The organism is Bacillus sp. H1a, from assembly GCF_000633475.1.
Taxonomy (GTDB): domain Bacteria; phylum Bacillota; class Bacilli; order Bacillales; family Bacillaceae_G; genus Bacillus_A; species Bacillus_A paramycoides.
The window spans coordinates 1-57,671 of the sequence record NZ_AYMH01000037.1 but is presented as its reverse complement, the minus strand read 5'-3'; the positions used below and the strand labels follow the sequence as shown (position 1 = coordinate 57,671).

Here is a 57,671-nt window from a genome sequence, read left to right as displayed (position 1 = left end):
TCCCTGTTAGTAAGGCGAATGTGCCCATACAAAATACAGGGATAGCTGTTAAAAAGCTAACGGAAAAGTTGCTTATATTTAAGTCTTGGCGGATTGTTTCTAATAAAGGTGAAACGGATGTGATTCCGACGCGTAAATTAATTGAAACGAAAAATAGTGCTAATATATACAAAAAAGTTCGTTCTCGATGTTTCAATTTCTTTTTCTCCTCTCTTAAACATCAGATGTTATTGAGTATATCATCTGATGTTTAATGACATAATTATTTATTTAAACGTTTTAATAGTAATTCGCGTAAGCTATTTGACAATGCGTCCAATTCAATAATATTTTTTATTGTTTTTATATCATCTTTATCATGAAATTTAACACGGTTAATTTGTGCAATAGACACCCGTTTAGGATGTGATTTAATAAGTTGTAAACAATCACTTGTAGAAACTTTTCCTTCTTGTAACACGCGACAGAGGAAACCCGTAAATCCAGTTTGTTGCATTTCAAGTGGCAGGGTAGGGACGTTATATTTCTTCGCAAGTTTATAGCAGGGATTTCTTGGCTCTGATATTTGTATAATTGCTTCTCCGAAAGAAAAGATATCGCCAACATGAACAGTTTCTTCAGTCAATCCGTATACGGTAATGTTTTCTCCAAAGAGTGAATCATCTATCATAGAAGGGATTATTTTGCTCCAATAGGCGTAGTGATCGTAAGAGTAAACGCATAATGCTTTATCTAGTCCGCCATGATCTTTATAAGCTTGTTCATCCCCAAGTAAACCATTTTTCGTTAAAAATATATCACCTTGGACAGGGTATTTTCTTATTGCTGTTGAAATAAGAGTTTTTCCATAAGGTAGTTGTTCAATTTTCCCAATGTTAATGGACTTTACAATTGTTTGTGACATTTCTTTATTCTCCTTTCTTAATTCGTGATATCATCTGACGTTTAAGTGTAATATATAAGGAGCTTATTTCAGCTCCAAATTTTGAACAGCGTATGTTTGAGCCTCTTCGGCATTTTGTTTTAAAATAGCTTGGAATAATTTTTCATGAACCTCAGAGTTATCTTCATAGTCAGTTGTATTTAATATTAATTGGCTTAAAATGTGACGAAGAACAGGTACGAAAGATTGATACATATCAAGTAGAACTTCGTTTTTGCTTGCCTTTGCGATTGCTAGATGAAACTGAATGTCTGCATCTATGTATGCTACATAATTCCCTTCTTGAAGGGCATTTTTTCTTTTATTTAAATGTCCTTTTAAGTATAAAAGATCCTCTTCATTTCGGCGTTGTGCCGCCAACATAGCTACTTCCTTATCCAACATATTGCGTGCTTCATACACATGACTAATATTAGCTTCTTGCAATCGTTTTTCAAATGAATCTTGTTTTGTACTTAGTGAGACAATACGAGTGCCTTGCCCTTGTCGAACCTCTAGTATGCCAGCATGTACTAATATTTTTATACTTTCTCGCAGTGTTGAACGCCCTACACCTAGCTCTTCCATTAATTGCGGCTCTGTAGGGAGGCGATCACCTACTTCATACTCACCAGAAAAGATTTTTTCTTGTAGACGTTCCAGCACTTCGTCGACTAATTTACGACGAGAAACTTTTGAAAAAGATTTCTTTTCGTTTATATTCATCTGCTCATCTCCTGTTATATTCGCTTTTATGATAACCAATTTAAGTTCTGTTGACAATGTTATTTTTTAGGTAGCTGAAACGGGGTGATAACGTTGCGTAGGGGCAAATACACTTTTGGATCCTATAAATTATAAGGGATTATTCAAACGGAAATTTTTAAATCGACTTATCTCTGTCTAACTGGATTAATAAGTTATTTATGGTATTATATTCATAATGAATATAATGGAAAAATAGGGGGTACTTATGAAAAGAAAATTAGTATTATCTATTGCCTTCTCGAGTGTATTAGCATTATCACTTGGATTTGTAAAAGATGTTCAAAGTACAAAGGTATTTGCACAGACTGATGGAGATCAATATAAGCTTGTTACTAAAGAAGAACAAGATCAAAGAGAAAGAAAAGTAGTAGAAGAGAAAGATGTGATCACTGTTATAACAGCAGAAGAACAAAATATGGTGGAAAACAGCTCGACTCAAGAAGGATTTGTTCCACAAATTAATGGGCCAGGCTTCTATTTTGAAAAAACCTTCGGAAATTAAGTTTAAATAAGATACAAAAAGGATAGATAGAGTATATTTTATACTGTTAATCTATCCTTTATAATTTTATTGGCTCGTCAAAAACACTTTCCCTTTTGCTTTCTCGGCAGATTGAACGACATCAACCGCATTTTTTACATCTACTAAGTCATGCGTAGAATGTACCGTCATGAAACGTAATTGTTTAGCTTCTACTAAACGAATTAAGTGACGAAACGTCTCCTGCCATTTATATGCTGACACGTCTTTATTCCAATGTCGTAAATGAAATATGTTAGCGTGCACTTTTGCTTTAGTGACAATCTCTGCCCAGTTTACTTGTATTCCTGATAGAAGACCTATAGTTAAAAAGTGTCCATTGGGACGTACACAAAACGCTAATTCATTTCCATCTGAGCCGCCAATAGAATCAATCGCAGCATCTGCGCCTATCCCGTTTGTTAACTCCATAACTGTTTCATAAAGCGGAGTAGTGGAAGTGTCTATTACATATTCCGCACCAAGCTGAAGTAATTCCTCTGTATGCTTGCTATTTCTTGTAACTGCAATTAATCGGAAGTTTAAAATTTGCGATAACTGAGCAAATAGATGACCAATAGCAGATCCACAAGCGTTTACTAATAAAACGTCATTACGTTTTAAATTTAGAGTTTCAGTACAAGTGACCCATGCTGTAAGGGGATTAATATACATTTGAGCCGCTGTGAAATCATCAATGGAATCAGGTATAGGGACTACAAAGTCAGCTGATGCTTTAACAAACTTTTGCCAAGTGCCTTCTCCGCGCAATGGCAAAACACGTTTACCGATGAGATCTTTAGAAACGAAAGGACCAACATCTTCTACAATTCCAACACCTTCATAACCAGGTATATTAGGTAAAGAAATTCTATGTGCATACGCCCCGGTTATTGGAATTAAGTCAGATGGATTGATAGGTCTGACTAGCATACGAACTAAAACTTCATTATCTTTTGGTGGTTCTATATTTTTATATTCAACCTGTAACACATCTTTTGGATTGCCAAATTCATGAAATTGAATGTATTTTCCGCGCAAAATAAATGTTCCCCCTTAGTGTAGTTAGATTTATTATAACATCTGTATTTCAATTGCTTGTCTCATTTAAACGTAGGAGGGGACATACGCAAAATAAAAAGGAAGCAACCGGAGTTGCTTCCTACATCTATTAAGCCGAAGCTTTCTTCATTCTTTCAAGTAAACTAGATAAAACATGCGTACGATAAGATTCTAGTTTTTTGCCTTCGTAAGTACGGATACCTAATTTTTTAAGTTCTTTTACATACCAACCTTTGCTTCCGAAATACATGTGATCGCTCCCCTTCAACTTTGTTTTTTTATTTGTTCTGATTGTACTTGGAGGTACGGGATTATAATGAAGGAAATGAATTTCGCGCGAAAATGGTTAACTTTGTTGCAAAAGACATATATACTAAAGGTAGTATATAACGAGGTGGGCAAGACGTGATTATAGAGAAGCACGAAATTCAAATTGATCAAATTACGAGCGGAAAAGTGAACATCTTTACTTTCTACAGAAATAGAAAGCAAATCGATGATCATTTTTTACGATTGCAAGAACCATCGCTTACAGCAAACTACTTCTTCCATTTTCATTTTGATGCAGAGAGTTTGCATCTTCTGCAGAAAGAGTTTCCGAGCGTATATCCATATAACGGTAGTGAAACGATTCACGACTGGACGGAAAAGATGAAGACAGAATTGCAACATCAGATCCAAACAGGAAAATGGAATAAGCGCGTACGTATCGGTAATCGCATCCTAGATGTAGTGTTTACGTGGTGTGACGAAGATATAGTAGAGTGAAAAAGAAGCGGATGACGCTTCTTTTTTTAGCGCTGGAATAAAACGAGCTTGCCTGCAGAAGATGTGCAGCGATGTGTTTTTTCGTACAATCCTTTTTCTTGTAAAATAGATTCGCCTTTCGATTTCGCTTCTTTTTCAGTTGCCGCCTCGAATGATTCGTCTAATGCTTTTGAACCATCTTTTTCAAAGACTGTTAGAACGTATACTCCCATGAAAATTCCCTCCAATAATTAAAATCAGAATCTTATAACTATTTTGTCATAAATCACTAGAATATGCAAAGAAATATATGACATTGCGTGTTACAATAAAGTGAAACTTTAATAAGCGAGGGAGTTTTTTCATCCCTCGCTTATTATTAGTTGAACCAATCGGGTATTTACGGGCAGTTTGTTTTGAGACTAACTTCTTAGCTTTACTGCCCGTTAATTCGAGATAGAGTGAAAGTTTTATGGGCAGTAGGTTTACTATTCGTAGTAAAGTACGGAAAAGGAAAGGATCGTTATCTGTGAAACAAGTGAAGTTTATACATGCGGCTGATTTGCATTTGGATAGTCCGTTTAAAGGGATGGAAATGAATGTACCACCGTCTGTTTGGGAGAGAATGAAGCAAAGTACGTTTGAATCGTTCGAGCGTATTGTTGATAAAGCAATTCAAGAGCGCGTTGATTTTGTATTACTAGCTGGGGATTTGTACGATGCAGAGACGAGAAGTTTAAGAGCGCAAGTGTTTGTGCGCGAGCAAATGAAGAGACTTTCGCAGTACGATATTCCCATTTTTATTATTCACGGTAACCACGATCATTTAGGCGGAAGCTGGGCAGCGATTGAGTTTCCGGAAAATGTTCATGTGTTTACGGAGCCTTATGTGGAAGAGAAATCATTTTATAAAAATGGTGAGCGTGTAGCTTCTATTTATGGGTTTAGTTATTTGCAGCAAGCAGTAACGGATAATATGACAGCGCAGTATACGAAAATGAGTGATGCGCCTTTTCATATTGGAATGCTTCACGGAAGTGTGGAAGGGGATGCGGAGCATAATCGCTATGCACCGTTTCAAATTCGTGAGCTGAAGGAAAAGCAGTTTGATTATTGGGCTCTTGGCCATATACATAAACGAGAAGTTTTATCGGAAGAGCCGTACATTATTTATCCAGGTAATATACAAGGGCGCCATCGTAAGGAAACAGGGGAAAAGGGTGCGTACCTTATCGAGTTAACGAAACAAGGATCGCATTGTTCGTTTTTCCATACTGCGGATGTTGTATGGGATGAGATAGAAGTTAATATTGATGGACTTGAAACTGTTGATGATCTTATGACAGTAGCGGCAGAAATGATGAATGAGTGCCGAAGAGAAGAGGAAGGCACTCTTTTAACTGTCGTATTTACAGGGCAAGGGCCACTTTCCCCTTATTTACGTGATGAAAAGCGTGTGGAAGAGATTTTTCATATTTTAGCAGCAGGAGAAGAGCGAAAGGACTTTGTGTATGCGATGAAGTGGAAAAATGAGACGGTTTCTTTTGCGGAAATTGAACGTTTGAAAGCGGAAAATCATTTCGTCGGTAGTGTACTGCAAGAGTTAGAAGCTTTTACAAATATGGACGGAGTATTGCGCACGATTTGGGCATCTCCTGTGGCACGTAATAGTATTGAATCTTTTACGGAAGAAGAAAAGAAAGAGATTCAAAAGGAAGCGGAAAATATTATTTTAGAGCAATTATTCCAGCAAGAGAGGGATAAAAAATGAGAATTGAAAAACTCCATATTTATGGCTATGGAAAACTAGAAAATGTGGAAATGGATCTTTCATTGCTGACGGTGTTGTACGGTGAAAATGAAGCGGGGAAATCGACAATTCGCTCATTTATGAAAAGTATTTTATTCGGTTTTCCGACGAGAGGGCAGCGCCGTTATGAACCGAAAGAAGGCGGGAAGTATGGCGGAGCGGTCACTGTGCAAACAGAGAAGTACGGCCATTTGAAAATTGAGCGTTTACCAAAGACGGCATCTGGTGAAGTGACCGTTTATTTTGAAGACGGGAAAACTGGCGGCGAAGATATTTTAAATGATATATTAAGCGGAATGAATGAAAGCTTATTTGATTCTGTCTTTTCATTTGATATGCATGGCCTTCAAAATATTCATCAGCTTGGCGAGGCGGATATCGGCAATTATTTATTTTCTGCAAGTGCAGTCGGAAGCGATGCGTTATTGCAGTTAGATAAAAAGCTAGAAAAAGAAATGGATCAGCGCTTTAAGCCGAGTGGTCGTAAGCCTGAAATTAACGTGTCATTGCAAGAAATGAAGAAGCTTGAAGAGAAGCTGAAAGAGTGGCAAGGGAAAATTGGCACGTATGAAAAACAGGTTGAGCAGTTAAAAGAAAGTGAAGAGAAACTCGCTTACGTTCGCACTGAAAAAGAGTGTGCGGAAAAACGAAAGCAAGACTATGAAATATTATCAGCGCTTGAGCCTCTCGTTATTGAAAAACGTACGCACGAGAAAGTGTTAGAAAACGAAAAAGGACAGTTTCCTGTAAATGGTACGGCGCGCTATGAGGCGATAAAGGCTAAGATGGAGCCTCTTCAAGTGCAAGTAGATTCACTTCAGAAAAAGATAGAAACTGTGCAATTAGAAATTGATGCGACAGAAATAGATGAAGTGTTTTTACAAAAAGAAAGTTACGTAGAAGAGCTTCGTATGCAGCATATGTCTTATGAAAATGCACGCCAAGAAATGCGTGATATTACAGGGAATATTGCGAATATAAAAGAAGAAATTGCAGAACTAGAGCAACAAATTGGCGCCACTTTTGAAAAAGAGACTGTTCTTTCATTTGATATAAGTTTAGCGACGAAAGAATTAATTACACAACCGGTGCAAAAAGCAAGAGAGTTAGAAACGCAAAAAACGCAGCTAGATGAACGTTTTAAAACGGCTCAGGAGCAATTAGAAGAACAAGAAGAGAATATAAGACAAATAAGCCAGCAAATGTTAGCTGATGGAGAGAGAAATACGTTAGTTGAGAAAGAAAGATCATTTCAAGATGCGGCGTTTCTAGGTATGGGCGCAGAGAGAATGAAGCGTAAGTATGAAGAGAAAGCAGGGGCAGTAAAGCAAAAGAAAAAGCAGTGGCAAAGAGTTTGTCTTCTGTTACTTCTTATTAACACGGGCGTTTTAGTAACGAGTTTATTTATAGATAACCGCGCGATGTTATTTATTAGTGTTATTGTTTTTGTAGGGATTGTCTTAGCGCTCGTTTTATATAAAGATCCTTCAGGTGGATTGCAAGAAGAACTCCTTACTCTTCAGCAAAGCGCTGGAGGGCGTCAAAGTGAAGAGGCGATGTCAGTTCGTTATCAATTAGAAAAAGATGAAGAGATTCGAAAGTTATTTGAGCGAGAGTCTTATAAATTGCAGCAAATGGAACGTGCGTATGATAAAGTCGTTTCATCGTATGAGGAATGGGAAAGAGAAACTTTCCATGCAGGAGAACAAGTAGATGCTTATAAAAAGCGTTATATGTTCCCGGAATTTTATACGTATGCGCACATATTGCCGGCGTTTGAGCGTATTGAAAAAATGCAGCAATTATATCGTGAGCTAGAGAAACAAGGTGAGCGAAAATCTTCATTACATGAAATGATTTCTCGTTTTGAACATAAACTAGAAACTGTTATCGGTAGCACAGAGTATAGTAAGTTGCATGAGGCGCAAAGTCGTATGCAAAATGAGAAAGAGAAGAGGCAGACTTGTAAGCAAAAGGAAGAGAAGCTTGCGGAGTGGCAAGAGGAATATGAATTCTTGCAGCAGCAATTAAAGCAGCTTCTAGTAGAACGAGATGGTTTATGGCATATTGCAAAATCTACAAATGAAGAGATGTTTTTAGAAGCAGGAAGATTGGCGGAAAAACGTGAAGATGCCGAGAAGCAAGTGGGGCGTCTATTGCCTCAAATTGATCTTTTAGAACAGCGCTTAACGAGTTTATCATTAGCTGAAAATTATGAGGCTGAAGGATATGAAGAAAAGTTAAAGCAAGAAATAGTAACGATGCAAAACTGTCTTGCGAAAGAGAAAGAATTAACAGAGCGTATTGCGAAGCATCGAATAGAAAGTGCGAATTTAGAAGAAGGTAGTACGTACGGTGATTTACTACATGAGTGGGAAATGAAAAAATCACAAGTGCGTGAACAAGTGAAGAAGTGGGCTGCATATGCGGCCGCGAAGACAGTACTAACGAAAACGAAGCAATATTATCATGAAGTGCATCTTCCGCGTATTTTACAAAAATCCGAAGAGTATTTCGTTTATTTAACAGGCGGACGATATAGTAAAATATTCTCACCGTCAGAAACGGAATCGTTTATTGTGGAGCGTAATGATGGTATGCGTTTTTACAGTCATGAACTGAGCCAGGCGACAGCAGAGCAGTTATATTTATCGTTACGCTTTGCGCTAGCGAAAACATTTGAGCATGATTATCCATTTATTATTGATGATAGCTTCGTGCATTTTGATGCGGTAAGGACGAATCGAACGATTGAACTTATAAAGGAAATTGCGAAAGATAGACAAGTTATCTTCTTTACATGTCATGAGCATTTATTAACATATTTTAAAGAAAATCAGATTATAAAATTAACACGTAAGCGTAAAGAAAATGAGTTGTAGTATGCTATACTAAAAGTAATTGATTTGGTGGAGGAATTCGAATGAAAAAGAAAATTGCAGAGTATGAAGTTGGTGAACAAGTCGATATTTTCTTGTTAATTAAAACAGCGACAAAAGGTATCGCAAGCAATGGAAAGCCGTTTTTAACAGTGATCTTGCAAGACCAAACTGGAGATATTGAAGCGAAGCTATGGGATGTATCACCAGAAGTTGAGAAACAATATGTAGCAGAAACAATCGTCAAAGTAGCAGGGGATATTCAAAACTATAAAGGACGTATTCAATTACGTGTGAAACAAATTCGCGTTGCTAATGAAAATGAAGTAACCGACATCTCGGAATTTGTAGAAAAAGCTCCAGTGAAAAAAGAAGATATGGTTGAAAAAATTACGCAGTACATATTTGAAATGAGAAATCCGAACATTCAGCGTCTAACAAGACATTTATTAAATAAGCATCAAAATGAATTTTTAGAATATCCAGCAGCGACGAAAAATCATCACGAGTTCGTATCTGGACTAGCTTACCATGTCGTATCAATGTTAGATTTAGCGAAAGCAATTTCTACACTATACCCATCGTTAGATAAAGATTTACTTTATGCGGGCGTTATTTTACACGATCTTGGTAAAGTAATTGAGCTATCTGGCCCAATTTCTACGACGTATACGTTGGAAGGAAATTTACTTGGCCACATTTCAATTATGGTGAACGAAATTGGTAAAGCAGCAGATGAACTACAAATCGATGCAGAAGAAGTATTAATCCTTCAGCACATCGTCCTTTCCCACCACGGAAAAGCAGAATGGGGTAGCCCAAAACCACCATTAGTAAAAGAAGCAGAAATTCTGCACTACATCGATAACTTAGATGCAAAAATGAACATGATGGACCGCGCATTAGGACGCACAAAACCAGGCGAATATACAGAGCGTGTCTTTGCCCTTGATAACCGTTCGTTCTATAAGCCGACGTTCCATAATTAAGAGTGTAAATAGGATGGCCTCATTAAGTGTTAAGACGCTTGATGAGGCTGTTTTTTTTATTAAAAATCAAATTCAATAACAGATAGAAATTAACTATTCTCCAGCCTAAAATGTTATTTAATCAAAGAAATATCTTGAATTTGAGATTTTTTACTTGCTTTTTAATCACTTGAGATGTAAAGTGATAGTAACGAAAGTGATTGAGTCATATGAAAAACATACACTCAGTTACTTTCGGTTTACACAGTAAAGTAATTTATGAATGAATTTTTAAAACGGTTTTCTATCAATGCAACTTATTAAGTAAAAAACTAAGATTAAGCTACAAAAACATAATGAGAATATAGTGAAAAGTTAAGAAGCATATTATTTTTTTAGTTATCACTTGACTAGTAAAATGAAACGGAGGAATCACCGATGTATGAAATTAAAGGACATCATCACATTTCAATGATTACAAAGAACGCAAATGAAAATAATCATTTTTATAAAAACGTGCTTGGTTTACGTCGTGTGAAAATGACGGTAAACCAAGATGATCCGTCAATGTATCACTTATTTTACGGAGATAAAACAGGAAGCCCAGGTACGGAGCTATCGTTTTTTGAAATTCCTTTAGTAGGAAAAACATATCGCGGTACGAATGCGATTACTCGAATTGGATTACTCGTTCCTTCAGAGGACAGCCTGCATTACTGGAAAGAACGATTTGAGAAATTTGGTGTGAAACATAGTGAACTTACAACATATGCAAATCGTCCTGCTTTGAAATTTGAGGATTCTGAAGGTCTTCGTTTAGTGCTAATCGTTTCAAACGGAGAAAAAGTGAAGCACTGGGAAACATGGGAGAAATCCGAAGTTCCGGCCGAACATCAAATTCAAGGAATGGGTTCTGTGGAAATGACGGTGCGTAGGCTTGATAAAATGGCGAGTACACTTACAGATATGTTTGGTTATACAGAGGTTAGCCGAAGTGACGAGGAAGCAATTTTTCAGTCTATTAAGGGAGAAGCCTTTGGAGAAATAGTTGTGAAATATTTGGATGGTCCTTCTGAAAAGCCGGGCCGCGGTAGCATTCACCATTTAGCAATTCGTGTGAAAAACGATACAGAGCTTGCCTATTGGGAGGAACAGGTGAAACAAAGAGGGTTTCATTCTTCAGGAATTATCGACCGTTTCTACTTTAAAAGCTTATATTTCCGTGAATCAAACGGAATCCTTTTTGAAATTGCGACAGATGGACCAGGATTTACAGTTGATGGAGATGTGGAACATTTAGGAGAAAAACTTGATTTACCGCCGTTCTTAGAGGATCAGCGAGCAGAAATTGAAGCAAATTTAGCTCCGGTTGAAGAGAAGTAATAGAAGAAAAAATACAACTTTAACATATAAATTAAAATTATTGGAGGAATATAAAATGAACCAATTAAAAGGGATACACCACGTTACAGCGATTACAAGTAGTGCAGAAAAAAACTATGAATTTTTCACTTACGTTTTAGGAATGCGTTTAGTTAAGAAAACGGTAAACCAAGATGATATTCAAACGTATCACTTATTCTTTGCAGATGATAAAGGTAGTGCAGGAACAGATATGACATTCTTTGATTTCCCAGGTGTTCCAAAAGGAGTACACGGTACAAATGAAATTTCAAAGACTTCGTTCCGAGTTCCAAGTGATGCAGCGCTAGCGTATTGGGTGAAACGTTTTGACCGTCTTGAAGTGAAACATACAGGAATTAAAGAGCAATTTGGTAAGAAAACTCTTTCTTTCGTTGATTTTGATGATCAACACTATCAATTAATCTCAGATGAATTTGATAAAGGTGTGGAATCAGGTACACCTTGGCAAGATGGGCCAGTTCCATTAGAATACGCAATTACTGGTTTAGGACCTGTATTTATTCGTATCGCGAACTTTAGTTTCTTCAAAGAAGTGTTAGAAAAAGTTCTATTATTTAAAGAGATTGCTCAAGAGGGAGAATTCTATTTATTTGAAGTTAACGAAGGTGGAAACGGTGCCTCTGTCATTGTAGAACATAATACGGTTCTTCCTGAAGCACAACAAGGCTTTGGTACAGTGCACCATGCCGCATTCCGCGTAGAAGATCGTGCTGTATTAGAAGAATGGATTGAGAGAATAGGCAGCGTTGGACTCCCTTCATCTGGTTATGTAAATCGTCACTTCTTCGAGTCATTATACGCAAGAGTTGCACCACAAATTTTATTTGAATTTGCAACAGATGGCCCTGGTTTTATGGGAGATGAGCCATACGAAACACTTGGAGAAAAATTATCTTTACCTCCATTCCTAGAGCCAAAACGTGCAGAAATTGAAAAATTAGTTCGTCCAATTGATACAGTGAGAAGTACTAAGGAATTTATTAAAGAGTAAGGATGTACGATTTAGAATTTGATAACCCGATGTATCATTCATAAGTAGAAGAGCAAGTGGTTTTAGCAGATAGCTGGAATTGCTTGCTTTTTTATATTAGGCCATGTAAAGAAAAGAATTGACTTACTTTAAATGTGTAACTATAATAGTTACGGAATAATGATAGTAATAGAAATAAGTCATATTTTTTCAATATAATTGTAACCGATATAGTTACAATTAAAAAGAAAACATAAAATAACCAAAAAATGTAAAACCTTTAAATAGCAACTTGAGAAAGGAGACGGGAACTTTGAAACGGTTTAAGTTTTATATGATTAGCGGTATTGTTCTTGTTTTATTAGTAGTTTGTAACTTCGTTGATAAGCCGATTGCGAAGGTTGAAGAAGTGAAAGATACTGTGATGATGAAGCTAAATACGAAAGAGAGTATGGCGCAAATTGATGGACAGACGATCTATTTTAAGCAAATTGGCGAGGGGAAGCCGCCTTTACTTATGTTTCACGGGTTTGGTGGTTCTTCAGATGGGTTTAGTGATATTTATCCGGAACTCGTGAAGGATCATACGATTATTGCGGTCGATATTTTAGGATTTGGGCGTTCTTCTAAGCCGATTGATTTTCAGTATTCGTTTCCTGCGCAAGTTAATTTATATTATAAGTTAATGAAGAAGCTTGGATATGATCAATTTGCGGTACTTGGTCATTCGATGGGGGGAGAGATGTCCCTTAATTTAGCATATTTATACCCGGACGCAGTTACGCATCTTATTTTGGCAGATTCTACAGGGATAGAGTCTTTCCAGCAAAAAGAAGGTTATGAAATGCCGCAGTTATCAACAGACCTGCAAACTGTAACTGCGATTACGGATTATAATAAAAATGAAGTGAAAAATAGTCGGGATGATAAAAAGCATTATGATGAGCTTACGAAAATGAAAGAGCGCCGCATTGCGATGGAAGCAGATAAAATTAAGGTGCCAACTTTAATTTTATGGGGTAGGCACGATAAGAGTGTTTCTTGGGAAAATGGTGAGCTGTATCATCAGTTATTTACAAATAGTACGTTTCATATAATTGAAAAAGGATACCACGCACCGTTCCGTCAGGAGCCGATCGAGTTTATGGAATATGTACAAGCATTCTTCGCGAAGAATCCACAATGAAAAATTTAAGCATAAATCTGCTTCTTTCCTCATACAGTGAAACTAATAAGGCTTGTCTAAGGAAAGGAATGAACGAAAGTGGAAACTTTACCATGGTGGATTTATCTTGTGATCATTGGGATTGTATTGAGTGGCTACATGGTTTTATATACTTCGAAAAAAGAGCAAGAGATGGATAATGAGTTTATCGAAAAAGAAGGCGAAGTTTATATGAAGCGCTTAGAAGAAGAGCGCGAGAAACGCAATCAGGATAGTGATAAAGATTCGGTACTGCTTTAATAGAAGATGTTTGAAGAAGAGAAAAATATTTCTCTTCTTTTTTATATGTTAGTGTGTTGGCTACACGTTTTTTAAACTGCGAAAGCATCAAAGGTTTGCGGATTGTTAAGGCAGAAATCATTGTACCAATAGGCACAGGAACCATTTAAAGCCCAATTCATACGCTATGATAAAGGTTTTTTACTTAATAATCGGATGAAAAAGGAGTGTAATGATGAAAAAACGTACTGTTAATGAAGCGGGAGGGAATTTGCCACAACCAATTCGCAGCGATGGAGCAGGTGCGATTGATTCAGGGCCGCGTAATATTATGCGAGATATTCAAAATCCGAACATGCTCGTTCCGCCTATAACTGATGCGGGATTAGTTCCTAACTTGAAATTTTCATTCTCAGATACTTCTATGATTTTGAAACAAGGCGGGTGGTCTCGGGAGATTACGGTTAGGGAACTGCCGGTTTCGACTACGATTGCTGGGGTAAATATGAGTTTAACGGCCGGAGGAGTACGTGAGCTTCATTGGCATAAAGAAGCAGAATGGGCGTATATGCTTTTAGGACGGGCACGAATAACTGCCGTTGACCAAGATGGACGAAACTTCATTGCTGACGTTGGTCCAGGAGACCTTTGGTATTTCCCACCTGGTATCCCGCATTCCATTCAAGGGCTGGAACATTGCGAATTCCTGCTCGTCTTCGATGATGGACACTTTTCTGATCTTTCCACCTTATCTATCTCTGATTGGTTTGCGCGTACGCCAAAAGAGGTTCTATCGGCTAACTTCGGGGTATCAGAAAGTGCTTTTAGCTCTATACCTTCAGATCAGGTTTATATTTATCAAGGAGAGGTACCGGGTTCGATTGAAAGTCAGGAAGTCCAGTCACCTGAAGGAGAAGTTCCTTTAACCTTCAAGCACGAATTGTTAAAACAAACGCCGATTAAGACCCCTGGTGGTAGCGTTCGAATTGTCGACTCTACTAACTTTCCTATTTCAAAAACAATTGCAGCAGCGCTCGTTGAAATTGAGCCTGGTGGAATAAGAGAACTTCATTGGCATCCTAACAATGATGAGTGGCAATATTATCTTACTGGACAAGGAAGAATGACGGTGTTTCTTGGGAATGGTGTAGCTCGTACATTTGATTATAGAGCTGGTGATGTCGGATATGTACCTTTTGCTACTGGACATTATATTCAAAACACTGGTACCGAAACATTATGGTTTTTAGAGATGTTCAAAAGTAACCGCTTTGAAGATGTATCGTTAAATCAATGGATGGCATTGACTCCTGCAGAAATAGTTAAAAGTAATTTACATGTTGGATCAGAATTAATGGATTCCTTGCGTAAGGAGAAATGGCCTGTTGTGAAGTATCCGGGGTTTTCATACAGTCCGAAAAACAGATAGATGAAAATGAATCGACTATTTTTATGAGGAATTTCCTCTGAAATGAAGAATAGCGTTTTTGTCCGTTATTCGTAAATCGAAAGAAATTCCCTACACTAGCTGTTCTTTTCATTCAAATTGTGTACTATAAAGGATAGGATGACATAAAGAAGGGGACAGTTAGAATGGAATTTCATGAACAAAAGATTTTGCCGGCAGTGAGGCAAATTAAAGATTTGGAAAAGTTATTACATAGTTCGTATGAGTATATCGTTATTTTAGATATTCATGTCGGTCAATTAAAGAGTGTTGTGTCACTTGCGAAGCAATATTGTAAAAAGGTGTTTTTACATGTGGATTTAATTCATGGCTTGCAGAGTGATGGGCATGCGACGGAGTATTTATGTCAGGAGTTTAGACCGTACGGGTTATTGTCAACAAAGGCGAGCGTAATTATGAAGGCGAAGCAAAAAGGTGTTGTTGCAATTCAGCGCATCTTTTTAATTGATTCTAGCGCGATGGAAAAGAGCTGTAATTTGCTAGAAAAAACAAAGCCGAATTATATAGAGGTGCTTCCTGGAGCGTTAACGGATGTGATTGCTGAAGTGAAAGAGCGTACAGGTGTGCCAATTTTAGCAGGTGGTTTCATTCGTACTGTCGATGATGTGGAAAGAGCTTTAAATGCTGGTGCGACAGCAATTACGACGTCAAAGCGTGAACTATGGAAACATTATCAAAAAAAGTGACGGAAATGTGAATATTTCCGTTGACACCGCTTTCATTTGCGGTTAACATTATAGATAAGTTAATAAACGTGACGGAGAAAAGAAGAGATCCACATTTCATTGTTTCTATATACTTTTATATAGAAGCGTGCAAGCTGTGGGTCTTTTTCTTTTGAAAAAACGAATGGCCATTCATTTTACCTCTATCACATTTGAAAGCGTTTAAATTGATTGTGGAGGGATACTATGTCAGCATTTTTAGGAGAGTTAATAGGGACAGCGTTGTTAATCGTACTTGGTGGCGGCGTTTGCGCTGGTGTAAGTTTAAAGAAGTCGTTTGCGAAAGATTCTGGTTGGATTGTTATTACAATGGGCTGGGGCTTAGCGGTAGCAGTTGCAGCGTATGCAGTTGGATCAATTAGTGGGGCACATTTGAATCCAGCTGTAACGATAGGACTTGCTTTTAAGGGAGCGTTCCCATGGAGTGACGTACCAGGTTATATCGCAGCACAAATGATTGGGGCAATTATCGGGGCAGTTATCGTATATTTACACTACTTACCACACTGGAAAGAAACAGAAGATCCAGGAACGAAGTTAGGTGTATTTGCAACAGGTCCAGCAATTCCGAACACATTTGCAAACCTTTTAAGTGAAATGATTGGAACATTCGTTTTAGTATTTGGTATATTAGCAATTGGAGCAAATAAATTTGCAGATGGATTAAATCCATTTATCGTAGGTTTCTTAATTGTAAGTATTGGTTTATCATTAGGTGGAACAACAGGATACGCAATCAACCCGGCTCGTGATTTAGGTCCGCGTATTGCACACTTCTTCCTTCCGATTGCAGGAAAGGGCGGTTCAAACTGGAAGTATGCATGGATTCCAGTAGTTGGTCCAATTTTAGGTGGATCACTTGCAGGATTATTCCATCAAGTTGTATTTGAAGGAAAACAAAATTCAGCACTTATTTATGTGATTATTGTAACTGTGATTGTACTAGCAATCTCTTATATGACAAGTAAAAAAAGTGGAAGCAATACAAATAATAGAAAAGTAGCATAAGGGGGAAACCGATATGAAAAAATATATTCTTTCATTAGACCAAGGAACAACTAGCTCACGCGCAATCCTTTTCAATAAAGAAGGAAAAATCGTTCATTCAGCTCAAAAAGAGTTTACACAAAATTTTCCAAAGCCAGGTTGGGTAGAGCATAACGCGCAAGAAATTTGGGGATCTATTTTAGCGGTTATCGCAACTTGCTTAAGTGAAGCGGATGTAAAACCAGAACAAATCGCTGGTATCGGTATTACGAACCAACGTGAAACAGCGGTTGTATGGGATAAAACAACAGGAAAACCAGTTTATAACGCAATCGTATGGCAATCTCGTCAAACAGTTGAAATTTGTGATGATTTAAAAGAAAAAGGTTATAGCGATATGGTTCGCGAAAAAACAGGTCTTTTAATTGACGCATACTTCTCTGGTACGAAAGTAAAATGGATTTTAGATAACGTTGAAGGTGCAAGAGAAAAAGCGGAAAACGGCGATCTATTATTCGGAACAATTGATACGTGGCTTGTATGGAAATTATCTGGTGGCAAAGCGCACGTAACAGATTACTCAAATGCATCACGTACATTAATGTTTAACATTCATGATTTACAGTGGGATGATGAGCTTCTAGATATGTTAACAGTTCCAAAGAGCATGCTTCCAGAAGTACGTCCATCATCTGAAATTTATGGCGAAACAATTGATTATCACTTCTTCGGCCAAAATGTACCGATTGCAGGTGTAGCTGGTGACCAACAAGCAGCATTATTTGGACAAGCTTGTTTCGGTGAAGGTATGGCGAAAAATACTTACGGAACTGGTTGCTTCATGTTAATGAACACAGGTGAAAAAGCAGTAGCTTCTGAGCATGGCCTATTAACAACAATTGCATGGGGAATAGATGGTAAAGTAAACTACGCATTAGAAGGAAGTATTTTCGTAGCAGGTTCTGCAATTCAGTGGCTACGTGACGGAATGCGCATGTTTAAAGATGCAAGTGAGAGTGAAGAGTACGCTTCACGCGTTGAATCAACTGAAGGTGTATACGTTGTACCAGCATTCGTAGGTTTGGGTACACCGTACTGGGATAGTGAAGTACGCGGCGCTATGTTTGGTGTAACGCGCGGTACGACGAAAGAGCATTTCATTCGTGCAACGCTAGAATCTTTAGCGTACCAAACGAAAGATGTATTATGCGCAATGGAAGCAGATTCAGGTATTGAACTGAACACATTACGCGTTGATGGCGGGGCAGTTAAGAATAACTTCTTAATGAAGTTCCAAAGTGATATATTAGACGTTCCTGTAGAGCGCCCAGTGATCAATGAAACGACAGCTTTAGGTGCAGCATACTTAGCTGGTCTTGCGGTTGGATATTGGAAAAACCAGGATGAAATTAAAGCGCAATGGCATATGGACAAACGCTTTGAACCAACGATGGAAGCGGAAACAAGCGAAGAGCTATATGCTGGATGGAAAAAAGCAATTGAAGCAACAAAAGCTTTCAAATAATCATAAACAGTGTTATAATGGTGACAAGTTAATAATTCGGTAGGAGATTTGGAGAGACCACAACGCGCTATAGAGGCGAAATCTATAGCGGAGTTTGTGGTCTCTTTTTTCGTTATCAAAGGGAGGAATTACCATGAAATTTTCAAGTAAACAACGTAAAGACGTATTAAACGGAGTAAATAAACAAGAGTTAGATGTGATCGTAATTGGTGGAGGTATTACTGGTTCTGGTATTGCATTAGATGGAGCAACACGCGGGGTATCAACGATTGTGTTTGAAATGCAGGACTTTGCAGCAGGTACATCAAGTCGTTCAACGAAACTTGTACACGGCGGTTTACGTTATTTAAAACAACTTGAAGTGAAAATGGTAGCAGAGGTGGGGAAAGAGCGTGCGATTGTATATGAGAACGGTCCCCATGTAACAACACCGGAGTGGATGTTACTTCCGTTCCATACAGGTGGCACGTTCGGATCATTCAGTACATCAATTGGTCTTCGTGTATACGACTTCTTAGCAGGCGTAAAACGAAGCGAGCGCAGAAAGATGTTTAACCGTGAAGAAACGCTGAACAAAGAACCTCTTGTAAAACAAGAAGGATTAAAAGGCGGCGGTTACTACGTAGAATATCGTACAGACGATGCGCGTCTTACAATTGAAGTAATGAAAGAAGCGATTGAGCGTGGCGCAAAAGCTGTTAACTACGCAAAAGTAGACAGTTTCTTATATAAAGATGGAAAAGTATGTGGTGTTCGTGTAATCGATTTACTAGACGGAGAAGTGTACGAAGTTTACGGTAAGAAAATTGTAAACGCAGCTGGTCCTTGGGTAGATACACTCCGTGAAAAAGATAACTCGAAAAAAGGAAAAGTACTTCAGTTATCAAAAGGTGTTCACTTAGTAATTGACCAAAAACGTTTCCCATTAGGGCAAGCAATTTACTTCGATACACCAGATAAACGTATGGTGTTCGCAATCCCGCGCGGTGGAAAAACATACGTAGGTACAACAGATACGTTCTATGATAAAGATGCAGCTGTACCACAAATGACAACAGAAGATCGCACATATATTATTAATGCGATTAACTACATGTTCCCAAGCGTGAAAATTACGGAAAAAGACATCGAGTCAAGCTGGGCTGGTGTACGTCCATTAATTTATGAAGAAGGTAAGAGTGCATCTGAAATTTCTCGTAAAGATGAAATTTGGACTTCTGAATCTGGTTTAATTACAATCGCAGGTGGTAAATTAACAGGATACCGTAAAATGGCTGAAATGGTAGTAGACTACGTAACGAATCTATTACAAAAAGAAGGACATAGCGCATATCCGAAGAGCGATACGAAACATATGCCAATCTCTGGTGGTCATGTAAGTGGTTCACACGGATTCCCAGCATTTATCGCGAAAAAAGCAGGAGAAGGTACGAAATACGGTTTAACAACAGCACAAGCTGAAGAATTCGCGAAATTCTACGGCTCTAACGTTGACGTACTATTCGACTTAGCGAAAAAACATAAAGATGAAGCGAAAGAATACAATATGCCGTTAGACGTTCTAATCCCGCTTGTATACGCGATGGATTACGAAATGACAGCGAAACCAGTTGACTTCTTCGTACGCCGCAGAGGCGCTGTATTCTTCAACATTCACTGGGTATATGAGTGGAAAGAAGCAGTAATCAATTACATGGCTGCGAAACTAGGCTGGAGCAAAGAAGAGCAAATGAAATACACAGCAGAACTAGAAAAAGCATTAACAGACGCTGTAATTCCTGTAGATCAACAAGAGCAGGCAGCTGCGTTAGCATAAAATAGAGAAACACCTGAAGGAGAGCCCTTCAGGTGTTTTTTATCTTGACTAAAAATAAATATAATGTGTTACAATGATGATAGAGTATTTAGTATGAATTTTGCATAAAATAAAGAAGACAGAAGCCTGAGAAACTTCTGCCTTGTGTAACCTAACTTGCTATTGTGGTGGTAGTAGGTGCGGTTATGAGACAATTACATTAACGTTTTAGCCGAGAACCGCCCTTACCTTTTCCACGAAGCAGGGTGGTTCTCGCTTTTTTGTATACAGAAATTAGCCACGGACCGATGTATCTTCTACCGATGACAACGCCAGCTCCGGTTAGGATACCATACACTAATTTGACTATAAAAATCGCGATCATTATATCACCTCCCCCTTTTTTCGAAATGGAAGAGATGATTACCACACCTACTAGTTATAGCGTTATTAAGTTACGTTTTAATTGTAGTATGTTTTAAAATAGGGGACAAGACATATGTATAAAAATAAACGGCTCATTATTGTGTAAAGTACGGGGGGACAATGAGTAAGTCCTATTAAATGAGCATTGGTAAATAAAAGATTTACTCTTAGTAAAAAAAATAAGGTTTTAAAAAACGGTATGGACATTGCCAGCCGTATTTTTTTATGAATTTATAAAACTTTTCCATGGAGTGCGTCGTCTAATAAATGGGAAGGAGGAAATGATGTGGATGAATTAACAGCAGAGATGTTTGAAATAGAAGATAAGGAGGACCTTATCGATGAAATAATGAACAAGTATGGTCAGGAAATCTTACAGCTTGTTTATTCATATGTGAATAATAAAGAGGTCGCTGAGGATTTAACGCAAGATATATTTGTGAAATGCTATAAATCTCTTCATACATATAAAGGGAAATCAAATGTAAAAACATGGTTGTGGAGAATTGCCATTAATCAATGTAAGGACTACATAAAAAGTTGGTATAACAAAAAGGTAATCGTTACAGAAGATGAATTTACGTATATTGGGAGTCAAAAAGAAAGTGTTGAACAAACTGTTATTCAAAATGCTGAGGACCGTAGGCTAGCTTCTGCAGTAATGAATTTACCGATAAAATATCGAGAAGTGATTTATCTATTTTATTATGAGGAATTATCAATTAGAGATATTGCTATGATAATAGAAGTGAAGGAAAATACGATAAAAACAAGACTGAAAAAAGCTAAGGAACTATTGAAGAAAGGATTGGAGGAATAATCAAATGGAAGATCGATTAAAAGGCCTACGAAAATCAATGGAGAATACAACTTTTAAACATTTGAGTTTTTCTGATCAGCATCGGAAGCAGGTACACGAAAAAATCAATCAATCATACGAAAATGAAGAAGACATCTCTTTAGCAGTTTTACAACTTCTCATGAATGAAAAAACAGGGTACGAACTGGCACGGCTATTGCGTGGGAGAGGAATTCAAAAATTCGAAGGAAATGAAGGTTTTTTATACACCTTATTACATCGTCTAGAACAGAATCGTTTTATCCAATCAAGTTGGGATCATTCAGGAGCTAAATATTATCAATTAAATGATAAGGGAAGAAAGGTGTTACGAAAGGCAGAAAAAAATTCTACAAAAGCACGATTTATTTTAAAAGGTTTAGTACAGGAGTGAGAAAAAATTGAACAAAAAAGGAGAGCGTTTTTTAAAAGAAGTTACCAATCATATTAAATCAAAAGAAGCGAAGAACTTTGTAGCAACTGAACTAGATTTTCACTTGAAACAGGCGAAGAACATGTGGATAGAGAAAGGATTAAGTGAGGAAGTTGCTGAAGACAAAGCTGTGGAACAAATGGGAAGCCCAATCAAACTTGGCCAAGAACTTAACAAACTTCATAAGCCAAAGGTTGATTGGTTCCTTACTATTTTATTAGTGACTGCTATGGGGTTAGGTTTTTTGCCGGTAGTAGCTCTTGGACATACGAATGATTTACTAATGAATAAGGTGATATTTGTTATTCTCGGTGTTGCAACAGCTTTAGGGATGATGCTGCTTGATTATCGGAAATTAGAGAGACTTGGATGGCTTTTTTACACAATCGGAGTACTTATCTTGTTAACGATAAAATGTTTTCCGAGTGCTTTCGTGAATGGGGAAGCGTTCATAAAAATTGGTCCCATCACAATTGACTGTTTAATGACAATACCATTCTTTTTTCTAGCTTGGGCTTCTTTTTTCAATAACAGTAGGTTAAAGTTTATGCATCATCTCATGTTGTACTTATTTTCTTTATATTTATTTTTAACTACATCAATTCTTTTACCAATTTTCATCTATATTACGATGGTATTCGTTATGCTTTGGTGGAGTAAGTTAGGAAAGAAAACGGCATGGCTCATTACAATTTTACCAATTTGTTTCTTTATTATCAGGGATTTATTTTCCTGGTCTTCAGTAAAAGAATACCGGATGGCCAGAATTTTAGGGTTTTTAAACCCAGAGCATGATCTATGGTATTTACGTTTAAAAGAGGCAATGTCGTCGGCAGGTTGGTTTGGTACATATGGAAATGTAAAGTCTATCCCTGCTGCCCATACGGATTTTGTATTTGCGAGTTTGACCTACTATTATGGATATGTGCTTGCGCTAATCCTTGTCGTGATTCTTTCTCTTTTTGTAGCAAGGATAATGGTCATATCTTATAAAATAAATGATCGGTATGGTAAATTGCTTCTCATTGGTGGAGTGACTCTTTTTGTAGTCCAATTCATTTATAACGTTGGCATGACTTTAGGAATATTACCGCGTGCTTCTATATCATTACCCTTTATTAGCTACGGATTGATACCAACTCTGTTTCATGCATTTATAATGGGGATCGTGTTAAGTGTATATCGACGTAAAGATATTTCATTTAGAATGAAAAAAACACCTTGATGATTATCAAGGTGTTTTTGTTATAAGCTCAAAACTCTCTGAATCAGCCCCCATTACAAAAGGACTCACATCCCCAACGCTATAAAGCTGCAATTCATGCATCGCGCGCGTACAAGCGGTGTAGAACAATCTACGAAGGCTCTCATCGCTGTATACTTCATCATTTGCATTGTAAATAATAACAGCATCAAATTCGATACCTTTCGCTAAGTAAGCAGGTATGATGACGATACCTTGTTCGTACTCAGCTGAGTTACTTTTCACAAGTTTAATATTCTCGATATGACTAAGTGCTTCGTATGCAGTAGCGCTTTCTGCTGCGGATTTACATATAATTGCGATTGTATTGTGCTGTTGTTTTTGTAATTCAGCGACTTTGGAAGTGATATGATCATGCAGTTTGCTGTAATCAGAAACTCTAGTCAATGTAGGTTTCTCGCCGCCTCGTTCAAAGGCGTTAATGTTCTTTCCTTCCGGTACGAGATCACGTGTAAATTCAATAATTGGTTTTGTTGAGCGATAGCTACGAGTTAAGTTGATGCCATATGTTTCATCAGGTCCATATAAACTAGTAAGTGTATGGAAATCAACCGTTTCACTTGCATGAGCGAATATCGCTTGGTTAAAGTCTCCGAGTACCGTCATTTTTGCGGCAGGGAAGAGGCGTTTTAAAAACTCGAACTGAAACGGAGAATAATCTTGCGCTTCATCTACGAGTATATGCTTAATGGATCTGTTTGTTTGGAAGCCTTCAATTAATTCTTTTAAAAGTAAAAAGGGAGTAGCATCCTCGTAATATAGTTTTCCTTCATCTAACATGTTCACCGTTAGGGAGCAAATATCTTCCCATTCTTCAGGTGATTCCCCAGTAATCCATGATGGATCAGTGAAGAGCTGTTTATATATTCCTGTGAAATTGATGAAGCGTAGCGTTTGAACACCTTTACGCAACGGCTTCAATTTTTTACGGACAATCATACGTCCGAGTACTTTCGTTTCTTTCTCATAATCAGTAAAGGAGTTTTCGTCAAACTCACCTTTTTTCTGTAAATACTTATAAGCTTTTTGATATTCATCTTTACTAAGTAATTCAATTTCTTCTTCTACCCAAGGTTTTTTCAGTTCTGTTTTTTCAATTTCATCTATTTGTTTATTTAGCCACTCCGTTAACTTTTCAATTCTATTATGGAAGCGGAGGGAGGTATCAGTATTATAAAATTGTTCTGCAATTTGTTTAGCAGAGACAATTGGTTTTCCTCTAAATTTCATTCCTTTAAATAACATACCGGACGTTTCGAGAGATTGTCTGTACGTTTGAATGGTCTCGAAAAAGTGAGTTGATGCTTTAAATCGAATGCTCGCATTTCGAGTTTTATAGATAGAGCTATTCGTTTCAGTGAGCATATATTCTAATTGCTCATAAGGATCTTCAACGTCAAATGACTTGCTTAGTCTGTGGTTTAAGTACTCTTGGAATGTAACTTGCTGCATATTTTCTTCACCGAGTTCTGGCAATACGTTAGATACGTAGCTATTGAACATGGAGTTAGGGGAGAAGAGAATGATTTGATCAGCTTTTAGCCATTCGCGATATTTATATAGTAAGTAGGCGATTCGCTGTAAGGCAGCCGATGTTTTACCACTACCAGCAGCTCCTTGAACGATAAGTAGTCGCCCTTCGTCGTGACGGATAATTTCATTTTGCTCGCGCTGGATAGTAGCAACTATACTTTGCATATGTTTGTTTGTACCTTTTCCGAGCGCTTGTTGTAAAATTTCATCTCCAATAGTTAAGCTCGTATCGAACATTGAATCGATAACGCCGCCTTGAATAATATATTGTAATTTCTTTTCTACATTGCCGCGGATTACGCCTCCTGGTGTGCTGTACTCAGCCGGTCCTGGTGGATAATCGTAGTAGACACTTGAAATTGGTGCGCGCCAATCGTATATAAGAAAATTTTCTCCGCTTGCATCGGTAAGGGTAGCGACGCCGATATAAACTTGCTCTGCGTCTGCTTCTCCTTCTTCTTTGAAATCGATTCGCCCGAAATAAGGTGCTTTATGCATACGTCGTAGTGCGGCAAGTCGATTAAAGGTGTGCTTATGGGTGATTTGTGTTACGGCTAGTGACTGAGCTTGTTGTCTTAAGTTGATAACTGTCTCAAGATAATCGTCGAAAGTATCAGTATTAACTTTCACATCATCCCAGAAGTGTTTACGGATGTTGATTACTTCTGTCCGGCGTCTGCCAGTTTCGTTTTCAAGTTTATCAATTTGCTCCGTAATAGTTTCTATTACGCTATCCAATCGTTTTTGCTCTTGATCAAGTTTTTTGTTCATACGTAAGCACTCCTTTAAAAGTGAAAAATAGAGGTTGACTGAAGATATGTTTTGGTGTACAATTAAGATACGGATAAATACATTCTTTTGTTTTTAATGAATGCGTTTCTGTACTAATTTACCATAGTTTTTTAATTTAATCAATGATAATGAGATAAACCTTGGTTCCGTATGTGATGGAATCGAGGTTTTTTGTTTTTTAAGAGGGGATTGTAATCATATATTCGAAAAATCGCCGATATAATTTCAGTTACCGCACAGGTAATACAAAAAAAGCTCGGGCTTAGCCCGAGCTTTTCATTATTTCTTTTCGTCTTTTTTAGCGTCAGCTTTTGGTTCTTCGAAAAGATTTTTTAAATCTTTATCGTCAACTTTTACGTCAGCAGATTTGATTTCTTTCATCATAAGATCGTTCATAAATTGTCCATCTTGCATTTTCTTCTGAACAAGATCTTTTTTGATGTCGCCTTTTACTTCATCGAATGGTTTTTGTTCTTTAATGTCTGTTACTTTAATGATGTGGTAACCGAATTGTGATTTTACAGGTTCGCTGATTTCATCTTTCTTCAGCTTATAAGCAGCATCTTCGAATTCTTTAACCATTTTACCAGCTGTAAAGTAGCCAAGGTCTCCGCCTTTTTCTTTTGAACCAGTATCTTCAGAGTATTGTTTCGCTAACTCTTCGAAAGATTTACCTTGTGCAAGCTCGTCTTTAACCTTTTTCGCAGTAGCTTCATCTTTTACAAGAATGTGGCTTGCTTTAATTTCAGGCTTGTAGTTGTCTTTTACTTCTTTATCAGTGATTGTTTTTTCAACAGCTTTTTCTTGAGCTAATGAAGCACGAACACCGCTTTTTAAAGTTTCTTCTTTAATACCTTGTTGTTTTAATAGTGTATCGAATTGATCACCGTATTGTTTTTTCATTTCATCGTACTTTTTATCTACTTCTTTGTCGTCAACTTTGTAGTTTTTAATAAGTACTTTTTCCATAACCATGTTATTTAGTACTTGTTTACCAGCTTGTGTCTTCATTTGATTGTAAAACTCTTCTTTAGTGATGTCACCAGCTTTAGATGTAACAATTTTGTCTGATGATGATGTTCCACATGCTGATAATGCGATTACACTTGTTGCGGCTAAGGCAAGCATAGCTTTCTTCATTCAATAAACACTCCTACTATTATGTATTTTTAATTTATCCCGCACTAATGAAGAAACGCCTTATGATAGGTTATTTTCGTTCATAAGAGCCCGATTAAGTCTCACTGATGTCTTTGCTTTTTAATATGTAAAAGCACGCTTAACAGGGCTTACCGAGGCTTGGAGATAAAGTTTAGATGCGTGTCGTTTATTTCATAGTATAAGCAATATGTACAAAATTTAATATATCATATTTCGACTTGTTTTCCTATTGATAAAGAAAATTTAACCAGTTAGTGTCAGATTTTGAAAGGGTACCATATTGGGCGCATGTCGCATATACAGAAAAGAGGAGGGGATGGGGGATGAATTCAAAACTTATTTTATTACTTGTACTGTTTATTTTATTAGTTATTGTAGGTATAATTTGTTTATAGAGGAAAAAAATGAGGAAGGGGCTTTCCTTCCTCACTTTCCATGAAATATAATTTCTACATAACTAGAAATTAATAGAATGGTAATACATACATTAATAACTCGAAAGACACCGGGCTGGCGGCTCGCAGATATTTGTTTTCGCTCGCACAGTGTATGTGTCATGAAATTCGTGTAAAATATAACAAGAAGTGCGAATGCGACAAAAACAACGGTTATAAGAGTCATGAGGCGAGACCTCCTTTTGGCTAAAATACATATACTTTATATATTGTATCATACGATATTTTGTTCGTGTTACAAAATTCAGAAATAGAAGACTTTGTGTTAGAAAGCGAGGGAGAAAATGGACGTTGTAAGAAGACTAGAACAAGCTGAATATTACGTAGACCTACTATTTAAAATGATTGATGAAGAAAAGTGTCCATTTTATTCTTTAATCATAAAGAAAAAAGCTCGTAAAAAAGATATTGAACGTATACTAAATCTTTGTGAAAAGCTGAACGAACAATACGTAACGGAGAAAGCAGAAGGCCTTCTATTGTTCGATGCGCTGTTAGATCAATTTGAAAAAGCGCTTCCACATCAGCTCGAAGTAAACGAAACTGCGGAAGCGCTAGCAAAACAAGGCTTATTTGTGCCACTTATGAATGAATTCTTAGGCATGATTGCGAAAGGATAAATAGATTATTTCTTAACTAATTTTTGATCGGACTCCGTAAAGTTCTCCTCAATATTGTCTAATGATTTCTCAAAAATATCGATGAAGTCTTGTCCGTAAATATTGCGCAGGATCGCAATAAGTTCGATATTTTCTGGGAACTTACCGTAAAAATTACGAAGAGCAAGTGCCCCATTAAATACAGAATTATTTTCAGGTTCATACTCCTCCATTAAGCGAAGTAGTAATTCTTCCCCTTTGTCTGTAATTTCAATGTACGTATTTCGTTTATCATCTTCTTTTTTAGAAAATACAAGATAGCCGCGTTCTTCTAGCTTTTTAGAGAAGTTAAACGCCGTTGATACGTGCATAACTCCAAACTTAGCAATTTCAGAAATAGAAGCCCCTTTTAAATGATAAGCGATTGATAAAATATGGTGTTCATTAATGTTTAAATCGTAAGGTTTAATCCACTGTTGCCAATCTTTCTCTACACATTTCCATAACGCTTTCGATAATTGAGCAATGCGTTGGCTGAAAATCATTGCTTCTTTTACCGAGTAATCTTTTTCTCCACTTTTCATTTACTCACCCACTTTAACATTCTTTTTCATTACTATCTATTATGCCAGTAAAATAAAAATTAATAAAGTCTTTTTGTGAGAATTGTGAAAATTTTTCGGAAAAATGACAATCTATACAAATCATGCATATCTATGGAAACGTTTTATGAGTCGAGAATACATGTGTTGTCTGTACATGTTAAGGGATAACATATATTGTAAATGCATAAAAACACGGCATATCAATGTGATATGCCGTGTTAAGGTCAATTCGTATGAAAAATATTTGTTATATGCAAAAAACTAAGCGTGAATATGTTTACGCTTTTTCTGGAACAGCATCTTGTAGTTTCTCAATTGACTTTTGAATGTCTAAAATTTCTTGTTCAATATGACGCTTATTTTGAGAAATATCTTGTTTCCAGTTAGAAAGAGTGTCGTGCATATCATCTTTTAGCTCTTGAAATACTTCTTTACCTTCTGAAGCAGTTTCAACGATTTGACGCTTTAATAACTTTGTATCAGCTGTAATATCAGCTAAAGTCTTTTTAATATCAGTTCCTTTTTCTTTCAGCTTACCGCGCATATCTTTACCAGAAGAAGGAGTTGAGAAAAGAACGGCTAGTCCAGCAACTGCTCCGCCGCAAATTACACCTGTAATAAAGGATTTAGCTTTTGACATAAAAGGAAACCTCCTTATTTTTCGTTTGTATTCATGATGTATATAAGTGTGCATATGCTTAAGACAAGGAGGTTATTAGCGATAATTTATTTTTATCGTAATTCTTTTCTTCCTTGTACGTGCTATGCATTTACTTTTTTTCGTAAAACAGAAAAGGTTATATCCTCCGGCATTTTGGATGAAGAAACAAGCTATGCAATATATTTCTTTCGGAGGAATTAGCTTGTTATGTACAGTTATGTTTTACGTCTTTTTATAGTGGCACTATTTCACACTATTTGCAATTGTGCTTGCGATGTTTTGTAAATTTTCCGTTGTGTATTCATTTTGGTGTGATTTCCAAACAGCACCGAAACCATCGTTTTCACCGTAGCGTGGAATTAAATGAAGGTGGAAGTGGAATACAGTTTGTCCAGCTTTTTCACCGTTATTGTTAAGTAGGTTAAAGCCAACTGGATTAAATTCTGCTTTCATTGCATTTGCGATTTTTGGAACGACAGCAAAAATATGTGATGCAATTTCTGGCGTTAACGCAAAAATGTCTTGTTTGTGTACTTTTGGAATAACAAGAGTATGTCCTTTTGTTACTTGACTAATATCTAAAAATGCAAGTACATGTTCATCTTCGTATACTTTTGAGCAAGGGATTTGCCCGTCAATGATTTTACAAAAAATACAATTGTCCGCTGTATGATTCATCGATCTCATCCTTTCAAATAGCCTTAGCCGTATTTTACCATAATTACATAGGAGAACAAACACGAAAAACAGGAAGCTGACTCAGCTTCCTGTTTTCTGAAGAGGGATTGAAAAAGCATTTTTTATAATTTACGGTTCGCAGACACCTCATTTATTTAAGAAATGCATGGTAAATCGGCTAAAGTTTCTGCCGTAGACACCCCATTTTCAAGTGAAATGATATTGCAATCTTTTTTAAAATGAAATTGTTTATTTTTTAAAACAGTATATGCTCTTTCGGAGACACCCCGTTTCGAAAATGAAACAAATGATCTGGTTATGTGTAAATTTCTTTGTCCAACATGGACACCCCATTTCATGATGACTTCACTATGTTGTTGTACTCATCAATTGGTGGTTGCTTTTTCAATGTGTTCCTTCTTCACTAATTATGATGTCCGCTTTCGTAAAAATATATGCCAAGAAATTTATTTTTTTTTGAAAACATCGATACTATGTAGTGCACGATGATTTTTGGTAAGATGAATATATACATTTCTTAGAAAAGAGAATGAATATAAATGAAGAAAGTGGTGTCGTATGAGCGAGTTATTGCGTGTAGAAAATGTTACAGGAGGATATACGAAACGACCTGTACTGCAAAATGTTTCGTTCTCTGTTAATAAAGGCGAACTTGTTGGCTTAATCGGTTTAAATGGAGCTGGTAAAAGTACGACAATTAAACATATCATCGGTTTAATGGAACCGAAAAAAGGAACTGTCACAATTAACGGGAAAACAATACGTGATGATATGACAGCGTACCGTTCTAGTTTCTCCTTCATTCCAGAAACGCCAGTATTATATGATGAGTTAACGTTAGAAGAACATTTGAAATTAACAGCGATGGCGTACGGTGTAGATGAAAAACAATATGAAGAACGCGTAGGACAACTATTACAAGAGTTTCGCATGAAAAATCGTTTAAAATGGTTTCCGTCTCATTTCTCAAAAGGGATGAAACAAAAGGTAATGATTATGAGTGCATTTCTCGTTGAACCATCTCTTTACATTGTGGACGAACCTTTCGTTGGGCTTGATCCTTTAGCGATTCAATCACTTCTTCAAATGATGGATCAAATGAAAAAGAGCGGTGCAGGCATATTAATGAGTACACATATTTTAGCGACAGCAGAGCGCTATTGTGATTCGTTCATTATTTTGCATCAAGGTGAAGTAAGAGCGAAAGGAACGTTATCTGAACTGCAATCACAATTTAACATGCCTGGTGCAACGTTAGATGATATTTACATTGCGTTAACAAAGGAAGAAGATTATGAATAGCACAGCGTTATGGAAAGAACGATTCCGGCACTTTCTAAAAGAAGTTCGTACATATAGTAAATACGTATTTAACGATCATTTGAAATTTATTTTCGTATTTATCATCGGTGCAGGAGCGTATTATTACCAGCAATGGTTACAAACGTTAACACCTTCGTTTCCTACGGCGATCGTTATGGCAGTCTTACTTGGCCTCGTATTAACAGCCGGATCCATACAAACGTTATTAAAAGAAGCGGATCTCGTTTATTTGCTGCCAGTTGAAGAAAAGTTAAAGCCTTATTTTACAAAGGCATTTCTCTTTACGTTTATGATTCAGTTATACATAATCGTAATCGTAGCAGCTGCGCTTGCCCCGTTATACTTCCAGCAAATGAAGCAAACAGGAGCGGCTTACATATGGATTGTAATCGCGTTTGTCATCGTAAAAGCATGGAATTTATTCGTAGCGTGGGAAAAATCATTTTTAACAGATCAAACTGTTCAAAAAGCAGATTGGTTCGTTCGTTTTATCTTAAACGGCTTATTCGTGTACTTCCTTATAGAACGTACTTCAATCATTTTTATCGGCGTAATCGTCTTTTTAATGGTGCTATACCTTGCTGTTATGCATCAAAAGGTAAAAGGAAAGCCGCTGAACTGGGAGTATTTAATTTCTGAAGAAGGTAAAAAAATGATGCTATTATACCGCATCGCGAATATGTTCGTTGATGTACCAGCATTAAAAGAGAGAGTATCACGCCGAAAATGGCTTGATTTCATTCTTTCGATGATCGGTGAGAAACGTACATATTTATACTTATATACGAGAACGTTTTTAAGATCGGGTAACTATTTCGGATTATATATGCGCTTACTCGTTCTTGGAGGAGTCATTCTTTACTTTATCCCATTTTTATATGGACGCTTTATCGTAAGTCTTGTTTTCTTATACTTAATCGGTTACCAGCTATTAACTCTTTGGAAACATCACCGCATGAAAATTTGGCTTGATTTATATCCAGTAGGGGTAGAGGAGAAGAAGAAAGATTTTCTTACTTTATTAAATGCGATTCTCATCATTGGTAGCGGTGTATTTACAATTACATTTGCACTTGCGACGAAAGATTTCATGATGACAGTCATTCTATTTGTCGTAAGCATATTATTTAGTATCGGTTTCGTTTACCGGTACGGGGCGAAACGTATTGAGCGTTTAAACTGAAAGGAATGAACCTATGATTACATATGAAGAGAAGGTTATAAAAGAATTGGAGCAGTGGAAAGCTACATTCATGAAAGATTCTTCTATGATGACACGGTTCTCTAAAAAAGTGCAGGTGAAAGTGCAGCAGCTAGTGCCCGCGAAAGTGCAAAAGGTACTAACAGAAACGATTCGGATGATGGTGCAAACAATTAGTGCTGGATCAAACTTCATAAAACCGAAGCTAAAAGAAACGAACTGGTCACTGCAAAGACGAGACGATGAAGTACGTAAAAAATTAGATGAATATAAAAAAGTCGCAGCGGCAGAAGGGGCAGGAACAGGAGCAGGTGGTATTCTCCTTGGCCTTGCTGATTTTCCGCTACTCCTCGGCATTAAAATTAAGTTTTTATTTGATGCGGCAACATTGTACGGATTTGATACGAGTAAAAAAGAAGAACGCCTTTTTATTCTTCACGTTTTCCAACTTGCTTTTTCTAGTGATGATCATAGAAAAGAAATATGGAAAGCTATTGAAACGTGGGATACAGAAGAAGAAAATCATATGGACTGGGAAAGGTTCCAAACAGAGTACCGAGACTATATTGATTTAGCAAAAATGCTCCAGCTCGTCCCAATCATCGGTGCCCCAGTCGGAGCATATGCAAATTATCAATTATTGCAAAGGCTTGGGGAAGTGACGGTGAATTGTTATCGTATGCGGTTGATTAATAGGAATTGATTTGCTTTACAAAAAGAAGGCACCTTAAATGTGTAATTTAGGATGCCTTCTTTTTTGTTGTTATAACTAACTGAATTGTGTCTTTTCTTAGAAACCAAGTCCGCTATAGCTGGCTCTAATTATGATTAATACGATAAAGAGCACAATGAGTAATATAAATCCGCTACCACCGCTCTTACCATCTTTGCCATCTTCAACGCTGCCACTACCGCCACTATCACCCTTACCGCCATATCCCATATTAACGCCCCTTGTTTTTTATGGGGTTATTTTACTTTATGCTTTTTTAGAAGTAAATTGTTGATTTGTAATAGTGATTTCTTGTCTCTCCGTTGTAACTTCTTGAGATTTGTATTTAGTTTTGGGATCGCCAAATATTAGCATCATAACGCCAAAAGTTGCAATAGCTCCGACAATAACAATAGCCTCCCAGCCAACGTATTCCCAAATCTTTGATTTCGTTTCAGCTTCCACCTTTATTTCACCCCTTATATATTTAGATCTTAATAATAACATGCCATATATTCCCTTACTTTTATGTGAACTGTAAACTTTTCCTGATTTATTCATATTTCCCGTGTTTAGAGATTATTTTATTGCTTTTGAAATATTTATGGGTGTCCCCACGGTTTTTAATAGCTTGTATGTTTCTCGACTGTACTTAAGGAGTGTAAAAAAACACTCGTAGATACAATCTACGAGTGTTTTTGACGGTATAGGTTTATTTGGGATTTTTATAAAGAAAAGATATTTCAACGAACCGTTAACTAATCATGTTTTAGTTCGAAATTTTTGGTGGTTGAAATGGTACTGATATGATAGTTATTAGCGTATTCAACTGCAACACTAAATTCTTTATTTGTGTCATCTGTTACATAACCAGATATAAAAATTGTTTGAAGATCATTTGGAGTGAATTTATGTTTAGTAATAGTTACATCTACGTTTTCCTTCTCCTTGAAGTATTTAATAGTTTTTTCTTTTGCTTTATTAATGATTTCTTCCTCTTTATTATTTTCCACATTACACCCTACTAAAATAGTAAATATTAAAGCGGAAAATAAAAATATGCCAATACTCTTCTTTTTTATTTCCATATATACCCTCCAATAATGGTATCTTTATTATATGACAAAAAATTTACAAACATCGCAGAGTATTGTAGATGTATCATTTAAACTAATGGCAGAGCATGGCATCGAGAAGATGAGCCTTTCAATGATTGCGAAAGAAGTTGGAATATCAAAGCCAGCTATTTATTATCATTTTTCATCTAAAGAGGCGTTAGTAGACTTTTTATTTGAAGAGATTTTTTCTGGGTATCATTTCGCCAATTACTTCGATAAAGAACAATATACGAAAGGGAAATTTGAAGAAAAGTTAATCGCAGATGGCTTACATATGTTGTCTGAGTATGAAGGGGGAATAGAGATGAGAATGCAAAAACATTGGTGGCTCGGTTTTCTTGGATTCATTGGAATTTATAAAATTCCAAGTATGATTGAAGCTTTTCAAGCGGATAAAGGTTGGTTTTCGTTAATTGGTTTCATTTGGCTACTTTGGTTCGGATATTTTATTCCTGAGAAAAAAGACAAGGAAGAGGGAAAATAATAGCATTCTCATTTTCTGTGAAATTATGTAAAATGTAACTTGAGAGAATTCATATATTAGATTACTAGATTTGGAGTGGTTACATGCAGCCATTGAAAAATGAAATTCACCCTGACATGGTCAAGGTGTGGAAAACGCGTTCCTTAATTGAGCTAGGAATTAGTATTATAGTCATTTTGGCATATCTTTTCCTTATGATTAAGTTTAATTGGTGGGCTTGGATTTTCTATGTGCTCATCGGATTAACAATCGTGTATACGCCGTTTGATTACTTTACGTTTCCGAAATTGCGTCAGCGCTATTATAGCTATCAATTAAATGAAGAAGAGCTTGAAATTCAACACGGTCTTTTCGTTGTAAAACGTGTATTAGTTCCGATGATTCGTGTACAGCACGTAACGATTGAGCAAGGGCCAATTATGAGACAATACGGATTAGCAGAATTGCATATTTCAACGGCGGCAACTTCTCATAGCATCCCAGGTTTAACGATGTATGAAGCAGAGATGCTAAAAACGAAAATCGCAGAATTAGCGAAGGTGAGTGATGAGGATGTATAAGAGGCAGCATCCCATCACGATGTTATTAGAATTAAAAGTAACAGACTTTTTACCATTAATTATTTTCATGTTTAGTTTAAACGGAAAGTTCCCATTTTGGTATTTAGTTCCCGCTGGATTCGCCTTAATTACGATTTTTTCAGTGATTGAAAAATGGTATTACACAGTATACTGGGTCGAAAATAACGTATTGCACATTAAGCAAGGTCTCTTTGTGAAAAAGGAGAGTTACTTAAATAAAGAACGTGTTCAAACGATTAATACAAGTTCGAGCGTTTTATATCAAATACTCGGTTTAAAGAAAATTAAAATCGAAACAGCTGGCGGAGGAAATGATCCGGAAGTTAGTTTAGCTGGTATTACGATAGAAGAGGCGACAGAGCTTATTGCGATGCTAAATGAGCCAGATAAGGCAGTAAAAACAGCAGAAACAGAAGAAACATCAGAAGAATTAGTAGAAAAAGAAATCATTACAGAGGAAAAACAAGCGACAGAATACAAATTAACTTGGAAAGAAATCTTGTTAGCATCTGTTACATCGGGTCAATTTGGATTACTATTCTCTTTAATACTTTTCGTTTATAACCAAGTGGATGAGTACATTCCGAAATGGATAAAAAATAGAGTAGAGTCGTATGTAATGGATCATGATATATATGGCTGGATTTACATGGTAGCCATTTTCCTCGTCGTTTCTTGGATTATATCCACAATCGGTTACGCGTTAAAACATGGGAATTTCACGGTGAATCGAAAAAATGATGAAGTCCGTATTTCTCAAGGTTTGCTTGAAAGGAAAGAACTTGTACTAAAGTTACACCGCATTCAAGGGATTACAATAAGAGAAGGTATTTTACGCCAACCGTTCGGTTACTGTGCTGTGCAAGTAGAAGTAATTCAAAGTGAGGGAAAAGAGGAAAAAGTTACGCTGCATCCGATCATTCGAAAAGATCGTGTGCAAGATTTACTTGCGCATTTACAATTACCATATGAACTGAATACAAACATTACATCATTACCAAAAGCAGCGTTGCGTCGTTATTTAATAGATAGTTTTCTACTCTTCGCTATGCTGGCAATTCCGATTACAGGAATAAGCGTATACTTTGAAAAGTACGTCATTATGTGGGCTTTATTACCGCTCGCTATCCTCATCTTTACACTTGGATATGCAACATTTAAAACAAATGGTTACAGCGTCAACGGAGAGCAAATTACAATTGTGTATCGTAGTGTCGGGAAATATACAGGGCTTGTCAGAAGAAGACACGTTCAATCAATTGAAAAGACACAATCATATTTCCAGCGCCGAGCACATTTATGTACGTACAAGTTTTCTAGTGCATCATCGAGTTATAAATTAGAGCATATAAGAGTAGAAGATGCAGAGAGAATGCAGGATTGGTATAAGAAGAGAATAAGTGAGAGTTAATTGAATGGCTCGTCTTTCGCGGAAGACGGGTTATTTTTCTATGTGAAAATGGTAGAAAATAATGAATAATATATGTGAAGCAAAAAAGTGAGGTGAATGAAGTTGAGGTTGAGCAAATTTTTAATACCGTATTCATATTCTGTATTAAGTTTATTCGTCTCAATAATGGTACTTCAGTTATATGATAGAATGGAAAGATTTAATGAGGGAATTGCAACTATCTTTGAAAATTTATTTCAAACTACGGTGCAAATGGGAATCGCTACATTGTATTTTGGAGCACCTATTATTTTAGGTGGATGTATTCTTGGAGAGTTATTATTCAGATGGATCATTTCACCATTTAAATTAAGCTATATTATATCCTTACTATTATATCTTCTTTTAGCCTTTAGTATTGTTTTTATCTTTTGTTTCTTAACGATAGGAATTCCAACTGTATATGAAGATTCTCGTACTTTTCAAGTGATGTGTCTCATGGGGCTAACTATGATTTGCGCTGTTACATTTTTTGTGAGTAGGAATATATGGGAGGAAAAATAAGTTGATAATGGAGTGGTCAAATGAAATACATTTGTCCATGCTGCGGATATAAAACATTAGAAGAAGAACCACCAGGTACATATGAAATTTGTAAAATATGTTTTTGGGAAGATGATCCTGTTCAGTTTAAAGATCCTGACCTTGAAGGCGGCGCAAATGAAGCTTCGTTAAGACAAGCGCAGAAAAATTTCATTGTGTTTGGTGCTTGTGAAAAGCGATGTGCTGGATTAGTTAGAAAACCGACTAGTGAAGATATAAAGGATGCTAGTTGGAAGCAAATTTGTTAAGTAGTTTATAAATAAAAATGTTATTACTTAAATAAAGAGAAGTAATAACATTTTTTTATTTAGTGAATAAAGAATTACCGCCGTCTTATAAGGTAAAACATTAAAGATGATAAAGTAATAGGAAGGCCGGTGTCCAAAAAGGCTTCTAAATTAAAGGATAGAAAATCTCTGTTGTTAAACCACATAAAGAATAAATGATTGTAGGAAATACCTAACAGTATAAATACAGGAATTCCAACTTTTAATTCGTGACTTCTTTTTACTTTTCTATAACAAAACTCCCCTAATAGACAACCAATAAGAACAGGAATACTTCCAAGAATGACATACATAATAATGGATACCCAAATCGGCCCCCATGAATCTGCATAATTTGGAATTAGTGTATACTGTAAAACATTCACAACAATAGAGAAAACTAGTAAACATGTTAAATAACTAACGGCAAATTTTTTCAATGGGATCATCCTCTTACTATATAAGTTATGTAAAATGATATAAAAAAGGCATCTAGCAAAAGAACTAGATGCAAATAAAAAACACAAGGGAAGACAAAATTCTTCCCGTTTCCCGTATGTAATTATATCAAAAAATTTATAAAAAACTAGCTTTATTTTTATATAATTGATGTGTGAAGCTATGAAATTATAAGATTATACTGTTTCCGTAGTGTTTTATTGAAAAATGAGCTATATAAATGATTAATTTTAAACCGGAAAATTTAAACCAACTATTAAAAGTGATGCTGATTAGTGCAAATAAGTCATATGATGCGATTAAAGATTACGAATGTACGGGAGAAGCGGTAGCATTCCGTGTAGACTTTGAGCATATTGACGTTGCTCTTATGATTGTAGATATGTTAGGAAGGTCGGCAGCTAGGTTTACCATTTTACTATTTGCTAATCCGGATACGAATGAGATAGATTATATTCAGTTTCAAGTGTATACCATTAATGAAGGGAATTTTAAAGAAGTGATTGATACGATGCAGGGAACTGTAAATTTACAAAAATGTATATAACAACTAATATGTAATTAATAAATTCATATAGTTGGAGTGATGTCATGCAACCGTTAGAAAGAGAGATTCATTCTAATATGCTTAAAGTGTGGAGAATTCACGCTTTAATTGGAGCTGCAGTTATACTAGCAGTCGTAATTGCGTATTTCTTTTTTATGATTAATTTTCATTGGTGGGGCTGGTTGTTTGGATTGCTAGTAACGGGAGCCATTATATACATACCGCTTGATTATTTTGTATTTCCAAATTTACGTCAACGCTATTATAGTTATAGGTTAAATGAAGAAGAGATTGAAATTCAAAAGGGCATGTTCGTTGTAAAGCGCGTACTTATTCCAATGATTCGTGTGCAGCACGTTACGATTGAACAGGGGCCAATTATGAGAAAGTATAATTTAGCAGAATTACACATTTCAACAGCGGCAACTTCTCATAGTATTCCTGGTTTAACGAAAGAGGAAGCAGAACAGTTGAAAAGACAAATTGGAGAACTGGCGAAGGTGAGTGATGAGGATGTATAAGAGGCAACATCCAATCACGATATTATTAGGTATTAGGGTTGCGAGTTTGTTGCCACTTATTATTCTTGTTTTATTTAAACCTGATGAACAAGTGGAATCTTGGTATTTATTTTATCTTTTCCTTTTGTTTATTTTATGCATTATGGCTATTTTTTCAGCAATTAAATGGTATTTTAAAGTGTACTGGATCGAGAATAATATTTTACATATAAAGCACGGTGTCTTTGTAAAGAAGGAAAGCTACTTAAATAAAGACCGTGTGCAAAATATCAGTACGTCTTCTAACATCATTTATCAAATACTTGGACTTACGAAGTTAAATATAGAAGTAGCGGGCGGCGGTAGTGAGCCAGAAGTGATGTTAGCGGGTATTAAGGAAGATGAAGCAAAACATTTAATCTCTTTATTACATAAGAAAGAAATTACCGTAAATGAAGAAATAGAAGAGGAAGAAAGCAAGACGGTTTATCAGTTAACATCGAAAGAAGTTTTAGCAGCAGCGATTACATCTGGTCGGTTCGGACTAGTGTTTTCTGGACTAGTACTTCTTTACACAAAGTTTGATTATGTTCTTCCGGAAAGGTTCACAAATAAAATAGAAGCATATGTGATGGGGAATGGTGTCTATAAACTAATTTTGATTGCAGTAATTTTAATGGCGATTTCATGGATTATTTCTACGGCTGGATATGTGTTAAAATATGCAAACTTTAAAATTGAGCGAAAAGGGGAAGAGATTTGTATCGTTCAAGGGTTATTTGAAAAGAAAGAGTTTGTCTTAAAATTGCACCGCATTCAAGCGATTACTGTGAAAGAAGGTATTCTTCGCCAGCCATTTGGTTATTGTGCTGTTGAAGTGGAAGCAATTCAAAGTATTGGATCAGCAAGTAACGAAGTGATGCTACATCCTTTTATGAAGAAAAAATATGTACAGCGCCTGCTCACATATTTAGAGTTACCTTATGAAATCGAAGAGGAGATCGTTCATTTACCAAAAACAGCGTTGAGTCGTTATGTCATTATGGGCTGGTTAATAAGTATCATGCTCACTGTTCCAATTGTCGGCGTGAGTATATATTTTAAACAATATATTGCGTTATTCGTTCTTTTACCGTTATTTATCGTGTTTTCGTTACTTGCGTATGCTAGATATAAAAGTGGCGGTTATGCAATAAGAGAAAATCAACTAACGGTCGTGTACCGTGATTTTTCGAAATATACAGGAATGATGCGACGAAGACATGTTCAAGCAGTAGGCTATAATCAATCGTATTTTCAAAGAAAAGATAAATTATGTACAACTCCCGTAGCGGTAGCTGGGCGCGGTTATGAAGTGAAGCATATGCGAAAAGAAGATGCACTTCGTATATATAATTGGTACAAAGAAAAAGGAAACACCGGTGTGTAATGGTGTTTCCTTTTTGTGTGTCGTGATTTGTTGATAAGTCGATATATTCGGAAAATCGTTGATATAATTTCATGTACCGCGGTCTCTGTACCCCAAATCACGTACTCAAAACCTAAACTAACACATCAAAAGTAGTCACAAAAGATGGACGAGAGAAAATGCTTTTTTGCTGTTCGGCATGTGGATGCGCCTGCGCTTCTGCTTGTGCAGGGCGTTTTTTATGAGCATTTTCGAATGAACGTGATTCTGTCCAGTCTTTAAAGTTTTGCTCTGTTTCCCACATCGTTAAAATGACATATGTATCATTACTTAATGGGCGAAGAACGCGGATTGCTTGGAAACCAGGTTCGTTTTCGATAAGGCCTGCGCGGTTTTTAAAACGGTTTTCAAATACAGGGCGACCTTCGTCTGTTACAGAAATGTTGTTACAAACGATAAAGCCAGGTTGTCCTTTAAATTCTCCAACAGCGTCTAATACGTCATACTTAAGTGAACCTTCTACAGATTCTTCTGTATTTTCTTTATAAAACATATCTTTTTCATTATTTTTTGCAGTGAAATGTGCTTGTTCTAGAGGTGTTTCGTATGAAATAACAGCCTTCATTTTAATGCCCCCTTTTTGGTTTGTCTCTATTATATCAATTCCCTTAAAAAACTTCGAAGATTATATACATAAAGATAGTCCTTTTTCAAATAATAAATGTACCATCATTTGGAAAGAAGGCCGATGTATGAAGAAAGTAAAGTGGACTTTATTAGGCGGGGTAGCAACGTTTGTAGTAGCGATTGTACTCTATAAACTTATTGTGTTAGCTGGTGGCTATATGATGGATGAAAAGCAGCTCGTTTTCCACTCTTCATCACGTATCGTTGACCAGAAAGGAAAAGAAATTACGAAATTATATGTAGAGAATAGAGAGCTCGTACCGATTGAACAAATTCCAAAGTACGTGCAGCAAGCATTTGTTGCTGTGGAAGATTCTCGTTTTTATGAGCATCAAGGAATTGATTATCCTTCTATATTTCGGGCGCTCTATAAAGACACGTTAGCTGGAGAGAAGGTAGAAGGTGGTAGTACGATTACGCAGCAACTAGCTAAAAATGTCTTTTTAACTCGAGAAAAAACATTTACGCGCAAATTGAAAGAGGTCGCAATTTCTCTTCAGTTAGAGCAAAAATATACGAAACAGCAACTTCTTGAAATGTATATGAACCATATTTATTTCGGCCATGGAGCTTACGGTATTCAAGCGGCGGCCAAATTGTATTTTAATAAAAATGTAGAGGATTTAACAGTAGAAGAAGGGGCGATGCTTGCTGGTCTTCCGAAAGCACCAAATGGCTATTCGCCGTACTTATCTCTGGAAAAGAGTAAAGAGCGCCGTGATCTTGTTTTGTCACTTATGCATAAACAAGGCTATTTAACAGCGGAAGATAGTGTTCGTTATCAAGGGAAGACAATCGCTCTTTATAAAAATGTAGATGAACGTGAACTTGCATATATGCCGTATATCGATATGGTTGTCGATGAAGCGGCACGTATATATGGTTTGTCTCATCAAGAAGTACTGCGCGGAGGATATACATTTGTCGTACCGATGGATGAAAAAGTTCAAAAGGTAGCATATAACCAGTTTCAAGATGTAAGCAATTTCCCTGGTAAAGAAAACGGGGCGCAAGGTGCATTTTTATTAATGGATAATCGGACTGGCGGAATTAAAGCGGCGATTGGAGGAAGAGAGTATGTTCCGAGAGGGTTTAATCGTGTCTTTGCAAAGCGGCAACCTGGTTCTGTTTTAAAGCCGCTTATCGTATATGGACCAGCTTTAGAGACGAAAAAATATAATCCGTATTCTTTATTAACAAATGAAAAAAATTCTTTCGAAGGCTATGAACCTCGAAACTATAATCATCAATATATGAAAGAAATGACGATGTATGATGCAGTGTTAGAATCGGCCAATGTACCAGCTGTATCTTTATTAAATGAGCTAGGGGTAGAAGAAGGAAAGCAATATTTAGAGAAAGGGAATGTTCATATTGCGGACTCTGGTTTAAGCACAGCACTTGGTGGATTGAAAAATGGCGTTTCTCCATTTGATCTTGTTAAAATGTACCGCTCTTTTTTAGCGAATGGGAATATAATCGAACCGCACGTTATTGATAAAGTGCTAAATAGACACGGTGCAGTCATTGGTGAATCATCAAAATCTGAAACGAAAGTCTTTTCAAAGCAAACGGCATGGTATATGACAAAGATGCTTGAAGGAGTTGTGAAAGAAGGTACAGCGAAAGCAGGTGTATATAACGGAGCGCTAGCAGGAAAGACGGGTACAACTTCGCTTCCGAATGACGATCATGGCGCAAGGGATATGTGGTTTGTTGGATATACGCCGAATTTAGTTGGAGCGGTTTGGATTGGCTATGACCGCACTGATAAAGAACATCAATTACAAGATGGAAATGCATCTGCAACGATGTTATTTAAGAAGATTTTAACGAAAGCCAACATACAAGATACAGCAAGTTTTCAAAGGCCAAAAGGCGTTGAAACAATCGGACTACCGATTCGCTTACATAAGATTAAAAACGTGGAAGCAAAACTATCATTTAGTCCTTTCGGTTTATTTGCGATGAAACTAAGCTGGACACCACTTCCTGATGAGCGAATTATGTATCGAATTTATAAAGTGGAAAAAGGAATTCATACTCATGTTGGAACAGTAAAAGGAACGGGGAAATATGAGGAAAAGTTTATTAACATATTCTCAAAACCGAGTTTTTACGTTGTGCCATATAACACACAAACGAATCGTGAAGGAGAAAAGTCAAAAGTAGCTAAACCGTAGTTTTTCTCTGTGCTATAATAAGAATGTTGTGAAAATAGTAAGCGGTTTTACGAACGTTTGTGTCAATTTAATGAACAACGTACATAATATTATGCATTTTGTTTTTACAAGCTGTATAGTAAAAAAAGATAAATATCGGAATAGAACATATTTAAAGTAAAAGCATCGGTAAGGAAGGGAGCAAGGGTCTTGGTAAGAAATATAAATGAGACATTTTTAAAAGCATGTAGGGGGGAACGCACAGAGTATGTACCAGCATGGTATATGCGTCAAGCAGGTCGTTCACAGCCGGAATATAGAAAGATAAAAGAGAAATATTCTTTATTTGAAATTACACATAATCCAGAGTTGTGCGCTTATGTTACAAAATTGCCAGTTGATCAATATAACGTAGACGCAGCAATTCTATATAAAGATATTATGTCACCACTACCTGCAATTGGTGTTGATGTTGAAATTAAATCTGGTATTGGCCCAGTAATCGATAGTCCAATTCGCTCTTTACAAGATGTAGAAAAATTAGGGGAAATCAATCCAGAAGATGACGTACCGTACATACTAGATACAATTCGTTTATTAACGACAGAAATGTTAGATGTTCCGTTAATCGGTTTCTCAGGAGCTCCATTTACGTTAGCGAGCTATATGATTGAAGGCGGTCCTTCACGTAACTATCATAATACGAAAGCGTTCATGTATGCAGAGCCGAAAGCTTGGTTCGCTTTAATGGATAAGCTTGCAGATATGGTTATTACATATTTAAAAGCGCAAATTAACGCAGGAGCAAAAGCTGTTCAAATTTTCGATTCTTGGGTTGGAACAGTAAATGTAGCAGATTATCGCGTATTTATTAAACCAACGATGGAGCGTATTTTTGCGGAAGTTCGCACGATGGGTGTTCCAATGATTATGCATGGTGTTGGTGCAGGACACTTAGTGAATGAATGGCACGACTTACCTCTTGATGTAGTAGGTTTAGATTGGCGCTTACCGATCGAAGAAGCACGCGCACGCGGTGTTCATAAGGCGGTACAAGGAAATATGGACCCTTCGTTCTTACTAGCGCCTTGGTCTGTCATTGAAGAACATGTAAAAGGTATTTTGGACCAGGGGATGAAACAACCAGGTTACGTATTTAACTTAGGTCATGGTGTATTCCCAGAAGTAAATCCAGATACATTAAAACGTTTAACTACATTTATTCATGAATACTCTAAAGAACAGTTAGCGAAGTAAAGGAGAATAGCTGTATGAAAAAGAAAATTGGTTTGCTTGTAATGGCATACGGAACGCCATATAAAGAAGAAGATATTGAGCGTTACTATACACATATTCGTAGAGGAAGAAAGCCAAGTCCTGAAATGCTAGAAGATTTAACAGAGCGTTACCGTGCAATTGGTGGTATTTCTCCTTTAGCTACTATTACATTAGAGCAAGCTAAGAAGTTAGAGACGCGTTTAAATGAAGTGCAGGATGAAGTGGAATTCCATATGTATCTTGGTTTGAAACATATTGAGCCGTTCATTGAAGATGCAGTACAAGCTATGCATAATGATGGAATAGAAGATGCAATCGCATTAGTTCTTGCGCCTCACTATTCTACTTTTAGCGTGAAATCGTATGTAGGAAGAGCACAAGAAGAAGCAGAAAAACTTGGAAACTTAACAATTCACGGCATTGATAGCTGGTATAAAGAACCGAAGTTCATTCAGTATTGGGTCGATACAGTGAAAGGTATATATAACGGTATGTCAGAAGCAGAACGTGAAAAAGCAGTGTTAATCGTATCTGCACATAGCTTACCAGAAAAGATTATCGCACTCGGCGATCCATATCCAGATCAATTAAATGAAACAGCTGACTATATTGCACGTGGTGCAGAAATAACAAATTATGCAGTGGGATGGCAAAGTGCCGGAAATACACCAGACCCTTGGATTGGTCCAGATGTACAAGATTTAACGAGAGAACTAAATGAAAAGTACGGCTACAATTCATTCGTATATGCACCAGTTGGATTTGTTGCTGAACATTTAGAAGTTTTATATGACAATGACTTCGAGTGTAAAGTTGTAACAGACGAAATTGGCGCGAAATATTATCGTTCAGAAATGCCAAACGCATCAGCAGCATTTATTGATTGCTTAACAGATGTTGTATTAAAGAAAAAAGAAGAAGTATTGTAATACTAAAAGGGAAGGGGAAACTATTTTGAGGAAAAAAGTTGTGATCGTCGGCGGTGGCATTACAGGCCTATCGACAGCGTATTACTTACAAAAAGAAATTCGCGAAAAAAACTTGCCGTTCGATACATTGCTTATAGAAGCGTCGGGTAAACTTGGCGGGAAAATTCAAACCGTTCGAAAAGATGGATTTACAATTGAACGTGGACCGGATTCTTTCTTAGCGAGAAAAGAGAGCGCAGCTAGATTAGCGAAAGAATTAGGACTTGGCGATGAACTTGTAAATAATGCGACAGGTCAATCGTTCGTTCTCGTAAACAATCGGTTACACAAAATGCCGAACGGGTCAATGATGGGAATTCCAACGCAAATTACTCCGTTTCTATTTTCCGGATTGTTCTCCCCAATTGGTAAATTAAGAGCTGGTTTTGACTTATTAATGCCTAGATCAAAACCAGTTTCTGATCAATCACTCGGGCAATTTTTCAGACACCGTCTAGGAAATGAAGTGGTTGAAAATTTAATTGAGCCATTATTATCGGGTATTTATGCAGGGGATATTGATGAAATGAGTTTAATGTCAACATTCCCTCAAATTTATCAAATTGAACAGGAGCACCGTAGTATTTCACTCGGTATGCGTACGCTTGCTCCGAAAGAAGAGAAGACCGAAGTGAAAAAAGGAATCTTTCAAACTGTGAAAACCGGTTTAGAATCTTTAGTAGAATCTCTTGAAGCGAAGATTCATGAAGGTACGGTATTGAAGGGAACGCGTATTGAAAAAGTCGCAAAACTTGGTGATGGCTATACGATTACTCTTAGTAACGGAAAAGAAATGGAAGCAGATGCGATTGTAGTCGCAGCTCCGCATAAAGGATTGCCGTCTATGTTTGCGCAGTACAAGCAGTTTCGTTTCTTCCGTAACATTCCGTCTACATCAGTTGCGAATGTGGCATTAGCTTTTCCAAAGTCTGCAATTCAGCGTGATATTAACGGAACGGGATTTGTCGTATCACGTAATAGTGACTTCTCCATTACAGCATGTACGTGGACTCATAAAAAGTGGCCGCATACAACGCCAGAAGGAAAAGCACTCCTTCGCTGTTACGTCGGACGCCCTGGTGATGAAGCGATCGTCGAACAAACGGATGAGGAAATTGTGCAGCTCGTATTAGAGGACTTACAAAAGACGATGGATATTACAGCAGATCCAGAATTCACAATTGTGAGCCGCTGGAAAGAAGCGATGCCTCAGTATACAGTAGGCCATAAAGAGCGAATGAAAAAGCTCACAACATTTATGGAGAAAGAATTACCAGGTGTATACTTAGCCGGAAGTTCTTACGCTGGTTCTGGTCTTCCTGCGTGTATTAATCAAGGAGAATTAGCGGCAAAGCATGTATTATTTCATTTGGAGAAAGTAATGGAGACTGAATTAGTCGCACGTTAAAATATTTCAAACAAAACGCCTTCAATTATATTGAAGGCGTTTTGTTTATTGAATAAAATACCTGTTAGCCAATAAACATATATAAGTTATTTGGTTTTATAACTGCATCTCCAGCATATATAACCCACTCAGTTAAATTTTCAAAATCTAAATGATAAGAATTACCTTCGTTCATATCTTCAATAAAATACGGTTCATTAATGAGTATTCCTTGAATCATATCTTCCATAATGTCTTGCATTTCAAACCACATATGTTCACTTTTTCCCTCTTCGTAGGAGACACCAAACTTAGCGAGAAAACGAAAATCTTCATTCGATTGCTCAATGTGAAAAATGTTGCTGAAATACCCGAAAGTATTTTTTGCATTATAAGCCATACGATCCGTTTCACTATTTGTTTTATAGAACATGAGCCCTGTAGCTTCCTCGTGTTCTTTGAAAAAGCTTTCGATATATTCTTCTGTAGTATTACATTTAAACAAGAGAACAGATGGAGATTGATGGTATTCATCTCGGTCATCCATCCCCCCGAGAAATACGTTTTGTGCATCGATTGGCTGTAGCTTCACTTCTTCATCCTCAATTGAAGATAATTGATCCATACTCGTTTTATGTCCAATGTAAGATAAACCTTTTTCCCACGGAACGGCTACTGTATGTATGGAACCTTGCTGACTATGTGCGATAACGATAGACTCATTCATTGGGACTTGGCCATTCTCAACGGCATTATTAGCAAATGTTTGAAAAAGATCGCCAATGCCGTAGTAGGAAGAAATGCGATTTGGAATAATTAATTCTATTTCTGTTACGCCTGCTCTTAAAAGGCCGTGTGTATGAAACCAATATTGCGTAGGCTCGCCTTCTGTATCGTCTTCATAAACAGAATGAATAACGTATAAGTCAGGAATGTCAGGCAATAATTCATTCTCAACGTGATATTCAATATAGTTTCTAGATATGACCTTCATGGCTGCACTAGAATCGATTACAAATAACAAGTCCGGTGCAAGGTGCCATAAAAATTGCAACTGATGGAAAAAACAGCTGAGTACATCGCCTACAAATAGTGTACGTGTGAAAATCTCAGTGCCAAAAGCAGCATCTTCAAAAGTATGATCTACGATTGTGGAATCTTGTCTATTGTACATTTTATATTCTTCTGGATCATCCGTTTCATCTATGTGTAGCTCATATGGTATGACTTTTTCATCCAGATGTAACTCTACAATAAGGCTTGTCTCATCACTATAGACAATTTTTAACTCATCAACTTTAGTAGAGATAGTTTCTAGCCGTTGTTTTAACTGATCAATTGTAATTCTAGTTGGTATAACAGCAATCATATCTGAAAAATGACGTTCTAATGTTCCATTCATAGCTGCGCGGTATGTTTCGGTTTGTGCTTGCATCCAATCACTCCTATTCAAATGAATCCATTTTACATGCCAATGAACTTTCGATATTTTCTGTTTTTTATCTCTTTAATATTATAAATCGCATTCGTAGAAGGTGTAAAATTATTATTTTGTATTATAGTTTGAAAACTTGTAAATTAAATAAATTTTTTGTAAAACTTGTCGAAATATCATTCTATATAACGAATCATTTGTTATGATAGAAATGCTGAGAAAATATGAATTAAGGAGAGGAAAATGGCTGTGAAGAAACTCTTAAGTGTCTTTTTATCATTGATACTATTGCTTTCATTTACTGGAACTTTAGCGCAAGCAGAAGAAAATGCTTCTATGTCGGTAGAAAAAGCAATTCAAGTATTTAAGCAGCAAGGGAAAACGAAGGGGATAGTGGAAGGATATATTGTCGGATATACGCAAAGTCCTTCTAAATACACCAAGGATCCGGCTAAGTTTGACGACACAAATGTAGCAATTGCCGATTCGCCAAACGAAACGAATCCAGACAAGATAATGCCTGTTCAATTGCCAAAAGGCGATGTGAGATCGGCAGTAAATGTGAAAGATCACCCTGAAAATATCGGTAAGAAAGTTCAATTAACAGGGACTCTTGAATTATATTTTAGTAGTCCAGGTTTAAAATCAGTAACAGCTCATAAGTTTCAAGGGAAAGAACAAAACCGTGTTAGCGATGTAGTGGCTTCACCAAACGGCGGGGAAGTTGCAAAAGGAACAGCGGTAACATTAACAACGAATACAGAAGGAGCAACAATCTACTATACGTTAGATGGGGCTAATCCTACAAATAAAAGTGTTCGTTATAACGGACAAATTATAGTGAATGAAAATAGTGTAGTGAAAGCAATCGCAGAAAAAGAAGGACTTACTTCTTCAGCGGTTTCGACATTTTCATTTATTATCGTAAACAATGAACCAGTTCGTATTCATGATATTCAAGGGAAATCACATATTTCTCCTTATAACGGGAAGAAAGTAAACAATGTGGAAGGCGTTGTCACAGCGCTTGATAAAAATGGTTTTTATATAGAAGATAATCAACCGGATAATGACCCAGCTACGTCAGAAGGTATTTATGTATACAAAAAAGATGCGAATGTAGCGGTAGGAGATCTTATTCAAGTTGATGGAGAAGTAGAAGAATATGTTGGACCTGGATATGCAGAGCGATTTGAAACAGATTTAACGACGACAGAAATTAAGGCGAGTCGTATTTCAGTACTTGCAAATAATCAAGAACTACCAGCACCGATTGTACTAGGGGAAAATGGCGTGAAAATCCCTGATCAAATTATTGATAATGATGCATTTGGTTTATTTGATCCGAATGAAGATGCAATTGATTTTTATGAGAGTGTAGAAGGCATGCGCGTTACGATGCCAACACCAAAAATTATCGCTCCTCAGAAAAATGGTAACTTATACGTAACGGTTAAAAATGGTGGCAATAAGGTGGTAACACAATTTGGTACACCACTTTTAGATGAAGACCAATTAAACCCAGAACGTCTTTCTGTAAAGGTACCTCGTGATTATGTAGCGAAAGTAGGAGATACTTTCATTGGAGATATAACAGGAGTAGTAGGATATGACTACGGTTCATACCGCATTTCGCCAGTAACGGAATTACCATCTGTAACGGACGGTGGATTTAAGCAAGTAGGGGCAAATATTCAGCCACGTCTTGATAAGTTAACAGTTGCTACATATAATATTGAAAACTTCTCAGCGAATAAAAAAGAAACATCAGATGAGAAAGTAAAAGCGTTAGCTTATTCTATTAAATACAATTTAAAAATGCCAGATATTATCGGTGTAGAGGAAATGCAAGATAATAATGGAACAATAAATGACGGTACAACAGATGCTTCTTTAAGTGCAAAACGTATTATTGATGCCGTATTAGAAATTCGTGGACCGAAGTATGAGTATGTAGAAGTTGCGCCGAAAAACAATCAAGACGGAGGAGCGCCTGGAGCAAACATTCGCGTCGGTTTCTTCTATAACCCATCACGTGTAAAATTAGCGACAGTACCGAAGTTACTAGATAAAAATGTAGTTCGCATCGGAGACGAAAATGCATTATTTGAAAGTACACGTAAACCATTAGCGGCAGAATTTACGTTCCAAGGACAAAACATCGTTGTAGTTGCAAATCACTTAAATTCAAAATTAGGAGATGCAACGCCATTTGGAAAAGTACAGCCGCTCGTATTAAAGAGTGAAGAGAAACGAGTGCAATTAGCACAAGAAGTGAATCGTTTTGTAAAAGGTATTCAAGAAAAGAAAACAAATGCGCCAGTTGTTGTCCTAGGTGATATGAATGATTTCGAATTTTCAAAACCACTAAAGGAAATGCAAGGAACGATATTAAAAGATATGTTAAACACATTGTCGAAAGAGAACCGCTACACGTACATTCATGAGGGGAACGCACAAGTGCTAGATCATATTTTAGTAACGAATAATATCGCACCGCACACAATTATAGACCCTGTACACTTAAATTCAAACATTATGAAAGAACATGGACGTGTAAGTGACCACGATCCAGTACTTGCTCAAATTGATTTGAAGAAGGCTTCTTAAAGTGAGAGAACGCTTAGGTATCTAAGCGTTCTTTATTTTGTGGAAAGAGGCCCGAGCAATAAATTAATAGTATATAACTAATTTTTAGGATTATATATAGAAAATCCTTTTTTTGTAAGTTTTATGATAAAATTAATTGAATATTTTTTTTTTTTTGGAAGGAGGGGACAAAAGATGTTAGCCCGATTAAATGGGAGATTAATGAATCAGCTTGGTATTTTTTTCAGTCTTGTTGTACTGTTTCAGTTTGTAGCAGACATAACAGGGCTTATGCAGCATTTAGATACGTTGTATTTTGCAATAAACAACGCAATTTCTTATATAACCTTTGGTTTGGCAGTTATCTTTACTGTATTAGGTGCTAAAGAGGAATTAAGTAAATACGCAATTATTTTATTATGTTTAGTAGTAGGTGTTAGAGCAATTTATTATGCAGCTATTGTTATTCTGTGGAGTTTGGCTGGTACACCTTAAAAGTGCAGTATTGCATTTAGCTTTTTTAATAATAATAAAAACCTAATTTCCTATGTAACATAAGGAAACTAGGTTTTTATAATGGTTGAAACGCCTTTCTACATCGATCTCGCCTTTGAAGTCTTCTCATATACCTTTTTTTGTCCCGTTGTAAACCTTTTATATACATGAATAAGCCGACAAGGAAGAAAAATACACATTGCATAATTAAAATGTACGGTGACATTCCCTGTAATGGTTGTTTCGGATCATACAAATGAATAGGTGCTCCGCCAATTGTAGGGAATATTGTATTTATTAGGACGTAAGGAATGGAAGTAACTGCAAATGGAAACAGAATTGCCATGTAATCCTTTTGTGACCATGTGGACGCTGCTAAACCTAAGAGGGCCATTAAACCAGCGAATAAAAAATTAATCCCAATATATATAGAAATATAAGTAAGGGGAGAAGAATAATATAACTCTGCGAACATCCCGTTGTCGTTTATCATGCCAGTACCGGCGGCTGGTGTTCCATTTGGAATTGTTAATTTGCAAAATAATAAAGAAAGAATGAATGGTAAAGTATAAAGAAATCCTCCACAGAAAAATGTAGCGATATACTTTGTAAAGGAATACGAGAATATGGAAACTTCCTTACTTATAAAAGCTTTGAAACCATCGGATTTATCGGAATTATAACTTGTACTAAATGGTAAACTTGCAATAACTGGCATTAATAATAAATAAACATCCATTTCATTATCCCTAAATCCAATCCATTTAACAGCTGTTGTTATCGACTCATTCGCTGCGTCTCCTAAATAACGAATAACATAATAATAATGATAAATAGAAATAAGAGCTAATCCACTAAACATAATAATTAAAGAAACACGATTACCAAAAGCTTGCTTTATATTTAAACGAAGCGCACGCACCATGACTGAAAAAGCCTCCACTATTTTTATAAATATGTCTATGTTCTATATTACTATTAATTGTAAAGATTTTCTTGTTTTTTTATTTGATTATTAGAAAAAGAGAAATTTATGTGCTGTTAAGTAAGGTTTCACTGTAGAAGATGATTGTCAGAGTGAAAGGAAAAGAGAGGGCATATTGAATTCTAGTTTAGACAAACTAGAAAAAGCACTATTCGATCATATACATAAAGAAGAGTTAGAGAGAATTATGCTTTCTATGTTGAAATAGTAAAACGGTGATGTTGAGATTTATATCTTAAGATCACCTTTTCTTTTTCTCTTTTCTTCTGATACACTATGACAGTATTATATAAATTGACTGGAATTTTTTCATACTGGGAATAACTAAAAAAGAGAACTTGTATAGAATGTAAGCGTGTGGTAATATCAAATATGTACCGGTTGACTATATTATCCAATTGGTCATTTTTGGAGGTGACGATGTGGCTATAGATCGAAAACGTTCTATTATTGAAGCTGCAACAAAGTCTTTTTCAGCATTCGGTTATAAGGCGACGACGATGGATCAAGTCGCGAAGTTAGCGAATGTAGGAAAAGGAACAATTTATACTTTTTTCAAAAATAAAGAAGAACTATTTGGCGAAATTATTTCTAATTTAATTACAGAAATGAAGCAAGTTGCAAAAGACGCAATTCGTTCAGATATTTCATTTTTTGAAAATGTACATAAGGCATTATATAGCATTTTAGAATTTAGAAAAGAACATCAGCTCATGATTAAACTCATTCAAGAAGAACGTGATATGGGAACGAAAGAAGTACAAGAAGTGATGCAACAAGTAGATGTGGAAATCGTTTCTTTCATTCAATCTTATTTAGAGATTGCGATTGAAAAAGGTGAAATTAGTAAGTGTGATCCAGAAATTACAGCATTTATTATGCTTCGCCTATACGTATCCCTTATTTTTGATTGGGAGAAAAATCATGAACCGTTAGAAAAAGAAAAAATCTCGGAATTATTCGAACTTTATTTACTAAAAGGATTGTCAAATTAAGATAATCCTTTTAATTTTATAAAAAATGACTAAATGAACAAATTGGTCATACGTTTAATTTAGGAGGGATAATAGAAAATTTACAATTATATTGAGAAAAAGTTGCATAGTAATAAATTCGGGGATAAGGCATATGTATGAACAGAATATAGCCTTTTTGTTTGCGTATAAATGACTGAATTAAGATTTTGGTCATTTTGAAAAGGGGGAGAAATTATGAGAGGGTATAAGTTGTTTAGTAAAGAATTTGCAGAGATTATAAAAAGTAAAAAAATATTAATCCCAATTATTGCGGTTTTATTTGTGCCGATTTTATATGCGGGTATGTTTTTATGGGCTTTTTGGGATCCGTATGAACAGTTAGGAGATTTACCGGTCGCGGTAGTCAATTTAGATAAAGGTGCAGTATTTGATGGGAAACCAATTGAAGTTGGGAAAGGGCTCGTTGATAACTTAAAAGATAATAAAAGTTTTAAATGGGAATTTGTAAGTGAAAAAGAAGCGAAAGAAGGAATGGAAAACAGGAAGTATTACATGTTAGTACGTATTCCTGATAACTTCTCTAGCAATGCTACAACGTTATTAAAGGACGATCCGAAACCATTAAACTTAGAATATATTCCAAATGAAAGTTTAAATTTCTTATCTTCACAAATTGGCGGAACAGCAATCGAAAAAATTAAAGGTGAAGTATCAAGTACGTTAACGAAAACATATGCAGAGAAAATGTTTGATTCCATAAAAGATGTCTCAAAAGGATTAGCAGATGGAGCGGATGGAGCAAATAAATTACATGACGGAGCTAGTGAATTGCATGACGGTTCAAGTAAAGTGACGGATGGACTTCATACGCTGCTAGGGAAGTCTGGGGAGATGAAGGATGGAGTTGGCCAGTTGTTAGAGGGCTCTGGAAAAGTAACTGACGGTCTTTATACGTTGCAAGGAAAGTCAGGAGAGATGACAACAGGTATTAATAAATTGTTAGATGGATCTGATCAGGTAACAGATGGTTCAAGTAAAGTAACCGAGGGTTTAAATATGTTAAACGGTAAAACAGGAGAAATGAAGATTGGAATTACTGAGCTATTAAATGGAGCAGGACAGCTTTACGGTGGTTCTAGTCAAGTTAATAGTGGTTTAAATTTGCTAGTTAATAAATCGGGTGAGTTACAAAAAGGGATAGGAAATCTTTCTGATGGCTCAGGTCAATTGTATGGTGGTTTAAAAGATTTAGAGGATAAATCTATTGAATTAAATAATGGCTTGAAAAGTGCTTCTGCAGGCTCTAACAAATTACAAAAAGGTACAGGCGAACTTTCAAGTGGTCTAGAGAAACTAGATGGTGCAAAAGATCAACTAGAAGAAGGGGCGCAAAAAATTCAGCAAGGTTTGCAAGATTTAAACAATCAAGTACAAAGTGTTGTAACTAATCAATCAAATGAACAGAAATCGTCTAATACAGTACAACAAGTAAATACAGAGATAAATAAAACAGTGGCAAGCGTTGGACAACTAAAAGAAGATTCTCTATCTAATGCAGAGAATGCAAATCAAACAACAAAAGATGTTGCAGCTTTGAAAGAACAAATCGCAAGTCTACCACAAGAATATCAAGATAAGTTAGAACCATTTATAGCAAATGTTAAGAAAAGCACAGAGGCAGTTCAAAAGAAATCAACAGAATTTGTTGGTACAACAAGTACAGCAAATAAAAATGTATCACAATTAAAAAGTGCAATGAATGAGGAGAGAGAGGGAGTACAAACAAAGGTATCAACTCCAGAAAATCTAAATGGTTTAGTAGCTGGTATCGAAAAATTAGCAAAAGAGCAAAATAAATTCGTTACTAATTTCCAAGGGTTTGGTAAAGAGTTAGGGGGAGCGAAACTTGGAGCAAATAATGTAGCACAAGGGAGTAAAGAATTAAATGTTGGTGTTAGTAAATTGGCTGAAAATGGGCCGAAGCTTGTAAGTGGAGTTAATGAATTGAAAAATGGAGCAGGTAAGCTAAGTGGTGGTTTAGGTGAATTATCTACAGGATCGAATCAATTAATCACAGGTGTAAATCAATTAGCAGACGGCTCAGGAAAAGTGACAAGTGGTTTAGGGAAATTAAATGGTGGCTTAGGTGAATTATCTAGCGGCGCTAATCAAATGGCTGGGGGGATAAATCAGTTAGCGGGGGGATCTAGCCAAGTCACAAATGGCTCAGGCCAAGTAACAACAGGCTTAGGCACATTATCAGGAGGAACAGGCCAATTAGTTGGTGGGGTAAGCAAGTTAGCCAATGGCTCAGGCCAAGTAACAACAGGCTTAGGCACATTATCAACTGGCTCAACCCAGCTAATCGACGGAGTAAATAAACTAGCAGATGGCTCAGGAAAAGTGACAGATGGACTCGTAAAAGTAAACGACGGCTCAGGTGAACTTGCTGAGAAACTTGGTGAAGGCGCAGAAAAAACAGGTGAAGTAAAAGGAACAGATAAAACGTATGATATGTTTGCAAGCCCAGTAAAGGTAAAGACAGAGAGAATGACGGAAGTACCAAACTACGGAACAGGATTTACGCCGTACTTCTTATCGCTCGGTTTATTCGTTGGGGCACTTTTATTATCTATCGTATACCCATTACGTGATACAGTAGGCGTTCCGAAATCAGGGTTTAGCTGGTTTATTAGTAAGTTTGGAGTTTTATTATCAGTAGGGATTATTCAAGCAATAGTAGCAGATTTCATATTATTGTTCGGATTAGGTGTAGAAGTACAAAGTATTCCATACTTTATACTCTTTAGTATTGTTACGAGTTTAGCATTTATTTCATTAATTCAGTGTTTAGTAACAGCGTTTGGTGACGCAGGGCGTTTCATCGCTATCTTAACATTAATTATGCAGCTTACAACAAGTGCTGGAACATTCCCGCTAGAATTAATTCCGAAGTTTTTACAACACTTTAATGCCTGGTTACCGATGACATACTCTGTATCAGGCTTTAAAGCAGTAGTATCGAGCGGAGATTTTAACTTCATGTGGCAAAATATAGGGATATTAATGATCTTTATCGTTTTATTATCACTCGGTACAATCGCTTCGTTAACTTGGATGCATAAACGACAATTTAGAAATATTGCTGAAAATCAATCGGTTGAAGCTTAAATAAGGAAAATAAAAAAGGCACCGAAATGGTGCCTTTTTTAATGGTCTTGTTTTATTGGTTGAGAAAGTTCATTTGTTTTTCTATTTTTACGGAACAAGTATATAACAATACTTATAAGAATAATTGTAGCTACAATCCAAATAAATGGGCCATATCTTTCAGCAAAAGTATATAGTTTCATGTTGCTGGCAATGTCCTCTTTTGTTTTTCCTATTAGAATTTCAGAGCCACTATAACCTTCAAGTGTATCTCCTTTTTTTATACCAAAAATAAGAGTGTCTGATTTGTTTTCTATGCCTGTGTATCGGTATCCTTTACCTTTAATTGTTAATTGAGTATCATCTTTTTTTAGTGTGTAGTCTTCGGTGGAAATATCTTTGCCTGACAGTGTAATTGGTTCCATTGAGAAGCGGATTTCTTTTAATGCAGGAAGAGCTTCATTGTTTAGTAAGAGCTGCTTTGCAATATGCTGCTCGGTATCAATGTTTTTCCAATTTGCCTTTCGTCGTTTATATGTATTAATTTCAAGAAGTGCGAATTCTTTATTTTGAAGTTTTTCCTCTGTAATAGGTTGTGTAGTAGTTAATGTTCCTTTTAATAAAATCACACCGTCTTTTGCAGATTGAAAGGAAGAGACTTCCTTCGTTTCCTTTAATGTATTGATAGCACCTCTATAATCTTCTTTTCCTAAAAGAACAGCTCCCGTATGTACAGTTAAAATAAGATATAGGATGCTTAATACTATAATAGCTTTTTTCACTATTTCCCCTCCAAAATATGTATAAGTTAATCATAACATAATTTTCCATATGAAATTTTTCAATTTGAATAATAGGTTACAGACATAAGAGTGATAAGTAAATTAAGAGAAGTGTGGATGAGAGGAGTAAAAATGAAAAAGAAATACAGTTGTAAGAAAGGTGAACTGTACTTCTCTTTTAGCTGAACAGTATTTTATTCCGTAAAAGCCCGATTGGTGTGGGCTAATAATCAGTGGGGGATGAATGAATCCCCACCGATTAAAGTCTCACTTTATTGAATTCTTTTTCTCTGTATTACATTTAAAAACCCTTCAATATTCGAGCTTAAAATTTGTCCCACCGTTATATATTCGTCTTCATAGTAAAATATTAGTTTTTTATCAAAGAATGTTTTTTTCGTCTCTATGGATAGGATTTTTTTATATTCAAATTCCGTAATCAATGCATTTTTACAATATTTGAATGATTGTCCATAAAAAATAACCCTCCTATTAGTGGCAAGTAACAATCCGGAACGAGGGACATTATGCGTAATAATATAGCCAGTAAGTGAACATCTTAAAGTGGATAAAATGTTTTCTTCATGATGTAATAGTTGTTTTGCATCCTCTAAAATTTGATTCATTGCATATAATCCTTTTTTATTTAAAATACAATCTATATGGATATTATTATAGCAAGAAAGACCATACACCAAATATG

59 protein-coding genes and 1 pseudogene (1 of these 60 running past the window's edge) are annotated in these 57,671 nt (G+C 36.4%); 38 read left to right on the top strand and 22 right to left on the bottom strand.

Annotated features, from left to right (window positions below):
- The 3 genes from U860_RS0116750 to U860_RS0116740 all read right to left on the bottom strand — a co-directional run.
- On the bottom strand, window positions 1-196 hold the 5' portion of the coding sequence (locus U860_RS0116750) for an MFS transporter (RefSeq protein ID WP_025149464.1). It extends 986 nt beyond the left edge of the window; only the first 196 of its 1,182 coding nucleotides appear in the window; its start codon is at window positions 194-196; the stop codon falls past the left edge of the window.
- A gap of 66 nt (window positions 197-262) precedes the next feature.
- Window positions 263-904, bottom strand: coding sequence for an MOSC domain-containing protein (locus U860_RS0116745; protein ID WP_025149463.1), 642 nt, complete (start codon window positions 902-904; stop codon window positions 263-265).
- Window positions 905-967: 63 nt separating this feature from the next.
- Window positions 968-1,648, bottom strand: coding sequence for a FadR/GntR family transcriptional regulator (locus U860_RS0116740; RefSeq protein WP_025149462.1), 681 nt, complete (start codon window positions 1,646-1,648; stop codon window positions 968-970).
- A 247-nt stretch (window positions 1,649-1,895) separates the two neighbouring features.
- Here U860_RS0116740 and U860_RS0116735 point away from each other — a divergent pair, with 247 nt between their 5' ends.
- Complete coding sequence (locus tag U860_RS0116735) at window positions 1,896-2,192, top strand: hypothetical protein (RefSeq protein WP_025149461.1); 297 nt, start codon at window positions 1,896-1,898, stop codon at window positions 2,190-2,192.
- Between the two features lie 66 nt (window positions 2,193-2,258).
- On the opposite strand, the gene U860_RS0116730 is transcribed toward U860_RS0116735, so the two are convergent.
- The gene (locus tag U860_RS0116730) at window positions 2,259-3,251 is read right to left on the bottom strand and encodes a zinc-dependent alcohol dehydrogenase family protein (protein WP_025149460.1); all 993 of its coding nucleotides are present in this window, start codon (window positions 3,249-3,251) and stop codon (window positions 2,259-2,261) included.
- Between the two features lie 130 nt (window positions 3,252-3,381).
- Window positions 3,382-3,522 (bottom strand): YflJ family protein, encoded by a 141-nt coding sequence (locus tag U860_RS31630; protein WP_000273536.1) that lies wholly within the window; start codon window positions 3,520-3,522, stop codon window positions 3,382-3,384.
- A 155-nt stretch (window positions 3,523-3,677) separates the two neighbouring features.
- On the opposite strand from U860_RS31630, the gene U860_RS0116715 reads away from it, so the two are divergent.
- Entirely contained in the window at window positions 3,678-4,040 is a 363-nt protein-coding gene (locus tag U860_RS0116715) for a hypothetical protein (RefSeq protein ID WP_025149459.1), read from the top strand.
- A gap of 26 nt (window positions 4,041-4,066) precedes the next feature.
- Here the strand turns inward: U860_RS0116715 and U860_RS0116710 are convergent, their stop codons facing one another.
- Window positions 4,067-4,252 carry a YhzD family protein gene (locus U860_RS0116710; RefSeq protein ID WP_002170682.1) on the bottom strand — a complete coding sequence of 62 codons (186 nt, stop codon included), beginning with the start codon at window positions 4,250-4,252 and terminating at the stop codon, window positions 4,067-4,069.
- Window positions 4,253-4,548: 296 nt separating this feature from the next.
- On the opposite strand from U860_RS0116710, the gene U860_RS0116705 reads away from it, so the two are divergent.
- The 12 genes from U860_RS0116705 (at window position 4,549) to glpD (ending at window position 20,036) form a co-directional block, all read left to right on the top strand.
- Window positions 4,549-5,790 carry a DNA repair exonuclease gene (locus tag U860_RS0116705; protein WP_025149458.1) on the top strand — a complete coding sequence of 414 codons (1,242 nt, stop codon included), beginning with the start codon at window positions 4,549-4,551 and terminating at the stop codon, window positions 5,788-5,790.
- Window positions 5,787-8,711 carry an AAA family ATPase gene (locus U860_RS0116700; protein WP_025149457.1) on the top strand — a complete coding sequence of 975 codons (2,925 nt, stop codon included), beginning with the start codon at window positions 5,787-5,789 and terminating at the stop codon, window positions 8,709-8,711. Before U860_RS0116705 ends, U860_RS0116700 begins: the two co-directional genes overlap by 4 nt.
- A gap of 41 nt (window positions 8,712-8,752) precedes the next feature.
- Window positions 8,753-9,697, top strand: coding sequence for a 3'-5' exoribonuclease YhaM (yhaM, locus tag U860_RS0116695; RefSeq protein WP_002170685.1), 945 nt, complete (start codon window positions 8,753-8,755; stop codon window positions 9,695-9,697).
- A gap of 417 nt (window positions 9,698-10,114) precedes the next feature.
- Window positions 10,115-11,059 (top strand): ring-cleaving dioxygenase, encoded by a 945-nt coding sequence (locus U860_RS0116690; protein ID WP_025149456.1) that lies wholly within the window; start codon window positions 10,115-10,117, stop codon window positions 11,057-11,059.
- A 55-nt stretch (window positions 11,060-11,114) separates the two neighbouring features.
- The gene (locus U860_RS0116685; RefSeq protein ID WP_025149455.1) at window positions 11,115-12,092 is read left to right on the top strand and encodes a ring-cleaving dioxygenase; all 978 of its coding nucleotides are present in this window, start codon (window positions 11,115-11,117) and stop codon (window positions 12,090-12,092) included.
- Between the two features lie 292 nt (window positions 12,093-12,384).
- A complete protein-coding gene (locus U860_RS0116680; protein WP_025149454.1) occupies window positions 12,385-13,257 on the top strand; it encodes an alpha/beta hydrolase in 873 nt (290 codons plus the stop codon).
- A 78-nt stretch (window positions 13,258-13,335) separates the two neighbouring features.
- On the top strand, window positions 13,336-13,536 hold the full coding sequence (locus U860_RS0116675; RefSeq protein ID WP_002170693.1) for a sporulation YhaL family protein: 201 nt from the start codon (window positions 13,336-13,338) through the stop codon (window positions 13,534-13,536).
- Window positions 13,537-13,750: 214 nt separating this feature from the next.
- Entirely contained in the window at window positions 13,751-14,944 is a 1,194-nt protein-coding gene (locus tag U860_RS0116670; protein WP_025149453.1) for an oxalate decarboxylase family bicupin, read from the top strand.
- 164 nt (window positions 14,945-15,108) lie between these two features.
- On the top strand, window positions 15,109-15,669 hold the full coding sequence (gene glpP / locus U860_RS0116665) for a glycerol uptake operon antiterminator GlpP (RefSeq protein WP_025149452.1): 561 nt from the start codon (window positions 15,109-15,111) through the stop codon (window positions 15,667-15,669).
- A 225-nt stretch (window positions 15,670-15,894) separates the two neighbouring features.
- Window positions 15,895-16,716: a glycerol uptake facilitator protein GlpF gene (gene glpF, locus U860_RS0116660; protein ID WP_025149451.1), complete on the top strand. Its 822-nt coding sequence runs from the start codon at window positions 15,895-15,897 to the stop codon at window positions 16,714-16,716.
- A gap of 13 nt (window positions 16,717-16,729) precedes the next feature.
- Entirely contained in the window at window positions 16,730-18,220 is a 1,491-nt protein-coding gene (gene glpK, locus U860_RS0116655) for a glycerol kinase GlpK (protein WP_025149450.1), read from the top strand.
- 133 nt (window positions 18,221-18,353) lie between these two features.
- A complete protein-coding gene (gene glpD / locus U860_RS0116650; RefSeq protein ID WP_025149449.1) occupies window positions 18,354-20,036 on the top strand; it encodes an aerobic glycerol-3-phosphate dehydrogenase in 1,683 nt (560 codons plus the stop codon).
- Window positions 20,037-20,235: 199 nt separating this feature from the next.
- On the opposite strand, the gene U860_RS35945 is transcribed toward glpD, so the two are convergent.
- Window positions 20,236-20,400: a hypothetical protein gene (locus tag U860_RS35945; RefSeq protein ID WP_081806762.1), complete on the bottom strand. Its 165-nt coding sequence runs from the start codon at window positions 20,398-20,400 to the stop codon at window positions 20,236-20,238.
- Window positions 20,401-20,727: 327 nt separating this feature from the next.
- On the opposite strand from U860_RS35945, the gene U860_RS0116640 reads away from it, so the two are divergent.
- From U860_RS0116640 to U860_RS0116630, 3 genes are read left to right on the top strand one after another with little or no spacing between them, the layout of a single operon-like run.
- Window positions 20,728-21,261, top strand: a complete 534-nt coding sequence (locus tag U860_RS0116640) for a sigma-70 family RNA polymerase sigma factor (protein ID WP_025149448.1) — start codon at window positions 20,728-20,730, stop codon at window positions 21,259-21,261.
- A gap of 4 nt (window positions 21,262-21,265) precedes the next feature.
- Window positions 21,266-21,673, top strand: coding sequence for a PadR family transcriptional regulator (locus tag U860_RS0116635; RefSeq protein ID WP_025149447.1), 408 nt, complete (start codon window positions 21,266-21,268; stop codon window positions 21,671-21,673).
- Between the two features lie 7 nt (window positions 21,674-21,680).
- Window positions 21,681-22,937, top strand: a complete 1,257-nt coding sequence (locus U860_RS0116630; protein ID WP_025149446.1) for an FtsW/RodA/SpoVE family cell cycle protein — start codon at window positions 21,681-21,683, stop codon at window positions 22,935-22,937.
- 6 nt (window positions 22,938-22,943) lie between these two features.
- Here U860_RS0116630 and helD read toward each other — a convergent pair whose 3' ends face one another.
- The 3 genes from helD to U860_RS0116610 form a co-directional block, all read right to left on the bottom strand.
- On the bottom strand, window positions 22,944-25,280 hold the full coding sequence (gene helD, locus U860_RS0116625) for an RNA polymerase recycling motor HelD (protein WP_025149445.1): 2,337 nt from the start codon (window positions 25,278-25,280) through the stop codon (window positions 22,944-22,946).
- A 300-nt stretch (window positions 25,281-25,580) separates the two neighbouring features.
- Complete coding sequence (gene prsA / locus U860_RS0116620; protein ID WP_025149444.1) at window positions 25,581-26,441, bottom strand: peptidylprolyl isomerase PrsA; 861 nt, start codon at window positions 26,439-26,441, stop codon at window positions 25,581-25,583.
- 447 nt (window positions 26,442-26,888) lie between these two features.
- Entirely contained in the window at window positions 26,889-27,083 is a 195-nt protein-coding gene (locus tag U860_RS0116610; RefSeq protein ID WP_000172693.1) for a hypothetical protein, read from the bottom strand.
- Window positions 27,084-27,201: 118 nt separating this feature from the next.
- Between U860_RS0116610 and U860_RS0116605 the strand changes: the two genes are divergently transcribed.
- Window positions 27,202-27,537 (top strand): DUF1878 family protein, encoded by a 336-nt coding sequence (locus tag U860_RS0116605; RefSeq protein ID WP_002170705.1) that lies wholly within the window; start codon window positions 27,202-27,204, stop codon window positions 27,535-27,537.
- A 5-nt stretch (window positions 27,538-27,542) separates the two neighbouring features.
- On the opposite strand, the gene U860_RS0116600 is transcribed toward U860_RS0116605, so the two are convergent.
- The 3 genes from U860_RS0116600 to U860_RS0116590 form a co-directional block, all read right to left on the bottom strand.
- Window positions 27,543-28,100, bottom strand: a complete 558-nt coding sequence (locus tag U860_RS0116600) for an HTH-type transcriptional regulator Hpr (RefSeq protein WP_002170706.1) — start codon at window positions 28,098-28,100, stop codon at window positions 27,543-27,545.
- 298 nt (window positions 28,101-28,398) lie between these two features.
- The gene (locus tag U860_RS0116595) at window positions 28,399-28,761 is read right to left on the bottom strand and encodes a YtxH domain-containing protein (RefSeq protein ID WP_002170707.1); all 363 of its coding nucleotides are present in this window, start codon (window positions 28,759-28,761) and stop codon (window positions 28,399-28,401) included.
- Window positions 28,762-29,025: 264 nt separating this feature from the next.
- Window positions 29,026-29,460 (bottom strand): HIT family protein, encoded by a 435-nt coding sequence (locus tag U860_RS0116590; protein WP_025149443.1) that lies wholly within the window; start codon window positions 29,458-29,460, stop codon window positions 29,026-29,028.
- Window positions 29,461-30,039: 579 nt separating this feature from the next.
- On the opposite strand from U860_RS0116590, the gene ecsA reads away from it, so the two are divergent.
- The 3 genes from ecsA to ecsC are packed head-to-tail and all read left to right on the top strand — an operon-like array spanning window position 30,040 to window position 32,708.
- Complete coding sequence (ecsA, locus tag U860_RS0116585) at window positions 30,040-30,783, top strand: ABC transporter ATP-binding protein EcsA (RefSeq protein WP_025149442.1); 744 nt, start codon at window positions 30,040-30,042, stop codon at window positions 30,781-30,783.
- Window positions 30,776-31,987 carry an ABC transporter permease gene (locus U860_RS0116580; RefSeq protein WP_025149441.1) on the top strand — a complete coding sequence of 404 codons (1,212 nt, stop codon included), beginning with the start codon at window positions 30,776-30,778 and terminating at the stop codon, window positions 31,985-31,987. Before ecsA ends, U860_RS0116580 begins: the two co-directional genes overlap by 8 nt.
- A 13-nt stretch (window positions 31,988-32,000) precedes the next feature.
- Window positions 32,001-32,708 carry an ecs operon protein EcsC gene (gene ecsC, locus U860_RS0116575; RefSeq protein WP_025149440.1) on the top strand — a complete coding sequence of 236 codons (708 nt, stop codon included), beginning with the start codon at window positions 32,001-32,003 and terminating at the stop codon, window positions 32,706-32,708.
- A gap of 87 nt (window positions 32,709-32,795) precedes the next feature.
- On the opposite strand, the gene U860_RS33520 is transcribed toward ecsC, so the two are convergent.
- The 3 genes from U860_RS33520 to U860_RS0116560 form a co-directional block, all read right to left on the bottom strand.
- Complete coding sequence (locus U860_RS33520; RefSeq protein ID WP_081806760.1) at window positions 32,796-32,948, bottom strand: YjcZ family sporulation protein; 153 nt, start codon at window positions 32,946-32,948, stop codon at window positions 32,796-32,798.
- Window positions 32,949-32,984: 36 nt separating this feature from the next.
- Window positions 32,985-33,182 carry a hypothetical protein gene (locus U860_RS0116565; RefSeq protein ID WP_205206327.1) on the bottom strand — a complete coding sequence of 66 codons (198 nt, stop codon included), beginning with the start codon at window positions 33,180-33,182 and terminating at the stop codon, window positions 32,985-32,987.
- 293 nt (window positions 33,183-33,475) lie between these two features.
- Window positions 33,476-33,805: a hypothetical protein gene (locus tag U860_RS0116560; protein WP_025149438.1), complete on the bottom strand. Its 330-nt coding sequence runs from the start codon at window positions 33,803-33,805 to the stop codon at window positions 33,476-33,478.
- 31 nt (window positions 33,806-33,836) lie between these two features.
- On the opposite strand from U860_RS0116560, the pseudogene U860_RS35940 reads away from it, so the two are divergent.
- From U860_RS35940 to U860_RS0116535, 6 genes and pseudogenes are all read left to right on the top strand, one after another.
- A pseudogene (locus U860_RS35940) lies at window positions 33,837-34,130 on the top strand (TetR/AcrR family transcriptional regulator); the annotation flags it as partial.
- Between the two features lie 9 nt (window positions 34,131-34,139).
- Window positions 34,140-34,319 carry a hypothetical protein gene (locus U860_RS35935; RefSeq protein ID WP_033795447.1) on the top strand — a complete coding sequence of 60 codons (180 nt, stop codon included), beginning with the start codon at window positions 34,140-34,142 and terminating at the stop codon, window positions 34,317-34,319.
- Between the two features lie 83 nt (window positions 34,320-34,402).
- Entirely contained in the window at window positions 34,403-34,879 is a 477-nt protein-coding gene (locus U860_RS0116550) for a PH domain-containing protein (protein ID WP_025149436.1), read from the top strand.
- Complete coding sequence (locus tag U860_RS0116545) at window positions 34,872-36,311, top strand: PH domain-containing protein (RefSeq protein ID WP_025149435.1); 1,440 nt, start codon at window positions 34,872-34,874, stop codon at window positions 36,309-36,311. Before U860_RS0116550 ends, U860_RS0116545 begins: the two co-directional genes overlap by 8 nt.
- 108 nt (window positions 36,312-36,419) lie before the next feature.
- Window positions 36,420-36,854 carry a hypothetical protein gene (locus U860_RS0116540; RefSeq protein ID WP_025149434.1) on the top strand — a complete coding sequence of 145 codons (435 nt, stop codon included), beginning with the start codon at window positions 36,420-36,422 and terminating at the stop codon, window positions 36,852-36,854.
- A 20-nt stretch (window positions 36,855-36,874) separates the two neighbouring features.
- A complete protein-coding gene (locus U860_RS0116535) occupies window positions 36,875-37,141 on the top strand; it encodes a CPCC family cysteine-rich protein (protein WP_025149433.1) in 267 nt (88 codons plus the stop codon).
- Between the two features lie 74 nt (window positions 37,142-37,215).
- Here the strand turns inward: U860_RS0116535 and U860_RS0116530 are convergent, their stop codons facing one another.
- A complete protein-coding gene (locus U860_RS0116530; RefSeq protein ID WP_025149432.1) occupies window positions 37,216-37,599 on the bottom strand; it encodes a hypothetical protein in 384 nt (127 codons plus the stop codon).
- Between the two features lie 239 nt (window positions 37,600-37,838).
- Between U860_RS0116530 and U860_RS0116525 the strand changes: the two genes are divergently transcribed.
- The 3 genes from U860_RS0116525 to U860_RS0116515 are packed head-to-tail and all read left to right on the top strand — an operon-like array spanning window position 37,839 to window position 40,094.
- Window positions 37,839-38,165, top strand: coding sequence for a hypothetical protein (locus U860_RS0116525; RefSeq protein ID WP_025149431.1), 327 nt, complete (start codon window positions 37,839-37,841; stop codon window positions 38,163-38,165).
- Window positions 38,166-38,209: 44 nt separating this feature from the next.
- A complete protein-coding gene (locus U860_RS0116520; RefSeq protein ID WP_002170720.1) occupies window positions 38,210-38,686 on the top strand; it encodes a PH domain-containing protein in 477 nt (158 codons plus the stop codon).
- Entirely contained in the window at window positions 38,679-40,094 is a 1,416-nt protein-coding gene (locus U860_RS0116515; RefSeq protein ID WP_025149430.1) for a PH domain-containing protein, read from the top strand. Before U860_RS0116520 ends, U860_RS0116515 begins: the two co-directional genes overlap by 8 nt.
- A gap of 112 nt (window positions 40,095-40,206) precedes the next feature.
- On the opposite strand, the gene hmoB is transcribed toward U860_RS0116515, so the two are convergent.
- Window positions 40,207-40,698 (bottom strand): heme-degrading monooxygenase HmoB, encoded by a 492-nt coding sequence (gene hmoB / locus U860_RS0116510; RefSeq protein ID WP_025149429.1) that lies wholly within the window; start codon window positions 40,696-40,698, stop codon window positions 40,207-40,209.
- A 127-nt stretch (window positions 40,699-40,825) separates the two neighbouring features.
- Here hmoB and U860_RS0116505 point away from each other — a divergent pair, with 127 nt between their 5' ends.
- From U860_RS0116505 to hemY, 4 genes are all read left to right on the top strand, one after another.
- Complete coding sequence (locus U860_RS0116505) at window positions 40,826-42,943, top strand: PBP1A family penicillin-binding protein (RefSeq protein WP_025149428.1); 2,118 nt, start codon at window positions 40,826-40,828, stop codon at window positions 42,941-42,943.
- 189 nt (window positions 42,944-43,132) lie between these two features.
- Complete coding sequence (gene hemE / locus U860_RS0116500; RefSeq protein WP_025149427.1) at window positions 43,133-44,179, top strand: uroporphyrinogen decarboxylase; 1,047 nt, start codon at window positions 43,133-43,135, stop codon at window positions 44,177-44,179.
- A gap of 14 nt (window positions 44,180-44,193) precedes the next feature.
- A complete protein-coding gene (gene hemH, locus U860_RS0116495) occupies window positions 44,194-45,129 on the top strand; it encodes a ferrochelatase (RefSeq protein ID WP_025149426.1) in 936 nt (311 codons plus the stop codon).
- Window positions 45,130-45,154: 25 nt separating this feature from the next.
- On the top strand, window positions 45,155-46,576 hold the full coding sequence (gene hemY / locus U860_RS0116490) for a protoporphyrinogen oxidase (protein WP_025149425.1): 1,422 nt from the start codon (window positions 45,155-45,157) through the stop codon (window positions 46,574-46,576).
- A 64-nt stretch (window positions 46,577-46,640) separates the two neighbouring features.
- Here hemY and U860_RS0116485 read toward each other — a convergent pair whose 3' ends face one another.
- Window positions 46,641-47,990 carry a DUF4026 domain-containing protein gene (locus tag U860_RS0116485; RefSeq protein WP_025149424.1) on the bottom strand — a complete coding sequence of 450 codons (1,350 nt, stop codon included), beginning with the start codon at window positions 47,988-47,990 and terminating at the stop codon, window positions 46,641-46,643.
- A gap of 243 nt (window positions 47,991-48,233) precedes the next feature.
- Between U860_RS0116485 and U860_RS0116480 the strand changes: the two genes are divergently transcribed.
- Window positions 48,234-50,600, top strand: coding sequence for a DUF6359 domain-containing protein (locus U860_RS0116480; RefSeq protein WP_025149423.1), 2,367 nt, complete (start codon window positions 48,234-48,236; stop codon window positions 50,598-50,600).
- A gap of 174 nt (window positions 50,601-50,774) precedes the next feature.
- A complete protein-coding gene (locus U860_RS0116475) occupies window positions 50,775-51,074 on the top strand; it encodes a hypothetical protein (RefSeq protein ID WP_002170728.1) in 300 nt (99 codons plus the stop codon).
- Between the two features lie 76 nt (window positions 51,075-51,150).
- Here U860_RS0116475 and U860_RS0116470 read toward each other — a convergent pair whose 3' ends face one another.
- Complete coding sequence (locus U860_RS0116470) at window positions 51,151-51,999, bottom strand: hypothetical protein (RefSeq protein ID WP_025149422.1); 849 nt, start codon at window positions 51,997-51,999, stop codon at window positions 51,151-51,153.
- A 482-nt stretch (window positions 52,000-52,481) separates the two neighbouring features.
- On the opposite strand from U860_RS0116470, the gene U860_RS0116460 reads away from it, so the two are divergent.
- Both U860_RS0116460 and U860_RS0116455 read left to right on the top strand, forming a co-directional pair.
- Window positions 52,482-53,054, top strand: coding sequence for a TetR/AcrR family transcriptional regulator (locus U860_RS0116460; RefSeq protein ID WP_025149421.1), 573 nt, complete (start codon window positions 52,482-52,484; stop codon window positions 53,052-53,054).
- Window positions 53,055-53,270: 216 nt separating this feature from the next.
- Complete coding sequence (locus U860_RS0116455; protein ID WP_025149420.1) at window positions 53,271-56,207, top strand: YhgE/Pip domain-containing protein; 2,937 nt, start codon at window positions 53,271-53,273, stop codon at window positions 56,205-56,207.
- Between the two features lie 38 nt (window positions 56,208-56,245).
- Here the strand turns inward: U860_RS0116455 and U860_RS0116450 are convergent, their stop codons facing one another.
- The gene (locus U860_RS0116450; protein WP_025149419.1) at window positions 56,246-56,968 is read right to left on the bottom strand and encodes a hypothetical protein; all 723 of its coding nucleotides are present in this window, start codon (window positions 56,966-56,968) and stop codon (window positions 56,246-56,248) included.
- A 272-nt stretch (window positions 56,969-57,240) separates the two neighbouring features.
- Entirely contained in the window at window positions 57,241-57,594 is a 354-nt protein-coding gene (locus U860_RS0116445; RefSeq protein WP_025149418.1) for a PH domain-containing protein, read from the bottom strand.
- Between the last annotated feature and the right edge of the window lie 77 nt (window positions 57,595-57,671).

Bases quoted from the DNA above. Each gene is read 5' to 3' on its own strand.
- U860_RS0116745 (WP_025149463.1), bottom strand. From the start codon at position 904: ATGTCACAAACAATTGTAAAGTCCATTAACATTGGGAAAATTGAACAA.
- U860_RS0116740 (WP_025149462.1), bottom strand. From the start codon at position 1,648: ATGAATATAAACGAAAAGAAATCTTTTTCAAAAGTTTCTCGTCGTAAA.
- U860_RS0116735 (WP_025149461.1), top strand. From the start codon at position 1,896: ATGAAAAGAAAATTAGTATTATCTATTGCCTTCTCGAGTGTATTAGCA.
- U860_RS31630 (WP_000273536.1), bottom strand. From the start codon at position 3,522: ATGTATTTCGGAAGCAAAGGTTGGTATGTAAAAGAACTTAAAAAATTA.
- U860_RS0116710 (WP_002170682.1), bottom strand. From the start codon at position 4,252: ATGGGAGTATACGTTCTAACAGTCTTTGAAAAAGATGGTTCAAAAGCA.
- U860_RS0116700 (WP_025149457.1), top strand. From the start codon at position 5,787: ATGAGAATTGAAAAACTCCATATTTATGGCTATGGAAAACTAGAAAAT.
- yhaM (WP_002170685.1), top strand. From the start codon at position 8,753: ATGAAAAAGAAAATTGCAGAGTATGAAGTTGGTGAACAAGTCGATATT.
- U860_RS0116690 (WP_025149456.1), top strand. From the start codon at position 10,115: ATGTATGAAATTAAAGGACATCATCACATTTCAATGATTACAAAGAAC.
- U860_RS0116685 (WP_025149455.1), top strand. From the start codon at position 11,115: ATGAACCAATTAAAAGGGATACACCACGTTACAGCGATTACAAGTAGT.
- U860_RS0116670 (WP_025149453.1), top strand. From the start codon at position 13,751: ATGAAAAAACGTACTGTTAATGAAGCGGGAGGGAATTTGCCACAACCA.
- glpP (WP_025149452.1), top strand. From the start codon at position 15,109: ATGGAATTTCATGAACAAAAGATTTTGCCGGCAGTGAGGCAAATTAAA.
- glpF (WP_025149451.1), top strand. From the start codon at position 15,895: ATGTCAGCATTTTTAGGAGAGTTAATAGGGACAGCGTTGTTAATCGTA.
- glpK (WP_025149450.1), top strand. From the start codon at position 16,730: ATGAAAAAATATATTCTTTCATTAGACCAAGGAACAACTAGCTCACGC.
- glpD (WP_025149449.1), top strand. From the start codon at position 18,354: ATGAAATTTTCAAGTAAACAACGTAAAGACGTATTAAACGGAGTAAAT.
- U860_RS35945 (WP_081806762.1), bottom strand. From the start codon at position 20,400: ATGATCGCGATTTTTATAGTCAAATTAGTGTATGGTATCCTAACCGGA.
- U860_RS0116635 (WP_025149447.1), top strand. From the start codon at position 21,266: ATGGAAGATCGATTAAAAGGCCTACGAAAATCAATGGAGAATACAACT.
- helD (WP_025149445.1), bottom strand. From the start codon at position 25,280: ATGAACAAAAAACTTGATCAAGAGCAAAAACGATTGGATAGCGTAATA.
- prsA (WP_025149444.1), bottom strand. From the start codon at position 26,441: ATGAAGAAAGCTATGCTTGCCTTAGCCGCAACAAGTGTAATCGCATTA.
- U860_RS0116610 (WP_000172693.1), bottom strand. From the start codon at position 27,083: ATGACTCTTATAACCGTTGTTTTTGTCGCATTCGCACTTCTTGTTATA.
- U860_RS0116605 (WP_002170705.1), top strand. From the start codon at position 27,202: ATGGACGTTGTAAGAAGACTAGAACAAGCTGAATATTACGTAGACCTA.
- U860_RS0116600 (WP_002170706.1), bottom strand. From the start codon at position 28,100: ATGAAAAGTGGAGAAAAAGATTACTCGGTAAAAGAAGCAATGATTTTC.
- U860_RS0116595 (WP_002170707.1), bottom strand. From the start codon at position 28,761: ATGTCAAAAGCTAAATCCTTTATTACAGGTGTAATTTGCGGCGGAGCA.
- U860_RS0116590 (WP_025149443.1), bottom strand. From the start codon at position 29,460: ATGAATCATACAGCGGACAATTGTATTTTTTGTAAAATCATTGACGGG.
- ecsA (WP_025149442.1), top strand. From the start codon at position 30,040: ATGAGCGAGTTATTGCGTGTAGAAAATGTTACAGGAGGATATACGAAA.
- U860_RS0116580 (WP_025149441.1), top strand. From the start codon at position 30,776: ATGAATAGCACAGCGTTATGGAAAGAACGATTCCGGCACTTTCTAAAA.
- ecsC (WP_025149440.1), top strand. From the start codon at position 32,001: ATGATTACATATGAAGAGAAGGTTATAAAAGAATTGGAGCAGTGGAAA.
- U860_RS33520 (WP_081806760.1), bottom strand. From the start codon at position 32,948: ATGGGATATGGCGGTAAGGGTGATAGTGGCGGTAGTGGCAGCGTTGAA.
- U860_RS0116560 (WP_025149438.1), bottom strand. From the start codon at position 33,805: ATGGAAATAAAAAAGAAGAGTATTGGCATATTTTTATTTTCCGCTTTA.
- U860_RS35935 (WP_033795447.1), top strand. From the start codon at position 34,140: ATGAGAATGCAAAAACATTGGTGGCTCGGTTTTCTTGGATTCATTGGA.
- U860_RS0116550 (WP_025149436.1), top strand. From the start codon at position 34,403: ATGCAGCCATTGAAAAATGAAATTCACCCTGACATGGTCAAGGTGTGG.
- U860_RS0116545 (WP_025149435.1), top strand. From the start codon at position 34,872: ATGTATAAGAGGCAGCATCCCATCACGATGTTATTAGAATTAAAAGTA.
- U860_RS0116535 (WP_025149433.1), top strand. From the start codon at position 36,875: ATGAAATACATTTGTCCATGCTGCGGATATAAAACATTAGAAGAAGAA.
- U860_RS0116525 (WP_025149431.1), top strand. From the start codon at position 37,839: ATGATTAATTTTAAACCGGAAAATTTAAACCAACTATTAAAAGTGATG.
- U860_RS0116520 (WP_002170720.1), top strand. From the start codon at position 38,210: ATGCAACCGTTAGAAAGAGAGATTCATTCTAATATGCTTAAAGTGTGG.
- U860_RS0116515 (WP_025149430.1), top strand. From the start codon at position 38,679: ATGTATAAGAGGCAACATCCAATCACGATATTATTAGGTATTAGGGTT.
- hmoB (WP_025149429.1), bottom strand. From the start codon at position 40,698: ATGAAGGCTGTTATTTCATACGAAACACCTCTAGAACAAGCACATTTC.
- U860_RS0116505 (WP_025149428.1), top strand. From the start codon at position 40,826: ATGAAGAAAGTAAAGTGGACTTTATTAGGCGGGGTAGCAACGTTTGTA.
- hemH (WP_025149426.1), top strand. From the start codon at position 44,194: ATGAAAAAGAAAATTGGTTTGCTTGTAATGGCATACGGAACGCCATAT.
- U860_RS0116485 (WP_025149424.1), bottom strand. From the start codon at position 47,990: ATGCAAGCACAAACCGAAACATACCGCGCAGCTATGAATGGAACATTA.
- U860_RS0116480 (WP_025149423.1), top strand. From the start codon at position 48,234: ATGGCTGTGAAGAAACTCTTAAGTGTCTTTTTATCATTGATACTATTG.
- U860_RS0116475 (WP_002170728.1), top strand. From the start codon at position 50,775: ATGTTAGCCCGATTAAATGGGAGATTAATGAATCAGCTTGGTATTTTT.
- U860_RS0116470 (WP_025149422.1), bottom strand. From the start codon at position 51,999: ATGGTGCGTGCGCTTCGTTTAAATATAAAGCAAGCTTTTGGTAATCGT.
- U860_RS0116455 (WP_025149420.1), top strand. From the start codon at position 53,271: ATGAGAGGGTATAAGTTGTTTAGTAAAGAATTTGCAGAGATTATAAAA.
- U860_RS0116445 (WP_025149418.1), bottom strand. From the start codon at position 57,594: ATGAATCAAATTTTAGAGGATGCAAAACAACTATTACATCATGAAGAA.